Annotated in this window: 55 protein-coding genes; 30 read left to right on the top strand and 25 right to left on the bottom strand. The window is 50.7% G+C overall.

Annotation, left to right across the window (positions count from 1 at the left end):
* Positions 1-83: 83 nt before the first annotated feature.
* The 3 genes from ACRJJO_RS14445 to ACRJJO_RS14435 form a co-directional block, all read right to left on the bottom strand.
* Positions 84-824 (bottom strand): DUF5020 family protein, encoded by a 741-nt coding sequence (locus ACRJJO_RS14445; RefSeq protein WP_431066388.1) that lies wholly within the window; start codon positions 822-824, stop codon positions 84-86.
* A gap of 184 nt (positions 825-1,008) precedes the next feature.
* On the bottom strand, positions 1,009-3,246 hold the full coding sequence (locus ACRJJO_RS14440; RefSeq protein WP_431066387.1) for a fused MFS/spermidine synthase: 2,238 nt from the start codon (positions 3,244-3,246) through the stop codon (positions 1,009-1,011).
* Between the two features lie 419 nt (positions 3,247-3,665).
* Positions 3,666-6,446 (bottom strand): bifunctional diguanylate cyclase/phosphodiesterase, encoded by a 2,781-nt coding sequence (locus tag ACRJJO_RS14435; RefSeq protein WP_431066386.1) that lies wholly within the window; start codon positions 6,444-6,446, stop codon positions 3,666-3,668.
* Positions 6,447-6,847: 401 nt separating this feature from the next.
* Here ACRJJO_RS14435 and ACRJJO_RS14430 point away from each other — a divergent pair, with 401 nt between their 5' ends.
* Together ACRJJO_RS14430 and ACRJJO_RS14425 are read left to right on the top strand one after the other, a co-directional pair.
* Complete coding sequence (locus ACRJJO_RS14430; protein ID WP_431066385.1) at positions 6,848-7,903, top strand: HD-GYP domain-containing protein; 1,056 nt, start codon at positions 6,848-6,850, stop codon at positions 7,901-7,903.
* Positions 7,900-12,318: an ABC transporter substrate-binding protein gene (locus ACRJJO_RS14425; protein WP_431066384.1), complete on the top strand. Its 4,419-nt coding sequence runs from the start codon at positions 7,900-7,902 to the stop codon at positions 12,316-12,318. Before ACRJJO_RS14430 ends, ACRJJO_RS14425 begins: the two co-directional genes overlap by 4 nt.
* Before the next feature lie 787 nt (positions 12,319-13,105).
* Here the strand turns inward: ACRJJO_RS14425 and ACRJJO_RS14420 are convergent.
* The 3 genes from ACRJJO_RS14420 to ACRJJO_RS14410 all read right to left on the bottom strand — a co-directional run bounded on the left by ACRJJO_RS14420 (position 13,106) and on the right by ACRJJO_RS14410 (position 19,146).
* Positions 13,106-14,638, bottom strand: a complete 1,533-nt coding sequence (locus ACRJJO_RS14420; protein ID WP_431066383.1) for a methyl-accepting chemotaxis protein — start codon at positions 14,636-14,638, stop codon at positions 13,106-13,108.
* Positions 14,639-14,821: 183 nt separating this feature from the next.
* On the bottom strand, positions 14,822-17,908 hold the full coding sequence (locus ACRJJO_RS14415) for an efflux RND transporter permease subunit (RefSeq protein WP_431066382.1): 3,087 nt from the start codon (positions 17,906-17,908) through the stop codon (positions 14,822-14,824).
* A gap of 155 nt (positions 17,909-18,063) precedes the next feature.
* Positions 18,064-19,146, bottom strand: coding sequence for an efflux RND transporter periplasmic adaptor subunit (locus tag ACRJJO_RS14410; RefSeq protein ID WP_431066381.1), 1,083 nt, complete (start codon positions 19,144-19,146; stop codon positions 18,064-18,066).
* A 125-nt stretch (positions 19,147-19,271) separates the two neighbouring features.
* Here ACRJJO_RS14410 and gcvH point away from each other — a divergent pair, with 125 nt between their 5' ends.
* Complete coding sequence (gene gcvH, locus ACRJJO_RS14405) at positions 19,272-19,655, top strand: glycine cleavage system protein GcvH (protein ID WP_431066380.1); 384 nt, start codon at positions 19,272-19,274, stop codon at positions 19,653-19,655.
* 50 nt (positions 19,656-19,705) lie between these two features.
* On the opposite strand, the gene ACRJJO_RS14400 is transcribed toward gcvH, so the two are convergent.
* Positions 19,706-19,837 carry a hypothetical protein gene (locus ACRJJO_RS14400; protein WP_341328385.1) on the bottom strand — a complete coding sequence of 44 codons (132 nt, stop codon included), beginning with the start codon at positions 19,835-19,837 and terminating at the stop codon, positions 19,706-19,708.
* Positions 19,838-20,162: 325 nt separating this feature from the next.
* Between ACRJJO_RS14400 and ACRJJO_RS14395 the strand changes: the two genes are divergently transcribed.
* The 3 genes from ACRJJO_RS14395 (at position 20,163) to mazG (ending at position 22,432) form a co-directional block, all read left to right on the top strand.
* A complete protein-coding gene (locus ACRJJO_RS14395) occupies positions 20,163-20,525 on the top strand; it encodes a diacylglycerol kinase (protein ID WP_431066379.1) in 363 nt (120 codons plus the stop codon).
* Positions 20,526-20,699: 174 nt separating this feature from the next.
* Positions 20,700-21,632: a carbohydrate kinase family protein gene (locus ACRJJO_RS14390; protein ID WP_431066378.1), complete on the top strand. Its 933-nt coding sequence runs from the start codon at positions 20,700-20,702 to the stop codon at positions 21,630-21,632.
* Positions 21,629-22,432, top strand: a complete 804-nt coding sequence (gene mazG / locus ACRJJO_RS14385) for a nucleoside triphosphate pyrophosphohydrolase (protein ID WP_431066377.1) — start codon at positions 21,629-21,631, stop codon at positions 22,430-22,432. The genes ACRJJO_RS14390 and mazG overlap by 4 nt, the downstream gene beginning before the upstream one ends.
* Before the next feature lie 654 nt (positions 22,433-23,086).
* Here the strand turns inward: mazG and modC are convergent.
* The 6 genes from modC to ACRJJO_RS14355 all read right to left on the bottom strand — a co-directional run bounded on the left by modC (position 23,087) and on the right by ACRJJO_RS14355 (position 27,990).
* Positions 23,087-24,163, bottom strand: a complete 1,077-nt coding sequence (modC, locus tag ACRJJO_RS14380) for a molybdenum ABC transporter ATP-binding protein (protein ID WP_431066376.1) — start codon at positions 24,161-24,163, stop codon at positions 23,087-23,089.
* Positions 24,164-24,166: 3 nt separating this feature from the next.
* Entirely contained in the window at positions 24,167-24,844 is a 678-nt protein-coding gene (gene modB, locus ACRJJO_RS14375) for a molybdate ABC transporter permease subunit (protein ID WP_431066375.1), read from the bottom strand.
* The gene (gene modA / locus ACRJJO_RS14370) at positions 24,841-25,605 is read right to left on the bottom strand and encodes a molybdate ABC transporter substrate-binding protein (protein WP_431066374.1); all 765 of its coding nucleotides are present in this window, start codon (positions 25,603-25,605) and stop codon (positions 24,841-24,843) included. The genes modB and modA overlap by 4 nt, the downstream gene beginning before the upstream one ends.
* Positions 25,606-25,636: 31 nt before the next feature.
* A complete protein-coding gene (locus ACRJJO_RS14365) occupies positions 25,637-27,151 on the bottom strand; it encodes an alginate export family protein (protein ID WP_431066373.1) in 1,515 nt (504 codons plus the stop codon).
* A gap of 124 nt (positions 27,152-27,275) precedes the next feature.
* Positions 27,276-27,653, bottom strand: coding sequence for a winged helix-turn-helix domain-containing protein (locus ACRJJO_RS14360; RefSeq protein ID WP_431066372.1), 378 nt, complete (start codon positions 27,651-27,653; stop codon positions 27,276-27,278).
* A 103-nt stretch (positions 27,654-27,756) separates the two neighbouring features.
* A complete protein-coding gene (locus ACRJJO_RS14355) occupies positions 27,757-27,990 on the bottom strand; it encodes a hypothetical protein (RefSeq protein ID WP_431066371.1) in 234 nt (77 codons plus the stop codon).
* Between the two features lie 84 nt (positions 27,991-28,074).
* Here ACRJJO_RS14355 and ACRJJO_RS14350 point away from each other — a divergent pair, with 84 nt between their 5' ends.
* The 6 genes from ACRJJO_RS14350 to ACRJJO_RS14325 all read left to right on the top strand — a co-directional run bounded on the left by ACRJJO_RS14350 (position 28,075) and on the right by ACRJJO_RS14325 (position 32,912).
* The gene (locus tag ACRJJO_RS14350; RefSeq protein ID WP_431066370.1) at positions 28,075-28,986 is read left to right on the top strand and encodes a LysR family transcriptional regulator; all 912 of its coding nucleotides are present in this window, start codon (positions 28,075-28,077) and stop codon (positions 28,984-28,986) included.
* Between the two features lie 298 nt (positions 28,987-29,284).
* Positions 29,285-31,288: a TonB-dependent receptor plug domain-containing protein gene (locus ACRJJO_RS14345; RefSeq protein ID WP_431066369.1), complete on the top strand. Its 2,004-nt coding sequence runs from the start codon at positions 29,285-29,287 to the stop codon at positions 31,286-31,288.
* 14 nt (positions 31,289-31,302) lie between these two features.
* Entirely contained in the window at positions 31,303-31,587 is a 285-nt protein-coding gene (locus ACRJJO_RS14340; RefSeq protein ID WP_431066368.1) for a hypothetical protein, read from the top strand.
* A 45-nt stretch (positions 31,588-31,632) separates the two neighbouring features.
* Positions 31,633-31,896, top strand: a complete 264-nt coding sequence (locus tag ACRJJO_RS14335) for an ABC transporter substrate-binding protein (RefSeq protein ID WP_431066367.1) — start codon at positions 31,633-31,635, stop codon at positions 31,894-31,896.
* Positions 31,778-32,026: a di-heme oxidoredictase family protein gene (locus tag ACRJJO_RS14330; RefSeq protein ID WP_431066391.1), complete on the top strand. Its 249-nt coding sequence runs from the start codon at positions 31,778-31,780 to the stop codon at positions 32,024-32,026. Before ACRJJO_RS14335 ends, ACRJJO_RS14330 begins: the two co-directional genes overlap by 119 nt.
* A 52-nt stretch (positions 32,027-32,078) precedes the next feature.
* The gene (locus ACRJJO_RS14325) at positions 32,079-32,912 is read left to right on the top strand and encodes a TOBE domain-containing protein (protein ID WP_431066366.1); all 834 of its coding nucleotides are present in this window, start codon (positions 32,079-32,081) and stop codon (positions 32,910-32,912) included.
* Positions 32,913-33,172: 260 nt separating this feature from the next.
* Here ACRJJO_RS14325 and ACRJJO_RS14320 read toward each other — a convergent pair whose 3' ends face one another.
* A complete protein-coding gene (locus ACRJJO_RS14320) occupies positions 33,173-33,424 on the bottom strand; it encodes a nitrogen fixation protein NifZ (RefSeq protein WP_431066365.1) in 252 nt (83 codons plus the stop codon).
* Between the two features lie 194 nt (positions 33,425-33,618).
* Here ACRJJO_RS14320 and ACRJJO_RS14315 point away from each other — a divergent pair, with 194 nt between their 5' ends.
* Genes ACRJJO_RS14315 through nifS form a run of 3 tightly spaced genes read left to right on the top strand, consistent with a single transcriptional unit; the run spans position 33,619 to position 36,101 of the window.
* Positions 33,619-33,975, top strand: coding sequence for a HesB/IscA family protein (locus ACRJJO_RS14315; protein ID WP_431066364.1), 357 nt, complete (start codon positions 33,619-33,621; stop codon positions 33,973-33,975).
* A gap of 18 nt (positions 33,976-33,993) precedes the next feature.
* Complete coding sequence (nifU, locus tag ACRJJO_RS14310) at positions 33,994-34,890, top strand: Fe-S cluster assembly protein NifU (RefSeq protein WP_431066363.1); 897 nt, start codon at positions 33,994-33,996, stop codon at positions 34,888-34,890.
* Positions 34,891-34,892: 2 nt separating this feature from the next.
* Positions 34,893-36,101 (top strand): cysteine desulfurase NifS, encoded by a 1,209-nt coding sequence (nifS, locus tag ACRJJO_RS14305; protein WP_431066362.1) that lies wholly within the window; start codon positions 34,893-34,895, stop codon positions 36,099-36,101.
* A 287-nt stretch (positions 36,102-36,388) separates the two neighbouring features.
* On the opposite strand, the gene ACRJJO_RS14300 is transcribed toward nifS, so the two are convergent.
* Both ACRJJO_RS14300 and ACRJJO_RS14295 read right to left on the bottom strand, forming a co-directional pair.
* Entirely contained in the window at positions 36,389-36,577 is a 189-nt protein-coding gene (locus ACRJJO_RS14300; protein WP_431066361.1) for a hypothetical protein, read from the bottom strand.
* A gap of 13 nt (positions 36,578-36,590) precedes the next feature.
* On the bottom strand, positions 36,591-36,923 hold the full coding sequence (locus ACRJJO_RS14295) for a hypothetical protein (RefSeq protein WP_431066360.1): 333 nt from the start codon (positions 36,921-36,923) through the stop codon (positions 36,591-36,593).
* 652 nt (positions 36,924-37,575) lie between these two features.
* Here ACRJJO_RS14295 and ACRJJO_RS14290 point away from each other — a divergent pair.
* Complete coding sequence (locus ACRJJO_RS14290) at positions 37,576-38,958, top strand: M48 family metallopeptidase (RefSeq protein ID WP_431066359.1); 1,383 nt, start codon at positions 37,576-37,578, stop codon at positions 38,956-38,958.
* 108 nt (positions 38,959-39,066) lie between these two features.
* On the top strand, positions 39,067-40,260 hold the full coding sequence (locus tag ACRJJO_RS14285) for a hypothetical protein (RefSeq protein ID WP_431066358.1): 1,194 nt from the start codon (positions 39,067-39,069) through the stop codon (positions 40,258-40,260).
* Between the two features lie 146 nt (positions 40,261-40,406).
* Here ACRJJO_RS14285 and ACRJJO_RS14280 read toward each other — a convergent pair whose 3' ends face one another.
* From ACRJJO_RS14280 to ACRJJO_RS14260, 5 genes are all read right to left on the bottom strand, one after another.
* On the bottom strand, positions 40,407-40,679 hold the full coding sequence (locus ACRJJO_RS14280; RefSeq protein ID WP_431066357.1) for an antitoxin: 273 nt from the start codon (positions 40,677-40,679) through the stop codon (positions 40,407-40,409).
* Complete coding sequence (locus ACRJJO_RS14275; protein WP_431066356.1) at positions 40,672-40,953, bottom strand: BrnT family toxin; 282 nt, start codon at positions 40,951-40,953, stop codon at positions 40,672-40,674. Before ACRJJO_RS14275 ends, ACRJJO_RS14280 begins: the two co-directional genes overlap by 8 nt.
* Before the next feature lie 116 nt (positions 40,954-41,069).
* Positions 41,070-41,483 carry a hypothetical protein gene (locus ACRJJO_RS14270; RefSeq protein WP_431066355.1) on the bottom strand — a complete coding sequence of 138 codons (414 nt, stop codon included), beginning with the start codon at positions 41,481-41,483 and terminating at the stop codon, positions 41,070-41,072.
* 334 nt (positions 41,484-41,817) lie between these two features.
* Positions 41,818-42,945: a hypothetical protein gene (locus ACRJJO_RS14265; RefSeq protein ID WP_431066354.1), complete on the bottom strand. Its 1,128-nt coding sequence runs from the start codon at positions 42,943-42,945 to the stop codon at positions 41,818-41,820.
* Entirely contained in the window at positions 42,872-43,288 is a 417-nt protein-coding gene (locus tag ACRJJO_RS14260; RefSeq protein ID WP_431066353.1) for a hypothetical protein, read from the bottom strand. The genes ACRJJO_RS14265 and ACRJJO_RS14260 overlap by 74 nt, the downstream gene beginning before the upstream one ends.
* A gap of 267 nt (positions 43,289-43,555) precedes the next feature.
* Here ACRJJO_RS14260 and nifV point away from each other — a divergent pair, with 267 nt between their 5' ends.
* From nifV to ACRJJO_RS14195, 13 genes are all read left to right on the top strand, one after another.
* Positions 43,556-44,680, top strand: a complete 1,125-nt coding sequence (nifV, locus tag ACRJJO_RS14255; protein WP_431066352.1) for a homocitrate synthase — start codon at positions 43,556-43,558, stop codon at positions 44,678-44,680.
* A gap of 8 nt (positions 44,681-44,688) precedes the next feature.
* Positions 44,689-44,847, top strand: a complete 159-nt coding sequence (locus ACRJJO_RS14250) for a hypothetical protein (RefSeq protein ID WP_431066351.1) — start codon at positions 44,689-44,691, stop codon at positions 44,845-44,847.
* On the top strand, positions 44,847-45,596 hold the full coding sequence (cysE, locus tag ACRJJO_RS14245) for a serine O-acetyltransferase (RefSeq protein ID WP_431066350.1): 750 nt from the start codon (positions 44,847-44,849) through the stop codon (positions 45,594-45,596). Before ACRJJO_RS14250 ends, cysE begins: the two co-directional genes overlap by 1 nt.
* Complete coding sequence (locus ACRJJO_RS14240; protein WP_431066349.1) at positions 45,596-46,096, top strand: hypothetical protein; 501 nt, start codon at positions 45,596-45,598, stop codon at positions 46,094-46,096. Before cysE ends, ACRJJO_RS14240 begins: the two co-directional genes overlap by 1 nt.
* 106 nt (positions 46,097-46,202) lie before the next feature.
* Entirely contained in the window at positions 46,203-46,526 is a 324-nt protein-coding gene (locus tag ACRJJO_RS14235) for a (2Fe-2S) ferredoxin domain-containing protein (RefSeq protein ID WP_431066348.1), read from the top strand.
* Between the two features lie 2 nt (positions 46,527-46,528).
* Entirely contained in the window at positions 46,529-47,023 is a 495-nt protein-coding gene (locus tag ACRJJO_RS14230) for a hypothetical protein (RefSeq protein ID WP_431066347.1), read from the top strand.
* Between the two features lie 2 nt (positions 47,024-47,025).
* Complete coding sequence (locus tag ACRJJO_RS14225; RefSeq protein ID WP_431066346.1) at positions 47,026-47,403, top strand: hypothetical protein; 378 nt, start codon at positions 47,026-47,028, stop codon at positions 47,401-47,403.
* A 5-nt stretch (positions 47,404-47,408) separates the two neighbouring features.
* Entirely contained in the window at positions 47,409-48,383 is a 975-nt protein-coding gene (locus ACRJJO_RS14220) for a Rossmann-like domain-containing protein (RefSeq protein WP_431066345.1), read from the top strand.
* Entirely contained in the window at positions 48,380-48,826 is a 447-nt protein-coding gene (locus ACRJJO_RS14215) for a hypothetical protein (RefSeq protein ID WP_431066344.1), read from the top strand. Before ACRJJO_RS14220 ends, ACRJJO_RS14215 begins: the two co-directional genes overlap by 4 nt.
* A gap of 2 nt (positions 48,827-48,828) precedes the next feature.
* Positions 48,829-50,082, top strand: coding sequence for a (Fe-S)-binding protein (locus ACRJJO_RS14210; RefSeq protein ID WP_431066343.1), 1,254 nt, complete (start codon positions 48,829-48,831; stop codon positions 50,080-50,082).
* 424 nt (positions 50,083-50,506) lie between these two features.
* Positions 50,507-51,076, top strand: a complete 570-nt coding sequence (locus ACRJJO_RS14205; protein ID WP_431066342.1) for a hypothetical protein — start codon at positions 50,507-50,509, stop codon at positions 51,074-51,076.
* A gap of 1 nt (position 51,077) precedes the next feature.
* The gene (locus ACRJJO_RS14200; protein ID WP_431066341.1) at positions 51,078-51,395 is read left to right on the top strand and encodes a rhodanese-like domain-containing protein; all 318 of its coding nucleotides are present in this window, start codon (positions 51,078-51,080) and stop codon (positions 51,393-51,395) included.
* A 12-nt stretch (positions 51,396-51,407) separates the two neighbouring features.
* Complete coding sequence (locus ACRJJO_RS14195) at positions 51,408-52,115, top strand: dinitrogenase iron-molybdenum cofactor biosynthesis protein (RefSeq protein WP_431066340.1); 708 nt, start codon at positions 51,408-51,410, stop codon at positions 52,113-52,115.
* A 41-nt stretch (positions 52,116-52,156) separates the two neighbouring features.
* Here ACRJJO_RS14195 and draG read toward each other — a convergent pair whose 3' ends face one another.
* The 4 genes from draG to nifL all read right to left on the bottom strand — a co-directional run bounded on the left by draG (position 52,157) and on the right by nifL (position 57,514).
* Positions 52,157-53,041 (bottom strand): ADP-ribosyl-[dinitrogen reductase] hydrolase, encoded by an 885-nt coding sequence (gene draG / locus ACRJJO_RS14190; RefSeq protein WP_431066339.1) that lies wholly within the window; start codon positions 53,039-53,041, stop codon positions 52,157-52,159.
* 430 nt (positions 53,042-53,471) lie between these two features.
* Positions 53,472-54,278 carry an NAD(+)--dinitrogen-reductase ADP-D-ribosyltransferase gene (locus ACRJJO_RS14185; protein WP_431066390.1) on the bottom strand — a complete coding sequence of 269 codons (807 nt, stop codon included), beginning with the start codon at positions 54,276-54,278 and terminating at the stop codon, positions 53,472-53,474.
* Between the two features lie 41 nt (positions 54,279-54,319).
* Entirely contained in the window at positions 54,320-55,846 is a 1,527-nt protein-coding gene (nifA, locus tag ACRJJO_RS14180) for a nif-specific transcriptional activator NifA (protein WP_431066338.1), read from the bottom strand.
* Positions 55,847-55,849: 3 nt separating this feature from the next.
* Positions 55,850-57,514: a nitrogen fixation negative regulator NifL gene (gene nifL, locus ACRJJO_RS14175; protein WP_431066337.1), complete on the bottom strand. Its 1,665-nt coding sequence runs from the start codon at positions 57,512-57,514 to the stop codon at positions 55,850-55,852.
* Positions 57,515-57,671: the final 157 nt, after the last annotated feature.

The raw sequence follows: 57,671 nt of genomic DNA, 5'->3' as shown, positions 1-57,671 counted from the left end.
CGCCTCCTTAGGCACTGCCGAAATTTGAAGTGCGAAAGATATAAGTTCGCTACATTTGGTTTACGACTCTGCCGGAGTAAGCATTAAAAAAATCCGATGATCATAGCCTGAATCGCTCTTTCGTCGACACCCTTGACGCCGTATTTGTTATACCAGTGAGAATATTCGGTGCCGATGTAAATCGTGTCTTTTTTCCAACCGGCCAAATTGCCGATGTCGACCAATAATTGCGGCTGCGCTAGAATATTGAAATTTCCGGACGTATTCGTATTGCCGGTTCTGAAATCGGTAAAACCCCGAAATTTAAAGTTCACACAGCCTATTGTGAAGGGTAGGCTCCAAACCGGCGTAAATTGAAAGCCGTAACGGTGGCTAACATCGTCGGCTTTATAGACGGTCACGTCGAATTGCAGATAATCGAATAGACTATTGGTTAGGTCGAAGCTCAAACCGAACATATAGGCTTTGAAGTGGTCTTGTTCCGGTAGATTGCTGATGTTGAGGCCTAACGCCAATGAAATATCCTTGACTGGACCTAGTGTTAGATTGAGCCCGGTTACTTTATTCCAGCTTAAATAGGTGTAGACCTCGGCATAGACTTCGGTACCGACATCGTGGCGGGGCATGACGTCGACAAAGAAAAAATTGGTACCGTATTGCCAGCCATGGGCATGTTCGACCGTGACCGTCGTTCGCTTCGGCTGGCCGAATTCGAAATCTCCTCCATACAACAGTTGAACGTTACTCGCGGTCCAGTCGACCGCGTGAACGGGCAAGGCGCAGCAAATCAGCAGGGCAGGTAGGTAACCAACCGGTTTTTTCATGCTAGGATTTCGCGATAAATAACGTCCTGGAGCTATGAGCTTTGTTGAGGGTTCGGTAACTCGCTTGACAGGACGCCGTGAATACGTCCATGTAGGTTTGACGGCGGCTTTCCTTGCCGCCGACATCTGCCAATCGAGCAACCGAACTCTCCATAAAATAGGGAAGTTATTTACGGTCAAATCCTTATTTCCAAATGCTGATGATATTCGTGAAATCATCGGTCCAGGGCCGCATGTCAAAATACAACGGCATTTTTTCCCAGTTTCCGAGTCGACTGGCGATGAGCGGGGTCAATAGCTTCTCGTCTTTCGCCATCACGACCCAATCTGTGGCCGTGACCAATGGTGTTGAGCCGTCCGTTTTAAATTCTTGGATCAATGCGGCTAATTGCATTTGTTTGGCATGGTCGGCCAGCACTTTTTTCAATGCCAAATGGCGGTTGGTGATATGAAACGCCAAAATACCATTCGGTTTGAGTTTTTCGAAATACAAATCGAGGGCTTCACGCGTCAACAGGTGGGTCGGTACGGCATCCGAGCTGAATGCATCCATGATCAACAAATCGAATTTACGGTCCGGTTCTTCCGCCAACGATAGCCGAGCATCGCCGATGCTGTGAGTCACATTGCGACCGCAACGTTTCAGGTAGGTGAAATAGTCCGGGTTTTCGGCAATTTCGACGACCAAAGGGTCGATCTCGTAAAAAGTCCATCGTTGATTGTCCTTGGCATAACAGGCCAACGCGCCGGCACCTAGGCCGACCGCGCCGATAACCCAATCGCCGTTTTGCTCGTCATAACTTTTAAATAACTGACCCATCGGTCCGGGGCGGCTGTAATAGGTCAACGGAACAGTTTCCAAATGGGCTGCCAAGCGTTGCGCTCCGTGCTTGGTCGTGCCATGAAACAGCTCGTGGTATTTTTCCGGACGGTTTTGTTCATCGAGTAAAACATTTTCACGCACAGACAGTACGCCAAAAAAGGTTCGATCCTGAAAAATCGTGTTGGACACCAAACCATGTAGGCCCTGCGTGAAGAAGATTAATGTTCCCGCCAGCAAGGCCAAAGATAACGGCTGATTTCTGAACGCATAAGTCAGGCCGGCCAATAGAATCAAGCCCGTGCCGATCGTGTCTAGATATTGCGGCAGGTCGTCGATCGTTAAATAAATGATCAATCCGCAGGCAATCACGATGGCCGGAAAAACGGCTTGCATAGTCCAGCGGTAACCGGTCGAGATATCCAGTCCGGGGCGCAGCAGTAATGCCGCAATGATCATGATTGGATATTCGTAAACCGCATTGAAAACGAATGGCGCGACAAAGGTGTTGAACATGCCCCCGAGCATGCCGGCGAACGACATGATCAAATAAAAGTCGGTTAAATGCCGCGTGTGGGGGCGTAGTCTGGCTAGTTCGCCGTGACAAACCATGATGGCTAGAAAAAAAGCGGTTGAATGTAGTACCAGATCGAGCCAATAGGGCAAGATTGCCGGATTGATGAACGAATAAGCGATAAACGGTAGCAATATTACCGGCTGCAGTGCCGTCATGATCGGATGTGTTTTTAGGTTCCATTTCGAAAACACGATGATGAAAGACAGCAAATAGAGCGTTAGCGGAATGATCCACAGCAACGGCACCGATGCGATATCGGTGCTGATAAAGTTAGTTAAGCCCAAAAGTAAGCTCGACGGCACGAAGGCCAAAGCTAGCCAATGTAGGCGGGTTTTGTTGTCGAGCTCAGGGGACAGCAGGATGTCTTCCTGTGCCGATGCGTCCGTTCGCGGCGTGTTTTGCCACAAGCTCCACCCGCAACCGACAATCATCAAACATAAGACTGCATAGCCGCCGCTCCAAGCGATTTGTTGCAAAGCCAATCCGATATTCGGTTCGATCACAAATGGGTAGCTTAATAAGGCTAACAGGCTTCCGGCATTGCTTGCGGCATAAAGATAATAAGGGTCGTGACTGGTGTGGTGGCCGACTTGCGCGAACCATTTTTGCAATAGAGGCGCTGTGGCCGAAACGACAAAGAAGGGCAGGCCGATCGCCAGGAAAAGTGTGCCAAGCAGCCATAACGTCGGGTTGGTCTCGGTTGGAGGCGATAGATTATCCGGCAAAGCGACCGGCAATATCAACAGACTGATGAATAGGACGGCGGCATGGATCTGAAGCTGTCGCCGAGTGTCTTGGCGTGTCGATAAAAAATGCGCATACATATAACCTAGAAATAGTATGCTTTGATAAAACACCATGCAGGTATTCCAAACCGCGGGCGTGCCGCCCAATTTAGGTAAAATCAGCTTGCCGAACATCGGTTGTAGGCTAAACATCAGTGTGGCGCTGGTGAATAGCGTCGCGGCGAAAAGTAGAATGAGCGAGAATCTGCGGTCTTGTAAGGAGAGTGACGGGGTGTTCATTATTATTATCGGCTGTAAGAGTATGCTGTTTCGAGTGCGCTATGATAAAGCATTTTTAATGGTATTTGGGTGTTGGTCTTTGAAATGGAGGTGGTTTGCCGGCCCGATGTATGCCTTGATCAACAGCGCCAATATACGCCCCTTTGCTAACCAAATCTCGGCAACGATAGATATGTCAATTCCGAAATTTGAAGTGTGGATAGGTATATATACTTCGCGCGGTCACATTTGCGGCTTTCTGACGCGCTCTTTTGTCCGAGAGCGGCGTTACCTACATGGATGTAGGTAAGGGGCGTGAGCAGGAGCGGTAGCTTTGCGAAAACAGTTACATAGCTTGCTATGCGCCTGTTTTCGCGCCTTGCTCTCGAACAAAATAGCCTTGCCATAAAATCCGCAAACATGACCGTGCGAAGTATAATTTAGTCGTTTTTATCAAGAAACCATGACAAACTTTTGAGAAAGTTTTCTGCGTCGGCTGCTGGTAGGGGCTTGCTGAAATAGAATCCTTGCACGTTATCGCAGTGGTTTGCTTTGAGAAAATCTAATTGATTTTCACTTTCTACTCCTTCCGCCGTAACAGCTTTACCATGAGCGTGCGCTTTATTGATGATCGATATAACGCTGTCCGCATTTTCGATATTCATAGGTAGAGTGCGCATGAGTGCTCGATCAATTTTGATGGTTTGCGCCGGAAGAGAATCGAGCCGCTCCAAAATAGGCGAGTCGGAATTGATATCGTCTATGGCAACCGAAAGGCCCGCAGCATTTAGTCGATGAAGGATGTTAATGGCATGATCGATATCTTGCATGATCGTGCTCTCTTTAATCTCAATTTCCAGCCAATTCGGAGTTGCTCCGAGGTTATCGATATCGCGTAGGATTCTTTCTACCAAGTTCTGTTGTTGAATTTGATTGAGCGAAAGATTAATGCTTATTTTGGCGGGTCTGAGGTTCATCTTTTCCCAAGCCAGTGCCTGACTACAGACCTGTCTGACCACCCAGTCGGTAATTTTATCGATTAAGCCAGATTTTTCGGCGATCGGTAAAAATTCCGAAGGCGACAAGATGCCTTGTTCGGGGTGATACCAGCGGACTAAACTCTCGAAACCGATAATGCCGCTGTTGATTAATGCATGTCGACTCTGATAATAAATCAAAAAGTGACCGTTCATGCCTGGATTTTGAGTATTTTCCAACGAACTTGCTGAGGTTGTCCGGCTTATTCGCAGGCAATGATTAACGGTTTTCGCCAAGTCTTCGGTCAGTTGTTCGGAGCTTATGAAAGCCGGTTGCATGTCCTCGGAATAAAAAGCATAACCCAATTTTTCTTTCTTGGCGTGATACATCGCGGTATCGGCATGACTGATTAGGCTATCGCCGTCGGTGCCGTTGTCCGGATATACAGAGATACCGATACTGCTGCCGACGGTCAGCATTTGTTCGCCGATGTAATAAGGCTGTTGCAAGACTTTAATGAGCTTTTCAGCGACCGATACGGCGGCTTGAGCGTCGGAATCGGGCAGGAGTATGATGAATTCATCTCCGCCCATGCGGGCCGCAATATCGGAATCGCGTATTACTGACAGTATTTTTTGCGCCGTTTCCTTAAGAACTTCGTCTCCTGCAACATGGCCGAGTGTGTCATTGATCGATTTAAACTTATCTAGGTCAAGATAAAACAACGTAATCGAAGCTTTGTTCCGGTGCGCAAGATTGATCGCTTGTTGTAAGCGATCGGCGAATAAGCGCCGGTTGGCCAAACCGGTCAGTTCGTCATAATAAGACAGCGATGTGAGCAATTCATGCGTTTCTTTACGATCGGTAATATCGTGTGCAATGCCATCGACGCCTATGCATTGGCCGTTTTGGTCGAATACGGGCGAGTCCATGACTTCAAGCCAATGAATATAACCGTTGTTATCATAAACCTCGACTTCGTAAGGCGGTTGAGGCATGCCTTTTAAGCATAAATCCGTGTTTTTATCGATATTTAAATTAGCGGGGTTGTCGGTCAGGAAATCGCGGTGATTGGCGATAAACTCTTCCGTACTGTAGCCGAGTATATTACTGACCGAAGGGCTCACATAAGTCAGTAATCCCGAAGGGTCTTGACGATAGAAAAAATATTCATGGCGCAGATTCTCGACTAAGCTACGGTATTTTTGTTCGCTGGCTTTAAGTTCGGCAGTCCGTTGCTCGACTAAGTTTTCCAGTTCGTTTTGTAGATTGACTAACTGTTGATTGGCGAGCAACACTTCATCCTTGGATTGTTCGATACGGCGATTTTGTCTCCGGACTTGAACAATCCAAAGCAACATGATGAGTAGCACGAATGCGAATGCAACGATAATCTTTCCGATCAGCACATAGTCGGTGACTACGGTTTCAACCTTGGGTACCCATTTTTCGAAGATCGCCTGTTTTTCATCGGAGCTGAGCGAGTCGAGCCCTTTTTGTAATATCGAAGCCAATTCCGGCCAATCTTTACGTATCGCAATACTTTCGTTTGCGCTGTTGTGATCATAGAACGCCGCTATATTAAGATCATTGAGTTGGTGTTTATCGATTAAAAAATGACCTGTTCCGGTAAAAGTGATTGCGGCATCCGCTTGTCGGTTAGCAACCGCTTTAAGTCCTTCGAGGAAAGATTCGACCGCATGTATTTTGATCGAAGGAAATTCTTCGCGAACTCGGTCGACATATTGATAATTGTCGACTAAGGCGATTTTTTTGCCGGCGATATCGGTGCGGCGCTTGATGGTGAAATTGTCTTTTCGGGCAATGATGACTAGCGATTTGTTGAGATAGGGTTGAGTAAAGAAAAACCATGTACGACGCTCCGGTCTATTAACCATCGTTGCCACGACATCGGTTTTTCTTGCGACAGCTGCTTCGTAAATTCGGTTCCATTCGGTGTGTGGATAAATTTCGAAGTCAATGCCTAGTCGCCGGCTTAGTAGGCTAATGATTTCAACGGCGACACCTTCGACAATGCCTTCATCATTGACAAAGCTAAATGGAGGAAAGTCTCCGTCGAAAGCGATTCGGATTTTTTTATGCTTTTCCAGCCACTTCTGTTCTTCTGGATTCAAAGTTATAGTGCTTACCGGAACCGATGCTGAGGCCGAGTCGATCGTTAAATCAGCGGCAACCGACGGCATCGATAAAAAAAGTAAAATAAATGGGATAATCAGTTGCACAATGAGATTCATGAATGAGTAAGAGTACGGAAAGCGTTTTACGCCCGTAATTTGTAATAAATTATAGATGGTTTTGTATTGAGTATGGGCAAGTTTTAGGCAGTTCGGTTCCCGGGAGCCTATTCTTAACATTTATAGGTCGTAAGTTATTGAAAAAATAATCGGAATGGCGATTCAGGATTCAGTTGGGCATTATTTATAATACTGTTGTTTCAATCATATCCTGCGAGAGCCTTATTGAGTCCAGGCTATCCCGCCGCGATTTGCAATAGAAATCCTTTATATAATTTAAAAATCATTCAAATCGGCAAGTCATTGATTGCTCAACATGGACCATGGACAATCTCGGATTTGATTGCTACGCTTAATAGCACATTTCATGAAGCAATCGAACACACCCTATGCTTACATCCAATCGTATTCTGATTGTCGATGACGTCATCGATAACATTCGTGTCGCCATGAACTTTTTAAAGGAAGACAATTACGATCTCTCGTTTGCCGGCAGCGGAGAGGAAGCGTTGCGACTCATTCGAGATAATCCTGCGCCGTTCGATTTGATTCTGTTGGATATTATGATGCCGGGCATGGAAGGCTTTGAAGTCTGCCGAATTTTAAAAACTAATCCGCGCTATCAGGATGTGCCGATTATTTTTTTGACCGCCCGTGTCGATGTCGATTCAGTAGCGAAAGGCTTTTCTGTCGGCGGCGTCGACTATATAACCAAGCCTTTTCATGCCGATGAATTATTGGCGCGCGTCAAGACGCATATCGACTTGTTTCATGCAAAAAAATTACTGCATGAACATAATATCGCATTGGAAGCGAAAGTCGCTTATGAGCGAGTCCGCTTACTTACGGAGTTGGAAGAAAATCAAAAAGAGATGATCTTTATGCTGACCGAATTGATGGAGTCGACTTCGGATGAAACGGGAAAACATATCAAGCGTTTGTCCGAGATTTCAGCATTGTTGGCTAAATATCATAAAAGCCTCTCCGTTCACGATATGGATATGTTGTATCATGCCTCCCCGATGCATGATATCGGCAAGATGATGATACCCAGGGAAATATTGAATAAGCCGGGACGATTGACCGAGGAGGAATTTAATGTCATCAAGTCGCATACCACCAACGGTTATCAATTACTATGCCGTTCGGATCGAAGAATCATTAAATCCGCTGCCGTCATCGCTCACGAACATCATGAGAAATGGGACGGTAGCGGATATCCGCGCGGATTGAAGGGTAACGATATTCATATTTACGGCCGAATCGTCGCATTAGCCGATGTGTTCGATGCGTTGACTCATTCACGATGTTATAAAGCCGTTTGGAGTCGCGATCGGGTTGTCGATTACATTGAGGGACATCGCGAAACGCAGTTCGACCCGGAATTGGTCGATATTTTCCTGGATCATGTCGATGAGTTTTTTGCAATCGCCGATTTAAAGTGAGTGCCGGTTCAATGCCGCCGATGGTTGTAAAAACCGCTATTGTCATTCTGTTGTGCTTTTTTTATCTATTCTTAAGCAGTGCGCGCGTAGCAGCAGACGAATCGGCGCTAGACTCGGTCAGCATTCAATTACGTTGGGAACATGGCTTTCAGTTTGCCGGCTACTATGCGGCTATCGAGAAAGGTTTTTACCGGGACGAGGGACTCGAAGTTCAGTTAAAGGAAATCGATTATTCGAAAGACTTCGTCAAGCAAGTCCTTGCCGGAGAATCGGAATACGGCGTAACCGATAGCACTTTGCTGATCTATCATTTACAGGGCGAACCTGTCGTTCTGATCAATCAATTCTTTCAACATTCTCCGCTAGTATTTATAGCACGCCGCGAATCGGGCATCGTCAGTCCTTATGAAATGATCGGCAAAAAAGTCGCGCTCGACTTATCCAGTCGCGGCGATGCGGCGCTGAATGCGTTGCTGCTAAAAACCCTCGGCGATCTCAATAAAGTTCAACGTTTCAAGGCCAACGGCGATTCCTATCGGGATTTACGCGACGGCAAGATCGATGTCGTTACCGCCTACGCGACTTCGCAGCCTTTTCTTTTGAAAGAGCAAGGAATTGAAGTTAATGTCATCAATCCGCAAAATTACGGAATTGATTATTATGGAGACAATTTATTTACCACCCGCGATGAAATCATCGAGCATCCCGCGCGAGTCGAAAAAATCAGCCGGGCGACGCTCAAAGGTTGGCAGTATGCGCTCGATCACCCGGAAGAAATCATCGAGCTGATTATCGCTCGTTATAACCCTAAGCTTTCCCGCGATTATCTGGACTACGAAGCGCGTATGACTCGGCAGATGATTATTCCGGAGTTGATACAGTTGGGCTCGGTCGATCCTAAGCGTTATCGTTTGACGGCCGAGGATTATCAACGTTTGGGGTTTGTCGAGCACAGTCGCATCGGGGATGACTTTTTTTTTCGCTTGCCGGATGCCGAGACCGGTCCGGTATTGGCTTTTTCGGCTAAAGAGCGAGCTTGGATAAAACGCAACCCGGTAGTCCATTACGGTGGAGAGCGGGATTGGGCGCCTTATGATTTTGTCGATCGCAACGATGCTCATACCGGCTTGAGTCGGGATATGTTGCAATTGATCGGGCAATATACAGGTCTGACTTTCGAAGCCGAGATCGATGATTGGAGTAATCTTCTGCAAAAGATCCGGCAACGCGAAATCGACTTATTACCTTCGCTTTATTATTCCGAGGAACGAGCGGGGGATATGCTTTTTACCGAACCATACCAATGGATGCTAGATTATTTTTTTATTCATGAAGATGTTCAAGCCAAGTCCTTGGCGGATTTAGCCGGCAAAACGATCGCGATACCGAAAGGTTTTTTGCATGATAAAACCATAAAAAAAATGTTCCCGGAGCTGAATATTCTCGAAGCCGAGGATCTAATGGGAGCTTTGCAAAGCGTTATTGAGAGAAAAGCGGATTTACTGGTCGATGCGCATTCGGTTATCACCTATTGGCTGAAACGCAATGCGATCACAACGATCCGTCCGTTTAAGGTATTGCCTCCCGGCGAGGCTCAGCAATTGCACATGGCGGTTCGTACGGATTTGCCGGAATTGCATTCGATCTTGAACAAAGCGCTTGCGGCGATTCCCGAACAGGAAAAACAAGAATTGCAGGACCAATGGTTCGGCCCCAGGTTTAAGGGGCGAACGGTCGCTATGACGTCTGCCGAGCAAAAATGGTTGGCCGAGCATCCGGTCATTCGAATTGCCGCTCAGAGAAATAAGTTACCTTATGAAAGCGTCGATCGCCAGGGTCGATATATCGGTATGGCGGCCGATTATTTGGCATGGATCGCCAAAATACTCCGTATCGAATTGGACATTATTCCGGTTGAATCGTGGCGCGAAGCCAAACAAAAAATCGAACTCGGCGAAGTCGATATCATGTTTGAAGCGCTTGATAGTCTAGACGATAAACGCTTGGTTCTCACCGAGTCCTTTTTCAGTAGTCCGGTTGTGATCGTGATGAGCGACCGCGAATCCTATGTCGATAGTATCCGGCAAATTCGGCATCGCCGATTGGCGATCGTCAAGAGCTATGCTTATGCATCGACTATTGCTGCCCAATATCCGGAAATCGATTTTCACTATGTGGATTCGGTCGCCGAAGGTTTGACTGAGGTTTCGACAGGCAGTGTAGATGCATTGCTTTGCACGCTGGCGGCAGCCGGCTATCAAATTGCAGACCAAGGCATCCATAATATTCGGATCGTCGGTAAAACCGAATTTACCAGCGATCTTGGGTTCGCCATTGCACAGAAACAAGCGCAATTGGCACCGCTTTTAAATCGTGCCTTGCATACGATCGGACCAAGCGAACAGCAGAAAATACACGATAGTTGGGCAAACAATATTGCCGAGAAAATCGATTATCGGTTGATCTCTTGGATCGTTGGGGGCTTTTTACTGATATTGGCGTTCGTGTTTTTTTGGAACCGGCGTTTGGCCGACGAAGTAGTCCGGCGTAAGCAGAGCGAGCAAGAAGCCGCATTACTGAACGAACGGCTAACGCTTGCGGCCGGAATCGCATCAATCGGCGTTTGGGAGTTGAATTTGACCGGAGAGCCCTATTTGCTGTTCGACGATAGGATGTTCGACATATGCGGTCTACCCAAACAACCGAGTCTTGCCTTTGTCGAATGGATAGAACTTATCCATCCGGAAGACCGGTCGCTGATTCAAGGCGTGATCAGTCAGTTACAACAGTGCGATGATCAAGCTCATAACGAATATCGGATCATTCGTCCGGACGGTATGGTTCGCACACTCTACAGCGGCAGCCGGATTATTGGCAACGAAAATAAACCGGGGAAAATCATTGGCGTGAGTTGGGATATCAGCGAGCGAAAAAATGCTGAAATCGCGCTGGCCAACGCCAAGGAACAGGCGGAGTCGGCAAATCAAGCCAAGTCTCGGTTTCTTGCGAACATGAGCCATGAAATTAGAACGCCGATGAATGCGATTATCGGTTTCACCGAATTGCTCGACGAGCAAATCAAGGAACCCCATCTCAAATCTTTCGTGAAAACGATCAAAGCCGCCGGACAAAGCCTGCTGGCATTGATTAACGATATTCTGGATTTATCGAAAATCGAAGCCGGTAAACTCAGTATCGAAAAGCAAGCTTGCAATCCGCATGAATTATTTGCCGAACTGGGCGGAATTTTTACGATGAAAATGCGGGAAAAAAATTTGGCATTGATTTTAAATGTCGACCCCGCCATTCCGAACAGCTTGGTGCTCGACGCCACGCGTTTGCGTCAAGTGCTATTCAACTTAATCGGCAATGCCGTGAAATTTACCGATCAGGGTCATATTCGTTTGATTGCGCGTACCGCTAATGAAGACGAGATTCGTAGTCGATTGGATTTATGTATCGACGTCGAGGATACCGGTATCGGTATTTCACAGGAACATCAACAAGTTATTTTTCAAGAATTCGAGCAATCGGAAGGGCAGGATATTCGTAAATACGGCGGTACCGGTTTAGGGCTTGCGATTAGCCGTCGTTTGGTCGAAATGATGGGTGGCGAGATTGCTGTGAGTAGCCGTTTGGGCGAAGGCTCTACTTTTACCGTCAGACTTTACAATGTCGATATCGCGTCCATCGACGAATCCGAACCAATGCCAATCGGGACGAGTCATCAAAAAATCCGGTTTCACCCGGCAACGGTTTTGGTCGTCGACGATATCGAAAATAATCGGCGTTTATTGCAGGAGAATTTTTCCGGAACGGCTTTGACTGTTTTGACGGCTGAAAACGGGAGGGATGCCGTCGAAGCGGTTAAACGGCAGACTGTCGATTTGATATTGATGGACATTCGTATGCCGGTGATGAGCGGTTATGAGGCGGCCGAGATAATAAAATCGGTTAGCGATACGCCGATTATCGCGTTGACCGCGTCGGTCATGAAAGACGAATACGACCGGGTAAAAACCGCGCACTTCGACGCTTATCTGAGAAAACCGGTGTTGAAAGCCAACTTGATTGAAGAGCTGGCCAAATTTTTACCGTTCGATAGGGATGAGGAGTATCAAGCTGATCCGGTTCAAGTGCTATTGACTGAAGATCAGCGGGCGATTTTGCCTGAAGTGTTGGCGGCCTTGGAAAAATTGAATCCGCAATGCGAGCAGGCGGCCTCTAATAATAATATTTCGGCAATGAAAGCATTTGCCGAAAACGTGTCGGCAATCGGCGAGCGTCACCGGTTTACCCCAGTCCTTGACTATGCTGAACGTCTCGAACGGCATATCGATAGTTTCGATATTGTCGAAATTAAGCAAGGTTTGAATGAGTTCTCGGCTTTACTTGAGCAATTGCGGGATTCGTAGGGCATTGCACTTGTTAGTTGAATCCGCGTTTCAAATCCGCGAACTTTCACAGTAACGTTCATGAAGGCCTAGCCATCGTCCCGGTAAATGAAAGCTCTCTGGGGTGGGGAGGGTGCGGTCACTCGCCCGACAGGACGCCGTGAACCCAGCACCTAAATCCAGCACCTAAATTCCATAGGTCTTTGGCAATGATTCAAAATCATGGCTTATTTAGGTGCTGGATGAATTATCCAAGATAGTTTACCAAAGCCAATGAGCTATGGAATTTAGGTGCTGGGTGAATACGTCCATCTAGGCTCGACGGCGGCTCCCTGCCGCCGACGCCTGTCGATCGAGCAACCGCCCCCCTCTTCGGAACCGGCATTGTGTTGAATATCGAAAAACTAGATTAACCCGACCTACGCGCTGAGCATGGAAGAGGGTACGATTACTCGCTTGACAGGACGCCGTAAATACGTCCATGTAGGCTTGACGGCGGCTTTCCCTGCCGCCGACACCTGTCAAGCGAGCAACCGTACCCTCCTTTCAACAATCCGCTCAATATTGAAAAAAACAAGTTATTTAGAGCTATATCCTTTGGTTTCTGCTGGCTTTGAGTTCAAATGGGTATCAACTATTAACGCGAACATAGTTTAGAAAAAGCATTTCACTATGAAGAATAAGAAGTTAATTCAATAATTTGTTATTCATTTGTATAGAGCTTTCGCTCGCCAATAAGGTTAGCGAGAATTGATTGAAATCCTTAATGAACTTCATGAGCTTCATGGTTAAACTGCCGAATTTAGAATCAACGGTTTTGGACGTCATCGTCGACTTTGAAAAAAGCCATGGCTTGCTGGAGTTCCTCGGCATTGCCGGAAAGTTCTTCGGCCGTCGCTGCAAGCTGTTCGGAAGCGGCGGCATTTTGTTGGGTGGCCTTGTCCAGTTGAGTCATCGCTTCGTTGATTTGGGCCAAGCCCGATGCTTGTTCGTTACTGGCGGATGTGATTTCTTCGATCAAGGTTGCGGTTTTGCCGATATCCGGAACGATTTGTTGTAGCAATTGTCCGGCTTGGTTGGCGATATCGACACTGTCGATGGCCAGTTCCCCGATTTGTTCCGCGGCTTTGCGGCTATTTTCGGCGAGATTGCGAACTTCCGATGCGACGACCGAAAAGCCGCGCCCGTGTTCGCCGGCGCGAGCCGCTTCGATCGCGGCATTCAGCGAAAGCAAATTGGTCTTTCTGGCAATGTCTTCGATAATCTCGATTTTATCGGCAATTTCGCGCATTGCCTGCACGGTTCGTGTTACTGCATCGCCGCCTTGTTGCGCTTCCGCTGCCGTTCCTGTCGCGATTTTGCTGGTTGCAACAGCATTTTCGCTATTGTGCTGCACCGATGCGGTCAGCTGTTCCAAGCTGGAGGTCGTTTCCTCCAGTCCCGAGGCTTGTTCGGTGGCGCTTTGGCTAAGGCTCTGCGAGGTCGCGCTAACTTCATTCGCGGCACTGGTCAAATAATCCGCACGGTTTCTTACTTCCTCAACCGTTTGCTTAAGGTTGTTGATCATTTCCGCCATCGATGCATATAAGCTTTCCTGATCGCCGGGTTTGACATCTAATGTCATCGTCAAGTCGCCAAAGGCCATACGTTTCGAGATCGCCGCCAGTTCTGTCGGTTCGCCACCGAGTTGTTTAAGAATGTATCTGACGATGACCGTGGCCAGAGTGATACCCGCCAAAATCGCAATAATTGTAATGACAGTCAAAACGAAACGAGCTTGAGTGCTGTCGTTTTCCATGGCTTGTTGAATAGCGGCTGCCGAAGCATTGACGATGTCGCGCATTTGCCCAAGATAATGCTGCACGCTTTGGAGATTGGGCACTGTTTCGTTTTTATATAGCGCGCTGGTTTGTTGAGTGTCGCTCAGGTCAGTGTTTCGGGTCGTGTTGACGCGTGCATCCCGGATTAATTTCGCCGATTCGTGCAAGAGTCGATGCGGTTCTTCGACATCGGCGAGTAGTGGTTTTAATTCCGGAAAGCGCGATTCGGCGTGCCGTCTTTCCTGACCGTAAAACCATTTTCCGAAGGCGCATTGCGTATGATCTAACTGTATATTCAAATCATGCGCATGATCGTCATAAACAAAGTCATTGAGTTGGGCCGCCCAATTTAGATGATCGACCTCGCGCTCGACCAAAGCGGTGCGCAGGTTATCGGCTTCGACGACATTTCGAGTTTCGCCGACGAGTGAAATAAGTCGTTGAATACCGATCCCGGATGTCAGCAATAACAGAACCAGGATGCCGGCGAAACCAAGTGAAATTTGCGTTCGGAGTTTCATGGAGGAGATTTGAAATTAAGTGTAAGTTTATTTAAATTTTAGCGCACAAAATTTTAAATGCTGCTATTTATTCTAAGGGTCGGCGTCCTTTGACGGGCACCCCGGGGCCGAATTTTGATCTACGAAGGGTATAACTTCTTCTTCATGATCTTCATGGTGAAATGCTTTTTCTAGGTTCATCGCTTAAAGTTTTCCCTGAAATCTGCCGAATCGTAACAAAATAACCGGCATGAGTAGTAGGTTGAGTAGCGTCGAGGATATCAAACCGCCGATGATGATTGCGGCCATCGGACCCATGATTTCGCGGCCCGGATTATCGCTATTCAATGCGATAGGCAGCATCGCAAGTGCGGTGACCAATGCGGTCATTAGAATCGACGGCAAGCGTTCTTCCGCACCTTGCATGGCTGTGGCGAAATCCCAGCTTTTCCCTTCGGATTGCACTAGATGCCGATAATGAGCGATCAACATAATGCTGTTTCGTACGGTGATGCCGAACAGCGTGATGAAACCGACCACCGAACCCACCGATAGTGTCGCGCCGGTCAAGAATACCGCCGCAACACCGCCGACCAGTGAAAACGGCAGATTCACGAGTGTCAATACGGTGTGGCGAAAGCTGCCGATCGCAATGTGGATAAGCATCAATACGCCCGCACCGGCCAACAGCGAATGCAATATCAATTCTTGACGGGCCTCGGCTTGTTCGATCGCGGCGCCAGTAAATTCCGGATACATATCGGCCGGAAATTGGATTTCGTCAAATACTCTTTGCTTCAATTCGGCGACGAACGATTCGTAATCCCGGTCGATAATATTTGCGGTAACGGTTTGTCGCCTTTGTGCTCCTTCATGCAGGATATTGTATCGCCCGGAGCTTTGCTCGATATCGGCGATTTGCCCGAGAGTCACGAGCGTGCCGTCCGGGGCGCGGATCGATAGTTTTTCGAGCGCTTCGGGCTTATTGCGGACATTGACATCGAGGGTAACGGCTATGTTGTTAATGCGGTTGCCTTCGAGTTGTTTGCCGATGATGCGGCCCTCATAGGCGCTTTGCACGGTGTTCATCATGTGCGCCGGACGCAGGCCCCAAAAGGCCAGTTTGTCCGATTGCAACCGGATTTCGAGTATCGGTGTGCCGGGCGGCGAACGGACCGTTACATCGGCCGCACCCGGAATCGATCGAAATAGTTGTGCGATTTCCTCTGCTTTAGTGTCGAGAGCGCCCAAATCATTGCCGTAAACATTGACCACAAGGGGCGACGTGTAGCCGGAGATGGTTTCGTCGACCCGTTCGGTCAAAAAGGTATTGGCTTCAAACACGATGCCCGGAACTCCGTCCAAAGTCTCGCGCATTCGGTTCAAGACTTGTTGTTGTTCCGGACCGGACATCGACGCCAGGCGGACTTCGTATTCGCTGTAATGACTGCCGTAGGTATCGGCTCCGCGCTCCGCGCGCCCTGCCCATTGCGAAACTGAAACGACGCCCGGAATTTGTAAAAATTGCTCGGTGATTTTCGTACCGATTCGGATCGATTCCTTCAGCGCCGTGCCGGGAATACTACTGGTATGCACGATATAATGACCTTCACGTAGCGGCGGTAGAAATCGGCTGTTCGTGAAAAACAATGCGGACAGGCCGGCGACACAGATCAGTACGGCAGCTGATATTGCCAGTTTAAAATGCCGACTAACGAAACCAAGCCAACGCCGGTAAACCGGTTTTAAAAATCGGATCAATGGAGGTTCTTTATCGGTTGTATGGGTTTTGCTCAATAACAGGAAGCACAGCGCCGGAGTCAGCGTCAATGCCGCTACTAGCGACATCAGTATCGTAAGAATATAGGATATGCCCAAGGGCGAAAACAGGCGTCCGGCAACACCGGTTAAGGACAACAGCGGCACGAAAACCAGTGCGACGATAAAGCTGGCATAGACCACCGAGCCTCTGACTTCCATCGAGGCGGAGTAGATGACTTCGGAAACCGGGCGCGGTGCTGCCGAAAGCTGATTTTCACGCAGCCGACGAAAGATATTTTCGGTATCGATGATCGCATCGTCGACGACTTCGCCGAGCGCAATGGCAAGTCCGCCTAAGACCATGATATTCAAATTGACGCCGAATTCGAGCAGCACTAGAACAGCGGCAATCAGCGATACCGGTATTGCCGTCGCGGCGATGAAGGCGGTCCGCATTTCGAATAAAAATAGATACAGCACGATCAACACGCATAGGCCGCCGATTAATAAATGTCCCGATAAGTTATGCAACGAGGTTTCGATGTAATCGGCGGGACGGAATAAGTTCGGATAAAAATCGATCGCTTGCTTGGCGAATAGGGTATTGAATTCGCTCAAGGCTTTTTCGACCTGTCTCGAAACGGTGAGCGTATTGGCGCCGTATTGGCCGATGACCATCATGACGATACCCGGATGACCCATGATTTGTGCGGCGCCGATCGGCGGTTCCGGGCCATAGCGAATATCGGCGACATCCCCGAGCGTGACACTTCGTCCTTGAGTATGCTTTACAATAATGTCTTGCAGTCGTTCCGGGCTGAGATTTTGGCCGGAAAGCTTGATGCTAAAACGCTGATTGTCGGTTTCGATGACCCCACCCCCTTGAAGGTTCGTCGATTCCGAGGCGGCTTGAACGACTTCATCGAGAGCCAAGCCGAAGCGCTGCAAACGGGCGGAGTCGACTTGAATTTGCAATTGCCGAATTTCACCGCCGAATATATTGACATCGGCAACGCCTGGGACCGCCATTAATCGCGGCACGATCGTCCAGTCGGCAAGGCTTCTCAGGGCCATTAGATCCTGCCGATCCGAATGCAGACCGATCGTTAAAACCGTTGCCGATGACGAAGACAAGGGTACGGCCAGAGGCGGGCCGATGCCCTGCGGCAGACGATTGGCGATACCGGCCAGGCGTTCGCCGACCATCTGCCGATTACTGTGGATATCGCTACTTTCTTCAAAAAGCGCGGTCACGACCGATAAGCCCTGTATCGATTCCGAGCGGACCGTTTTTAAGCCGATCAGCCCCGAAATTGAGCTTTCAATCGCTTGCGTAACGAGCGTTTCGATCTGCTCGGCGGAATAGCCGGGCGCTTCGGTTTGGATGACGACTTGTTTCGGCGAAAATTCCGGAAAAATGTCGAGGCCTGCCACGGCGAAACGATAAAAGCCGTAGACGAATAGCACTATTGCCGAGACGATCACGATGCCATATTGACGGATCGCAAAGCGTATTAAGGCGCTCAGCATTTTATACCCATCGTAGATCAAAATTTGGCACCGGGGGCCCGTCAAAGGATGCCGTGAACCCAGCACCCCGATGCCTCCTTAGGCACTGCCGAAATTTGAGCTGCGAAAGGTGTAAAACAGATTTCCCGCCGCCCTGCGTTTCGGTGTTCGGCAAATCAATCATCATCATCTTCATCGGGAATTTGGCTTTTGAATTCCTCCGAAAGCAGCATTTGCGCACCGCTTACGACTAAGTCCTGACTCGGATGCAAACCGTCCGTGACGAAATAGCCGGCATCCGTGTCGATAAATTCGGTAATGGTCAGTCGCTGAAAATGTTCCGGTGTTGTTTTGACGTAAACGAAAGCTTGACCGAGATGGCGAATGACGGATGATACCGGAATTAACACGCCGACTTCGGCGGTTTCGCGTAACGGAATGAAGGCGGCGATGCGCATACCGGTTCGAATGTTGCCGTTTTCGGTTTCGAAAAAATAACTTTCGCCTTGGGTCAGTGGGTCGGTTTGCGGTGCTGACGATATAAAACGCGCCGGTTCGGTTCGGTTTCGGTCGCCGTAGCGCGAGACCTGGATTTCGTCGAGCGTACCGACCGGTTTATTATTAGGCGGCAACGAGATATGCAATAAATTTTTTTGTCCGGAAAGATAGGGGCGTAAGGTGTCGGTATTGGCATCAAGAAACAATTCGGCAATCACTTGGCCCCAATTGAGTACCGCCTCATTGCGAACGGTTTCGATTTGTAGACGACTGCCTTGAGTTATCGCTTGTTCCGATTGCCATTGCGACTGTTGTTCTTGAAGACTGCGCCCGGAAACGGCGCCGCCACGGTGTAAAAGCCGAGTTCGGTCGATCGATTGTTGAGCCAGCGTCAGTCGAGACTTGGCGCTCTCATGCCCGCTGAGTGCGGCGAGGTAACGGTTTCTCAACTCCAGTAGCGGTTGTAACGCAACCACATTGCCGTACGCGGTCAGTTCTGGACGATACCGATAAGGTTTGAGTTTGATTGTTTTCAGGCCGGAGCGAATTTGGGTGGTCGAGTCTATGTTCAGAGTGCCTTCATTCCCGTAGTCGTCATCATCGGTTTCGGTTCGAACGAGAGCTGTTTCTTTATCTTGAGACGCCGCAAAAGCAATGCCATTAGCGCTTAGTGCAAGCGCTAGGCTAATCAAAGTCGGCCATTTCAATTCGCCTAACAAGGTTATAGGGCGACTGGCGAAGTTAATAAAGGAGAATTTCATGTACGGCATAAGCAAATTATATAGGGCCGGAAGGCGCGTAATCGAAATTATTTGTTGTTTTTATAATTGATCGCGTTATTCTTTACGGTTTGCGCCGTTAGGCATTTTTGAACGGAGGACTATCGATGAGCGATTTGCCGGAAAATTTAAAGTATGCAAAAACCCATGAATGGGCAAAACTGGAAAACGATAATGTGGTGCGCGTCGGTATTACCGAATTCGCGCAAGCCGAACTCGGCGATTTAGTTTTTATCGAATTGCCTAAAGTCGGGCGTGTCGTGAAAGGGGGCGAGCAATGCGCGGTCGTCGAGTCGGTCAAAACCGCTTCGGATTTATTCAGCCCCGTGTCCGGGGAAGTCGTTTCGGTTAATGAGGAGCTATCCGATGCGCCGGAGCAGGTTAACGACGATGCCTACGACGCTTGGCTGTTTTGTGTGAAGGCCGACAATCCGGCAGAATTGGATTCCTTGCTGGATGCTTCGGCCTATGGCCAATTAATCGCTGAATAAGCAGAAAGCGTTGTTTGACGCGTTATGGGGGGGGCGGTCATACGCTCAAGCTAAGCACAGGTCACCGCTGCTAAATCGTTACCGACCGCTTCCGGCGGGTCCAAGTAGCGTAGCCCGGATGGAGCGAAGCGCAATCCGGGTAGTTCGGGGCTACGCCATTCTCGTATTTCGCTACGCTGCATACGGGCTACATACTTGAATACCAACTTGAAAAAGAAAGGATGTGAGTTGGCCGGTACTTTGCTTGTAAGTGATACGTCCGCTTGTCATTTATCCACAAAATCTGTGGATAACTCTGTGGATAGCATCTTGAGAAGGTTCTCAACAATTTGACTTTGCAGGCGTTTTTACAAATCGAACAAGTATTGGTCGGAATATAATATCATTAATAAACAATGACTTATAAAAATTATCAAGCTTATTAAGACGCTGTAAAATCATTGTAATTAAAATGACAAAAGGCTTGTGTAATCTGGCGTTTTAATCTACCGAAACTTGTATCAAACTATGGCAAATCAAAACGCAAAAGGTTTTAAACGCATCGTAAACGCTTTTTTCTTTTCGCTGTCGGGCTTTAAGGCCACTTGGTTTCATGAAGAGGCGTTTAGGCAAGAGGTTTGGTTGTTTATAGTCACGACGCCGTTGGCCGTTTGGCTCGGCGAGACAAACATCGAGAAATTGCTGCTTATCGGCAGCATGGTCCTGGTTTTATTGGTGGAATTACTGAATTCGGCGGTTGAAGCGGTCGTGGACCGGGTCGGTTTCGAGCATCATGAACTATCCGGCCGGGCCAAGGACATCGGTTCGGCCGCTGTCATGCTTTCCTTGGTTTGGGCGGCGGCGACCTGGATATTGATTTTATTTTTGTAATTATTCAGCGTAAGTCATGTATGAGAAGGTGTCAGGCATTGATTTATAAGGCTGTCTGCAACAGGACGTTGCAGTCAGAGCTTACAGGGATGTATTCACGCGTCCTTAGAAATCAATGCCTGACACCAACCTACCGCATGCGCTGAATAATTACTTATTTTTTTAGGAGAAACAATGAGTGCATTAATCTGTGGTTCGATGGCTTACGATACCATCATGGTCTTTCATGATAATTTCAGGAATCATATCTTGCCGGAAAAAGTCCACATTCTTAATGTTTCGTTTTTGGTGCCGGTCATGCGCCGCGAATACGGCGGTTGTGCCGGTAATATCGCCTATAACCTCAACTTGCTTGGCGAAGATCCATTGATCATGGCGACGGTAGGGCACGATTTCGAACCGTATTCGCAGTGGTTGTCTCAATGCGGCTTGTCCAGCGATTTTATTCGTATTCTCGACGACAATTACACCGGTCAGGCTTATATCACGACCGACCAGGAAGACAATCAAATCACGGCGTTCCATCCCGGTGCGATGACTTTCTCGCATTTGAATTCGGTGCCGACCGACGGTTCGATCAGCATCGGCATCGTCTCACCGGACGGTAAGGAAGGCATGCAGCAGCATGCCGAGCAATTCGCCGAACAGGGCATTCCGTTCATATTCGACCCGGGCCAAGGCATGCCGATGTTCGACGCCGATGAACTACTGAAGTTTTTGGAACAGGCGAATTGGGTCACGCTAAACGATTACGAATCCGAAATGATGCAGCAGCGCACCGGATTGTCATTGGATGAAATCGCCGATAAAGTCGAGGCATTAATTGTTACCTTGGGCGGCAACGGCTCGAAAATATACGTCGGCGGCGAGTGTATCGAGATTCCGCCCGTTAAGCCTGCCGCGGTTGTCGATCCGACCGGTTGCGGCGATGCTTACCGAGCCGGACTCTTATACGGTTTGATGAACGATTTGGGTTGGCCGACGACCGGCAGGATCGCTTCGTTGATGGGCTCCATTAAAATTGAGCATCACGGCACGCAAAATCACAGCTTCGACATCGACGGCTTCAAAGAGCGTTACCGCGAGACTTTCGGGGCTGCGTTTTGAGTCTAAGCAATACCGAAAAACTGCTCGCGATTATGGCCCGCTTACGCTCGCCGGAATGCGGTTGCGCCTGGGACATCGAGCAGGACTTCTACAGCCTGATTCCGTACACGATCGAGGAGGCCTATGAGGTTGCCGATGCGATCGAGCGCGGCGACCTCGATGATCTTAGGCTCGAACTCGGCGACTTGTTGTTGCAGGTCGTCTTCCACTCTCGCATCGCCGAGGAGCGCGGATTGTTCGATTTCGAGCAAGTCGCCGGCGGCATTGCCGAAAAACTGATCCGGCGGCATCCGCATGTCTTCGGCGATGCGGTTTATAGCAGCGACGAAGAGCGCAAGCAGGCTTGGGAGCAAGCCAAACTCGAAGAGCGACAATCCAAGCGTTCTAACGAATTGCTGGACAGCGTCCTCGATGGCGTTCCAGCCAATTTACCGGCGTTGGTGCAATGCGAAAAAATCCAGAACCGCGCCGCCAGCCACGGCTTCGATTGGCCCGAAGTTTTGCCGGTGTTCGATAAAGTTACCGAAGAATTAGAGGAAGTCAGGGAGGCTTGGGAATCGGGCGATCAAGCCCATATTCAGGAAGAAGTCGGCGATTTGCTCCTGGTCGCGGTCAATCTGGCCCGGCATCTGAAAGTCAATCCCGAAATCGCGCTTCGCGAAAGTACGAAGAAGTTTTCGGGTCGTTTTCAATATATCGAAAAACACGTTCAAGAGTCCGGGCGGGAGCTTCGGGACTGCGAACTGACCGAACTCGATGCGTTGTGGGACCAAGCGAAACAGGCTTTGAAAAAGAAGTAGGTCGGGTTAGGCGTAAGCCGTAACCCGACATGCGGGTTGATTGATTCTCTATTCTCTGATTTCCAGGCAAAGAGCTTGGGGTTGAGTGAAATAGGCATTGTGTCGCTATCGCGACGCCAGTTTGACGTCGGTTCGCGGACCGACAGCCGCGATACTTTTCTTTGCTTGTCCAAAGAAAAGTATCCAAAAGAAAAGACACCCGGAGGCCGCTGCATCCTGCGCGCTGACGATTTTGCCGAGGGTTTTCGGAAGGGCTATCCCTAGCCCTCCGAAAACGAGCGGCATCCCTGCCGCTCCCCTAGCGGGCTGTTCTCGGCAAAATCGCCAGTGCTCGGCGCGGCCTAACGGGACCCAGGGGAGGGTGCTTTGAACCATATCAAATTCGCTACTTCCCAAGCTCTAGCTTGGGAAGTAAAAGCCGGAAGCTCTGGCTTCCCGAAACCTACTGGACCGATTGGGCTTTTCTCCGCTGTAATTGCTGCAAGCGAAAGAACATTAGCTTCTTTTTCACTTGTATCGCGAAGCTAGAGCTTCACGTATCTGTTTCCCAAGCTTGGAGCTTGGGAAATAGCAGATCACTTGAATTACTCATTGAGTGATCAACTTGGAAGGTATAACTAATTGAATATTCTCGCGTGTTTCGTGGACAAAATGTTATTCCATTAATGCCACTGATTTAATTTGTAGCCAGACCGCTTGGCCGGGTGCTATTTCAAGCATGTGCGCCGCGCGCTTGGTCAAGCGCGCAACCAAAACGCTTGGCCCGACTTTGACGCTGACCAAGGCCAATCCCGGATGTTCGTCGTCCGCGATAGCTTCCACCTCGCCGGGCAGTACATTCTGAATACTGGAATGTTCCCGATTGTCACAGGCCAGACTAATATCCCTCGCCAGCACTCTGACGCGGACGCGGCGGCCGAGCGCAATGCCTTTGTCCCGCGTCCACAGACTACCGCCCGGAAAATCCAATTTTGCCAAATGCCACTGTGGGTCGCGTTCCGCGACGACCGCGTCGAGCACGACGCCGGCCTCTTCGCCGAGACGTATCGGTAAATCGATTCGCGCCAGTGTTTCCTTGAGCGGTCCGTGAGTTACGACCTTGCCATTATTCATCACAACCAGATAATCGGCTAGCCGGGCGACTTCGTCCGGCGAATGGCTGACATAAACGATAGGGATATCGAATCGATCGCGAAGCTTTTCCAAATAAGGCAAAATCTCTTGCTTACGGGCCGAATCCAGGGCGCTGAGCGGTTCGTCCATCAACAGTAGTCGCGGATTGACCGCGAGCGCGCGGGCAATGCCGACGCGCTGTCTTTCGCCGCCGGACAGACGGTCCGGTTTCCGGTCCAATAAATGACCAATGCCGAAGAGGTCGATGATCGGATCGAGATCGGTTTGCCGGGTTTCTGGAATTCTTTTTCGGCCGTATTGCAGATTATTCAGCACACTCAGGTGCGGAAATAAACTCGCTTCTTGGAAAACATAACCGATCGGCCGTCGGTGCGTCGGCAGCCAGGTCTTGCCGTTCTGCCAAATTTCGTCTTTGAACGACAAGAATCCCTGGCCGGCGCGTTCCAGTCCTGCCATGCAGCGCAGTAGCGTGGTCTTGCCGGAACCGGATTGTCCGAACAACGCGCTGACGCCGCGTCCCGGCAATGTCAGGTCGATATCGAGCGAAAAGCCGGGCCAATTCAATAAAAATCGGGCTTGGATTTGGTCTTTCGTCATCGTTCAAGCCTTTTTCGCGCCGGGCCGCCAGGCGTAGACAGTCAGCAGGACCAAGAAAGAGAAAATCAGCATGACTGCGGCCAAACTGTGCGCTTCGCCGTATTCCAACGCTTCGACGTGATCGTAAATCTGCACCGACGCGACGCGGGTGATGCCTGGAATGTTGCCGCCTATCATCAGCACGACGCCGAATTCTCCGACCGTGTGCGCGAACGTCAGCACGCCGGCGGTCAGGAAACCGGGCAAGGCTAGCGGCAGCGCGACGGTAAAAAACGCGTTCAACGGCGAGGCGCGCAATGTCGCGGCTGCCTCTAGCGGTCGGTCGCCGATGGCTTCGAAGGCATTTTGCAGCGGTTGCACCATGAACGGCAGCGAATAGAACACCGAGGCCAATACCAAGCCTTCGAACGTGAAAGGCAACGGATCGATGCCCAGTGCGTTTGTCAATCGGCCGACCGGGCCGTTCGGTCCCATCGCCAGCAACAAATAAAAACCTAACACCGAAGGCGGCAAAACCAACGGCAGAGCAACGACGGCGCCGATCGGGCCTTTCCAGCGCGATTTCGTTCTTGCGAGCCACCAGGCGATAGGCGTACCGGCGACGAACAGAACCGCGGTCACGACCAGCGCCAGTTCGAGAGTCAGGATGACTGCTTGGAGGTCGCCGGTGCTCAATATCATTTGTCTTTCGTCGGTAACGTGAATCCGTAGCGGGTCATCACCTCGCGCGCCGGCTTGGAGTCGACATAGGCGGCGAAGCGTTCGGCCAGGATATTGTCCGCTGCCCGTTTGGTGATGATATAGCCTTGTGCGAGCGGTTCGTGCAGCGTGTCGGGGATCAAATAATGGCCGCCTTGCCCCGCCAGTTCGGGATTCAACGCCAGAGATAATGCGATGATGCCGATTCGGGCGTTGCCGGTTTGCACGAATTGCGCGGTATGCGCGATATTTTCTCCGTACACCAATTTCGGTTCCACGGCCGCCCAAATTCCCGTAGAGCGGAGCGCTTCCTCGGCCCTTTTGCCGTATGGCGCATGTTTCGGATTGGCGATGGCAATGCGGGTAATCGATGAGTCGGTCAGGTTTTTCAGTGTCAGTTTGGAGGCATCCATCTGCGCGCTCCATAAGACGATGCGGCCCACGGCATAAGGCTTGATTTCGGATGCCGCGAAACCGTTTTGCGCTAATTGTTTCGGAAATCCGATGTCAGCCGAAAAATACAAATCGTAGGGCGCGTCCTGCTGAATCTGGGTAAAAAACTTGCCCGACGAGCCGTAAACGATTTCGATCGTGTCGTCGGGATGCGCTTTCCGGAATTCGGCGGCGATTTCATCCAGCGCGAACTTCAGGTCGGACGCGGCCGCAATCACGATTTTTTCGGCATGAGCGAGCGAAGCCGCCAAACAACAGACGGTCAGTAGTAAAATTTGAATCGTTTTCATCAGTTTTTCTCCGGCGGTGATGGATCGGTAATCAGAAGCGAAACAGGCTTTGTACATAAAAATAATCGACGTCCTGGCCGTCGGGCGCATTCGGCGCGTCGCGCGCGAAACCGCCTTTGAACAGATGCGTCCAGCCGGTCTCGAAGTTCAGACTGCTATTGACGTTCCAGCGTGTCGACAGCTCGATCTGGTGGCCTAGATAGTCGCCCGATGCGCCGCTCGCATCGCGCAAGCCCGCTGCCGTCCAGGAGTCGCGGCTTTCGGCGAGCCAGAAAAAACGATGGCTGAAAAAAGCTTGAAGGTCGTCGCGCGGCGAAATATTGAGCCGGTAGCCGGGCGAATTCAGATTGCCGCGCGCGACGACGCCGTAGATGCCGGTCGGACTGTATTCGAAGCGCCGCGCGCCGAATAAGGTATCGAAGCGCTCGCTTTTGTCGTCGTTCGGATCGCTGTCGCCGCTCGCGTAATCGTAGTGCAGGGCGAGACGCGGCGACCACGGCATGTCAACGGTATAGCCGACCGAAACGTGCTGAAACCAGGCGGTATGATCCAAATCGCGTCCGTCGCCGGACTCGTTCGTCGCGCGGACCGTGCCGAATTGTCCGGCGGTTTCGAGTTGAAAATCGAACTCACCTCTGGCCGCCTTGCGGTACCAGCGCATGCCCGGCGTGAACAAGCGCCGGTTGCGTGTCGCATGATCGTTTTGATCGCCTTCGCTCAGATGATACAGATAGAGTTCGACATTGGTTTTCCAGCCTATGTCGTAAATCTCCAGAATGCCGCCGGAGAACCAGGTCTTGTACAATTCCTTATCCCACTCGTGGTTGCCGTCCAGCAGTTCCTGACGGTCGTTCGGATAGCGGCCGACCGGTATCGTCACGAAACCGTTGAATTGCCATTTGCCGTTGTCCTGGAAACGCAGCCGCGCGCCGGTGAAGGCATTGATCGTGTTGCGGAAGACATTGCGCGCGACCAGACGGCGGCTGCCGAAATTGAACGTCTGCCGGCCGAGAATCACTTCGGTGCCGATGTCGCTGTCGAGAAAATTCCGTTGCGCGAAGGCCAGATAGGCCTGCAGAAAATCGGCTTCGTTGGCATGGGTGTTGTTGATCGGCGATCCCGAATCGCTGCCGAATTGCCGAGAATCGAGAAATTCGACGCCGAAACGAAATACGTCGAAGCTCGCTTCCAGGCTCAGGCATGTTTCCAGCGGCATCTGCTGATCGCCTCCTTGCGCATGAGCTCTAAATTGCCCATCGAGGATTTCATAGCGAGTGCGCTGTTCGAGCGAAATCGAAAGCCAGTCGGGTAGGGTTAAGCCATCATGTAAGTTCCAGAGCGGTTTTTCATAACGCGGCCGATCCGCCAAACGGTCATTCATTTGACTCGAAAAGCAAGCAAACGGCGGTGCGGCGGGTCTCTTGGCGTTAGAATCGGCTAACGTAATCGGACTCGAAATCAAGCCGGCGACCGCCAACGTAATGCCGGGTATAGCTGTATCTGCCGAATATTCCGATGCTAATTGGGGAAGTGTTTTTTTGAACATCGCGTTAATTTTTACGGTCGGGTTGAAATTGTCGCATTTAATGAATCGTGTGGTCAAAAATGATATAACGCTAATTGTTAGGCGAATTCCATGCCAATTAATGAAAAAATGGGGCCGTGTCTTCTTATTTAGGAAGGCGATCCGCTAAATCGCATAATGCTTTGATTTCTTCGCTCGATGCGTCGTTGATCCGTTGTTCAAGCGAGGTATAGCGCTCCAAAAGATTTTCTCCCAACGGCGTCAAAAAGGTTCCGCCGCCTTCTTTACCTCCGCTCGCGGTGCTGACGACTGGGCGCCCAAATCCTTGATTGAGACTGTCGATCAACAGCCAGGCGCGTTTATAGGGCATTTTGAGAGTGCGAGCCGCCGCGGCTATCGAACCGGTTTGAGCGATCGCTCTGAGCAAATCGATTTTTCCGGGGCCGATGGCAATTCCCTTGCCTGTTCCGATATGGATACGCGGGCGGACTAAATGATGAGGATTGGATTCGTCGGATGTCATGCGCGCAAGCCTAGCAAAAACGGTTGATACAGTCACGCGTAGGAACTTACTATCCGGGCGTTGCAACGGCTATGAGTGTGCAAATCCGGCCCTTGATCTAATTTTATATTGAAATGCTCTGCACGACACCTAGCGAAAGGGCAATTCCGCTAGACGAGATGGCGATAGTAGTCGAAGCGCCAGGTGCCAATGCCCTGTTTAACGGCAATATCAGTTTGGTACCGAAGCTCTCCGCCATAGTGCAGCCGTTCGGAACATCGTGAGCGATGATTTTTGCGATCATCAAATTTTCTATTTGATCCAAACTAGTATGGTGGAATGCGTAGTTGACAAGCATGTTTTTGATCCTATCGTTATGTTGTTGTCTATATAATGAAAAGCATGAATTGAGCCATTTAAAACCACACCGGGAAATGTTGGCATGAAAAAACTCAACTACTTGATTGCGCTTGCCAGGATAGGTCATTTCGGACGCGCGGCGGAAGCCTGCCATATTTCCCAGCCGGCATTCAGTTCGGCGATTCAGCATTTGGAAGAGGAATTGGGCGTGACCCTGGTTCGGCGCGGCCAGCGCTTCATTGGCTTGACGCCAGCGGGTGAGAGAGTCTTGCTTCGTGCGCAACGCTTGGCGGCCGATTGGGAAAGTTTAAAGCAAGAGGCGGCCGCTTCCGCAGGGCAGTTGGCCGGGACATTGCGTATCGGCGTCATTCCGACGGCCTTGACGGCTTCTACATTTTTCACCCAGGCCTATCGAAAAGAATATCCCCGCATTCATTATAAGTTGTTCTCGCTGTCCGCAGAGATCATTTTTCGTAAACTCGATGCTTTCGAGCTCGATTTGGGTTTCACCTACCTTGGAGACCCGCGCCTGCAAGGTTTGCATATACTGCCATTGTATCGGGAAAATTATGTTTTGCTGGCGCGCCGGTCCTGGGAGGGCGCTAGGCTGTCATCGATGACCTGGCTCGATGTTGCTAAACTTCCGTTGTGCCTGCTCACGCCTAACATGCACAACCGGCAATTACTCGATGCCGTATTCCGAGACGCCGGAGCATCGCCGAACGTAGTCGTCGAGACCGACTCGGTGCTGACCTTGTACGCCCATGTGGTCGGTGCAGGATTGTTTACGATCCTGCCGCATAGCCTGTTAAGTACGATCGGAACAGGGCAAGAGCTGGTTGCGATGCCGCTGCATCCGCCTTCTTATCGTCAAATCGGCTTGATCGCGCCGCATCAAAAACAACCTTCACAAGTGCAAACAGCGGCATGGAAAATCGCTAAAACGCTTGAATTACAAAAACAATTCGATGACTTGATAAGCCGTTTCGATTGATCGATCCGAATAATCGATTGGCCTTCGGTGTGGGTAAAGGTCGACAATAATCGGGTGCTGGATGTGCGTTGATACGAGCGATGTGTATCTTCAATCGGCACGGATTATGCCAATTTACGTTATGTAGTCTTATACATAAAGGATGTAGAAAGTCGATTCCTTGGGTTTGTAATGATTGCTACAAAACTTTGGCGGTTGTCATGAATAAGACATTTGCCGGATCGGTGGTTGGCAATAGTTAAACATAATTATTTTGATGGGTGGGCTTATGCGAAAGTTAATCTTAGGGATGTCTATTGTGGCTTGGCCTCTAGCGACGACAGCAAATCCCGATATATTCAATTTGGGTGTGGTGGAAATAACGGCCGAGGCCGGGCAGGAAAAATTCAGCGGTAAGGAAACCATCACTGCCGAAGACATCGCCCGGTACAACCGCAACGACGTGGCTTCGGCGTTGAACTTGTTGCCCGGCGTGTCGATACAGAATTTGGGGCAACGCAACGAGCGCCTGATCTTCATTCGGGGCTTCAATTCGCGACAGGTTCCTTTGTTCATGGACGGTATTCCGGTGTACGTCCCTTACGACGGTAACGTTGATTTGAACCGCTTCACGACCTACGACATCGGCCAAATCGATGTCAGCAAGGGTAATGCGTCTGTGATGTACGGTCCGAATACCTTGGGCGGCAGTATCAATCTGATCAGCCGACGGCCGTCCAAAGAGCTGGAAGCTAATTTAACGCTCGGCATGGGCATGGATTCGCAATTTGACGATAATTATTACCAAACGGCGTTGAACGTCGGTTCCAATCTCGGTTGGGGCTATATCCAAGGGGGATTTTCGTTTCTGGACCGTCAATCTTGGCGCTTGTCCGACGATTTCAATCCGACGGCTTTCGAGGACGGCGGTATCCGCGAAAACTCCGGCAACACCGACTACAAGGGCAGCATCAAAGTCGCGTTGACGCCGAATGAAACCGACGAATATGCTGTCGGCTTCAACACGCAAAAAGGCCGCAAGGATACACCGCCTTACGCCGGTTCCGATTCTGACGTGCGAACGCGATTTTGGCGCTGGCCTTATTGGGACAAGGAAAGTATCTTTTTCGTATCGCGTACGCAATTCGCCGATGTTCATACGGTTAAGCTGCGCGCTTACCACGATACCTTCAAAAACAGTCTGAAGTCGTTCGACGATGCGACTTACAGCCGAATCAGCCGGCCCTATGCCTTCGACAGCCAGTACAACGACTATACCTTCGGCGGCGGCATCGAATATATCAATACCTTGTTCAATCAGCATGAAATCAAGTTGGGTTTCAACTACAAACAGGACGTACACCGCGAAGTCGACAACCTCGATACTCAAACCCATGTCAACACCCGGCCTAAAACGCCGAAAGAACGCTCGGCCGACGAATATTTTTCGTATGCGATAGAAGACGTCTATAGGCCGACCGATGCCTGGCGGTTCGTGTTCGGCGCGAGTTACGACCGGCAACACCGTTTGCAGGCGCAGAACTGGACCGGCACCGGGATGCAGTTGTTTCCGTTGAGCAACCAAGATGCTTATAACGCTCAAGGTGCGGCTTATTATGAGCTGTTCGAGGATTTCGTGCTGCATGCTAGCCTGGCGCACAAAACCCGGTTTCCGACGATCAAGGACCGCTATTCGTTTCGGCTCGGCAATGCTTTGCCGAGTCCCGACTTGAAAGCCGAAAAAGCGTTGAATTACGAGTTCGGCGTTGACGGCAAGGCATTCGGCATGCTCGATTACGGTGCGGCGATATTTTTCAATCAAATCGACAGCGCGATCGAGGAAGTCACGCTGGACAGAAACTTTTGTACCGCGCAAGGGCTCAATCCGCGCTGTTTTCAACAGCAAAACATCGGCGAACAGGAAAATCTTGGCATCGAACTGTACACCACCGTCGATATCAACGACGCGTGGCGCTTGCATGCCAATTACACCTGGCTCGACCGCAACAATATCACGAACCCGGATATCAAACCGCTCGACACGGTCAAACACAAGATGTTCGCCTCGTTGGAATATCAACCCTTCCAGTATCTGCGCCTTTTGGCCAGTGCCGAATACAACTCGGACCGATTCAGCGATACGCTTGGCGTTAGAATTGCTGATGAATTTGTCATGGCCAATCTGAAAGCGACCTTTCCGGTTAATGAAAATTTCAGCGCCGAATTCGGCGTCAACAACGTCACCGAAGAAAACTATGCCTATCAGGAAGGTTTTCCCGAGCAAGGGCGTAACTATTTCGCGAACCTGAATTTGCGCTATTGAAGTTAAGGGAATAAATGATGAGATTTCGATTCGTAGTTTTAATGATGGCGTGCTTGACCGCTTACGATGTGACGGCCAAACAAACGTTGACGGTGCTGACGGCCTATCATGAAGAAGTCGTCGCCCAATTTGAAACCGCGTTCGAGCGCGTGCATCCCGACATCGACGTCAAGATCAATTGGCGCATGCCGCACGATGCGCTGCCTTATCTACGTCAACCCGAGCAAGGCGGAGTCGATGTTTACTGGTCGGCTTCCCTGCACAATTATTTACAGTTGAAACAGGAAGGCATTTGGTAAAAGCTCAAGATAGATCATAGCGGCCTACCGGACAATTTGGGTGCAATGCCGCTGGCCGATCCGGACGGCTTTTACCGGGCAAGCGAAATGGCCGGCTACGGTTTCGTGCTGAATCCCGATTATTTGCAAAAACACGCTCTACCGCAACCGAGAGCCTGGCAAGATCTGGCCGATGCGCGTTATGGCGGCCATATCGCGTTGCCTGTGCCATCCCGATTTCGAGGCCGGGGGCCGCGATTGGCGCACGCCGCCTTTGTGGGGTATCGGTTTGGTCGAGCGCATCAACGGGCACAGTTTCTTTCTACATGACGGCCGCGCCCGAAATCTAATGGAAGCCGTGCTTTGGCATGGCGGCGAGGCACGGCTTGCCAGGCAGCATTTCGAACGCTTGTCATCGGATGAGCGTTGGCATGTCGTTCGATTTTTGGAATCGTTATGACGTTTCCAACTAAAATTAGAATCGTCTACTGCAAAATTAAGGGAAGTCGACCATGACAGAAGCCGAAAAACCTTCCACCGCTATCGCTAATGAAAGGCCGTTCGAACGGCTTGTCGAAGGCGAGCTACGCATCGCCGGCGCTTTTACTTGGAAGTTGTGTAATTTACTGAGCGCGATCGAATCGACCGGTTCGCTCAATCGTGCCGCGAAACAGGTCGGTCTGAGTTACAAGGGCGCGTGGGAAATTTTGGAACGCGCCAACAATCTTTCGCCTCGGCTGCTGGTGACGACCGCCATCGGCGGCAAGCATGGCGGCGGCAGTGTTTTGACCGACGCCGGAAAAAGCCTCCTGAAACTGTTGGCCAAACTGCGTAAAGAGCACGATCAATTTTTGGATCGCATCAATCAGGAGTTGATCAACAATTCCGAGTTCAATTACTTAATCAGGAGAACCTTTATGAAAGCCAGTGCACGTAATCAATTTTTCGGTACCGTCAGTGAAATACATGAAGGCGGTATCAATGTCGAAATCGTCATTGCATTGAAAGGCGGGGATACCTTGGTTGCAGCGATAACCCAAGAGTCGATGAAGAAACTGGGTGTCGCGGTAGGCGTCGAGGTCGTGGCGTTGATCAAGGCGCCGCAAGTGCTGATCGTGAGCGATCTAGGGCCGTACCGGCTGAGTGCTCGCAATCAGCTTTCGGGAACGGTGTCGCGCCTACAAAAAGGGGCGGTGAATACCGAAGTCGTGGTAGGGCTCCCCGGCGGCAATTCGGTTTATGCGACGGTGACAAACGACAGTATTGAGGAGTTGGAGCTTGTCGAAGGAAACGACGTCATTGCGGCTTTTAAAGCCAATGCGGTGTTTTTGGCGGTCGCCTCTTGAGTGACGTTGAAAAGAAGCGGGGTTTGCCAGCAAACCCCGCACCGAGTAAATCACAAAATTATCTGAAGTCTTCCAACTTATTAACCTAGAAAAAGCATTTCAACATGAAGATCATGAAGAATAAGAAGTTAATTCAATTACTTGTTACGCGTTCGTATAAAACTATCGCTCACCTGATAGGTTAGCGGGGATACTCAGACAGCCTATTGATTTACTAAATGAAATTCATGAACCTCATGATTAAACTGCAGATTCTAGGATTAACTATCGATCGACAAATCCTCCGCCCAGCAGCCGATAGGTCTACCCAAGGTCAGCGATTTGTCTTCGAAACGGACTAGAAATACGGCCTGTTGCGGTGTCTCTTCTATATGGCCTTTCATCACGATGACGCCTCGCGAGCCGGACGATGCCAAGACTTGGCCTTCGCTGCAATCGGGCATCGATCCGTCGTCGGTAATGTCTTTTGCGGCATAAACGACATCGCCGATTTCAAGTTCTGTTATGTTCACTGTTGTCTCCTGAGAATATTTTGTTGCAAATGCGACAAAGCGTTTTGAATTGTCGTTGATCGCGCCCGAAAGCCATATCTGATAAATCGAAATTGCTTATGATTTCAATTGATTGAATCGGCATGTTGGGTATGGCATGAGCGTTGCTTAATTCAATTACAAAATCAATGCCAAATCGTTTAGGAGACTCAATCATGATTACGTTAACCGAAAGTGCCGTCAAAGCGGTGGGCCGATTTATCAGCAGTTCCGACAAGCCGACCGGCGGACTGCGCATCGAAGTAACCGACGGCGGTTGTTCCGGCTTGTCCTATGGATTGCGATTAGAGGAAAAAGAAGGCCGAGACGACACCGTAATCGAATGCGGCGAGGTCAAGGTTTTCGTCGACCCGCTCAGTCTGCCGAAACTGGACGGCATGTCGATCGATTTCGTCGACAGTTTGGAAGGTTCGGGATTCAAGTTTACCAACCCGAATGCGGTGAAAAGCTGCGCATGCGGTTCGTCGTTTACTACCGGCGACAACGGCGGTACCCCTAAAACCTGCTCTTGAAACGCGGAGGATAACGTCATGTGGGATTATTCAGAAAAAGTTAAAGACCATTTTTTCAATCCGAAAAATGCCGGCGCGGTAGCCGGTGCGAATGCGATCGGCGAAGTCGGTTCGATCAGTTGCGGCGACGCGTTGCGGCTGACCTTGAAGGTCAACGAAGAATCAGAGGTGATCGAGGACGCCGGTTTCCAAACCTTCGGCTGCGGCTCGGCGATCGCTTCGTCGTCGGTGTTGACTGAAATCATCAAAGGCATGACGCTCGATGATGCTTTGAAAGTCAGCAATCAGGACATCGCCAACGAGTTGGACGGCTTGCCGCCGGAAAAGATGCATTGCTCGGTGATGGGCCGCGAAGCCCTGCAAGCTGCCGTCGCGAATTACCGGGGCGAGGAGTGGAAGGACGATCACGAGGAAGGTGCGCTGATCTGCAAATGTTTCGCGATCGACGCGGTGATGATCGAGGAAATGGTCTGGGCGAACAAATTACGCACGGTCGAGGACGTCACCAACTTCACGAAGGCGGGCGGCGGCTGCGCGGCTTGTCATGAGGATATCGAAGGCATTCTCGAGCGGGTCTTGAAAGAGCGCGGCGAGAACTTCGATCCGAATGCCGCGCCGATCGAAGCCGTCGTGATGGAGAAAAAACCGCTGACCAATCTGCAGCGCATCAAGAAAATCGAGGAGGTGCTCGAATCGCTACGTCCTCAGTTGATGGCCGACGGTGGCGACGTCGAGTTGGTCGAAGTCGTCGACAACACCGCCTATGTTAATATGACCGGCGCATGCAACGGCTGTCAGATGGCCGCGATGACGATCGCCGGCATACAACAGCGTTTGATGGAAGTCTTGGGCGAATTCATTCGCGTGATTCCGGCCTCGCAAATGCCTAAGGTCGCTGTCGCGGCGGGAGGCTGATCATGAGCGACATTTACCTTGATAACAATGCCACGACCAAGGTCGACCCGCTCGTAGTCGATGCGATGATGCCGTTTTTTACCGAACAGTTCGGCAATCCGTCGTCAATTCATAAATTTGCCGACGGTGTCGCGAAGGCGCTCAAAAAAGCGCGGCAACAGGTGCAGGAATTGATCGGCGCCGAGCACGATTCGGAGATCATCTTCACGTCGTGCGGCACCGAATCGGATTCGACCGCGATTCTGTCGGCAATCAAAGCGCAGCCGAACAAGAAGGAAATCATTACGACGACGGTCGAGCATCCGGCAATACTGAGTGTGTGCGAATATCTCGAAAAGGAAGGCTATACGATACACCGCCTGCCGGTCGATAAATGCGGCCGCTTGAGCCTGGACGCCTACAAAAAAATGTTGTCCGACCAGGTCGCGATCGTGTCGGTGATGTGGGCGAACAACGAGACCGGCACGATCTTTCCAGTCGTCGAAATGGCCGAAATGGCCCATGCGGCCGGCGTGATGTTTCATACCGACGCGGTGCAGGCGGTCGGCAAGATTCCGATGATGCTGCAGGATACCAAAATCGACATGCTGTCGATATCGGGACACAAACTGCATGCGCCGAAAGGCATTGGCGTGTTGTACCTGCGGAGAGGAACTCGCTTCCGGCCGCTACTGCGAGGAGGCCACCAGGAGCGCGGACGCCGGGCAGGCACCGAAAACTCAGCCTCAATTGTCGGTTTGGGTAAGGCCTGCGAATTGGCTCTCGAATACATGGAATATGAAAATATCCAGGTCAAGGCGATGCGCGACCGTTTGGAGCGCGGCATCGTCGAACAAATTCCGCATAGCTTCATTACCGGCGATTTGAACAACCGCCTGCCGAACACGACCGATATCGCCTTCGAATACATCGAGGGCGAGGCGATCTTGATGTTGCTGAACAAAGCCGGCATCGCCGCTTCGAGCGGTTCGGCTTGTACCTCGGGTTCGCTGGAGCCCTCGCATGTGATGCGCGCGATGGATATTCCGTACACCGCTGCGCACGGTACGATCCGCTTTTCGTTCTCGCGTTACAACACGATGCATGAAGTCGACGAAGTCTTGAAAGTCATGCCGGGCATCGTCGCGACGTTGCGGAAACTGTCGCCGTACTGGGACGGCAACGGTCCGGTGGCAAATCCCGAGCAGGCGTTTCAGCCGACTTATGCTTGATTCTCGAAAGCGATTTTAACGTTCACCGTAAAACGGCCGGGATGGCCGTTTTTTTATCAGTGAAAACCATTAGTCGGAAATGTTTGATAGCAAGACCTGGTGTCTTGTAAGTATTCAGACCCCGTTGGCAAAGTACCGCAATTCAGGCGTAATTGTTGGCCGCCCCCCTTTGAAAAAGGGGGATTGAGGGGGATTTATTTAAAAAATCTCCCCTAGCCCCTCTTTTTCAAAGAGGGGACTGAATACTTACGTTGTCTTTTAAATTTTCGTGTGCCGAATTTTCGTTATCAAGTCGTTTGTTTGTCGTCATGCCTATCCGGCGCATCGTCGCCTTTATAAACCACCCGGTTGTTTTCCCACATCACCGCATATTGGCCGAGATTGCGCTTTTTCTCTAATGCATTGGCAATGGCTTTATTCAATGCCATTTGAATCACTTGGCTTTCTTGTGAAGGGCGATTTTTAGCGAGTTTCATAAGCCGGCCTCATTTAAAAGATGTTGATAAAAAAATCGTGGACGACATTCCGTTGCTCGTCTTGCTGTTCGAAGATCAGCGTGGTTTGGTCATTGGTATTCATAAAACAGGAGCAGCGATTGACCGCATAACTGAACTCCATTAGCAGGTTACGCAAGCTGCGGGCAAAGCGGCGTTCAATGTCTTGGTCGCGAATCCCGAGCAGGCGTTTCAGCCGACCTATGCTTAAAAACGCGGCAATCGACTGCCTTGCATCTCGATGAAATTCCCCTCTGTAGCCTCGAAACTGAAGTTTCTCGGAAAATAAGAGAAACTTCAGTTTTGGGATTTCCTTACATAATTTCAATTCTTAAACTATCATTCGCCCTAAATTTGTCGAAGGCCGTTCTATCCGGAATAGAATAATTCACGGTAACTATTCGAAGTAAATTTGACTACCGTCAGCCAACACACAAATTCGCCGAATAGTTACTATTCACGCAGAGACTTTAATAGTAAATAAGTACCGGTAGTCGCTGACACTGTTCCCGTTGACATTCGATTGCGACCAGCGGATTCATCATATTTGCTGTTCTCGCGCTTTTAGTCTCGGCGCGATTAAATAATATCAAAGCAAGATATACCTTTCGCACTTCGATATTCGGCAGAGGCCGCGACAACCTCCGGATAGGCGCACCTATGCCGAATTTTGATGAGCGAAGAGGGGAGATCGGGTCCTCAAGTTTCCCGTAGTTCTCTATGAGTGTTACCCCCTTTATACTCAAAAATTAGCTAACTTTATGAAGGTATGGGGTGTGGCTAGCGAGGATGTCGGCAGCAGGGAGCTGCCGTCAAGCCCCCATGGATGGGTTCACGGCGGTCCTCGATAGACACATCCCATGCTTTTTATTCTTAGACGGTTTTTCAATCAAAAGGGAGTAGGGCTACGGGAAGATATTTGTGGACGGATTCGTATCATGTGTAAGCAGTTAAGACGTTAATTAATCGAGGATTACCGTATGCCGCAACTGTTATTGACCGTAATATTTATCGCGATTTGGCTGCCGGCCGTCGTTTTTACCGCCGGGAATCAATCCACGACACCGCCCATTCGTGAAACTTATACGCTGAAGGGACCTTTTCATTGGCGTTATGAAAATCGCGATATCGTCATGTTCAATTCCCGTCCCGAGTTTTTGTTGTATGGCAGCGCCAACACCAAGAACGGCCCGAAATCTGCGATATTACGTGCCGGCGTGCTTGAATGGAGCCTGTCCGGAATCCGGAGTAACAAAAAAAAGCGGATTTATCATACCGGCCGGGACGAGATGCCGTTCGTCAGTGAATGGGGGCTGGAGCACGATGCAGGGTTGATGTATCGAATCGGCAATTTCCGGTTTAACGGAATATTCATTTTTGCGCTATTTTTCAGTCTGACCTTGCCGATACTGTTTATTTTATTGCTGATATCCGACAAAGTTTCGATTGAATCGCCGGAAATCAGAAAACAAAGAAATCTGGATTTCGTCTCACTGGTCAAGACGATAGAAAGTCGCGCGGGCTCCGATCCAAAATGGCTGAAGCGCAAGACGCTTACCTTGGCGGTTCTTGGATATCTTGTCGTCGTGGGTAGTATTTTTTTGATGATACCGGTCGGGGTCGGCATACTCGCCAGCGCATTCGTATTGGCAGGATTTACGGGTTCTAATGTCCTCGGCGCCAAAATCGCGTTCTTGCTCGCATTGATACCCATCGGCTTTGCGTGGCATCTTGGCAAATCGCTGTTGATGCCGGGCTATCGATACAGCGGCATCGAACTAAAACGCAAAGAATGTCCGGCATTGTTCGCCTATTTGGATAAAATTCGCATGAAAACCAAGGGGCCTAAATTTTCCAGGGTTTTCATCGATTCGAATCTCAACGCTTCGGTTTCGAGAAATGGCGGGCTATTGGGGTTTTTCGGCATGGGTCCGGTGGTGCTGACGCTTGGCCTGCCATTGATGCAGTCGCTGAATCATAAACAGCTTGCCGGTGTCATCGGTCATGAATACGGTCACGTCGCGGCCAAGGACAATGCGCTGGGTCAATGGATCTATCGAATCCGCAACAGTTGGTTGGTGCTGGGCGAACGGTTGAGATTCGATCCTCTTTGGTACGCATTGAGATTGAACCGATTTTACGATTGGTTCATCGCGGCTTTCAGCGCGCACAGTTTTGCGCTGTCCAGATATTGCGAATACGAGGCGGACGCCTTTTCGGCCCGCATGGTCGGAAAGGAGGCGATGGCCGAATCATTGTCGGCTATCGCCGTGTACGGCAATCAAATAGGGAGTCGCTATTTTTGCGAAAGATTTTTCCGGGCATCCTGCTTGAAAAATCAGCAAAAATTACGCGACTGCTAATGCCTTCGGCGGCCCCGATTCGCCCTGCGTCCGTGCCACTACGCCACATCCTCGTAAACTCGATGCGGCTCCGTAGCACTCCCACAAATGGCTTGACGCCGTGTCGCGATGCCTTGTATTTTGCCTCCGCCTGCGCTAGTCGCGCAGACTCCGGCAAAACACCCGGCGCTACGGCTATCGGGGACTAAAAATCTTCACTTCGCTAGCGCTCCGTTTCCAAGATTTTCAGCGTTCGACTCCGTATTCTGGAGAAAGATTTGGGATAAAAGTCATCACGAAGACGATATTCAATCCGTTAGACCTTATGCCGATGTTCCGCAGTTTTTTGCTTCGGTTGAAAACGTTTCCGAAGCGGCGGAATTTGCATTGAAGGAAAAAACCAATTACTCGGCGACCCATCCGGCGATATCCGACCGCTTAGAGGCATTGTCGGCGTCATTCAAGGCTCCGCAAGCGCCGGCTGAATCCGCGGCAGCTAGGTTGCTCGGCGCGATGGAGGCTAAGCTGATCTGCCGATTCAACGACGAGTGGCAAGTCGAGGCGCAGGGAAATTGGCAAGTCAGCCATAATGAATTTCGTTCATGGTCGGAAAAATACCAAGCGCTTCGGGAAAAGGCGATACAAGATTTGAACGATATCGAATTGGACGAGCTGATTACAGCGGCTAACCGTTTGAACGACTATGCACTTTTTAATAGCGCGAACCGGGAACTGTTGCGCCGCTATCCTGAAAACTCAAGCGCTACAATCAATTGTTTCTGGTACCGGTTGATCATTGAAAAAGACGAAAGCCAACTGGAGGATATTGAGAAATGGATGGAAAAATTCCCCGAATATTTGCCCAATCTGTGCCGCTACGCGATCGAGTTTTATAGCGATGCAGGGCGTGAACAAGAAGCCGAGCCTTTTTACGAGCGCTTGGAAAATTATGAATATCTGCGTAATTCCGCGCAGGAAGAGAGATCGCTGATTCTGGAATCCGACGAATTCATTCCTCACGGCCTAGACCCCGACATCGTCGCCGATTTTGTCGACTATTTCGATCGGTATCCGGTCATTGCGAAGGTGTATCTGGTGCAAAAATCGGTCAAATACATGCCGGAATATCCTTGCTATGTGATCGCTTACCGAATCAAACCGAAATTTTGGCAGACGCAGGCAAAAGTCGACGAACAAGTTTTATCGTTCATCGATAACTCCGGTTTGTCGCAAGACTATATGTTCATCTCCGCCGACTCTGTGAAAGGATTGGAATCCAAGTTGAAAAAAGTCGAAGGTTCCGGTGTTTATCTCAGAAAATAACCTAACGATCATGACGATACTCATCACCCAGGATAATGAAAGTATTCAGAGTGGTGTGAGGCTGCGGTTATTCGCCAGACAATCTGTAACCGGCGCTTTTGTAGTGAGCGTAACGAACGAAAAATGCGTCCGTGTTTACGGCCTTGCTATGCATTTTTATCTACTAGCCGACCCGTTACATATTTATGTAGGATGCTAGACATTAATGTTTGATATGGTAAACCTTCAATCAGAGCTTTTTCCTGCAACAACTCTAAATCCAATTCTGACATTCGAATATTTACACGCTTGTCTTTCCTGAAGGTGTTTTTTGCTGCAGCCTTATATTTATTAATTTCATCAGGGCTTGCAACTGAAACCCACTCATCAGCTTCATAAGACTGAAGTAGTTCCTTCTCTTCCCGGGATAACTTATTCATCATTCACCTCGATATATTTCTTTGTGGCCTTCCTGCTTGGAATGATGGTTTTCAGGAAGAACTCTGTTTCGTTTTCAACGAATGGCACAAGGTAGGCATAGTTTTCGATGTTGACTATGAACATACGCTGCTTCGGATATTTTGCAGGATTCGGGTGCTTCACCACATCCAAAAGCCCTTCATTCTCAATGTGATAGATAACTCTCTCGAACGATATACCCCGTTCCCGAATTAGCTGCTCATTCTTCTCTGAGTTCCAAGCGAAGTGATTCATGCTTAAAATTTAGCACAACGTGTGCCTATTGCAATCATTTTGTTGCATAACGCCCGCCATCACCGGTGGCAAAAACGGCGCGGAGCAGAGTTTTTGGCATCCGGTGCATGGCCTGGTTATGTTTTGTAGCCATGGATGACTATACCTTTCTCAGTCTCTGTTATCGGAAATGTTCCAACCCTCTCTAAAGCCCTAAGAAAGGCGCCAACATTAAGCGCACGCTCTTGTAAAGAAGCCCTTTCATGGAGACGGTACGAGTACTTGAACGGAATGAATACCGATTCAATGTGCTTGTATTCAACTGGGCCACCAGCACCCTCAACAGGGTCATCGATTGCTGTTTCCCAGACTTGCTGCGGTGATGGAGCATGACCGAACAACACATTGTCTGTATCGGTAAACCGATACTCAATACCGGAAAAATCCGAACCGTGCTTCGCCATGACCAAAAATAGCTTTCGCCATTTGTGGTTGGACATTAATGCTGAGGAATACTTCTGCCTCAGGGCCTTACTTTGATGTGCGTCCATATTCTCCCAAAAACATAACAAGTTATTGTCCCGACCGGGCTAACATACGTTTTTTCCTGCTCAAATGTCAATAATGCGACTTCAAAGCTAGATTTTCTAAACTGTATAGCCTGCATTTCATTCATGACAAACCGATCGGGATAATACCGAAACCACGTTTTGAATGACCGCAATGACCAACTCAAGCGACAGTTAAACATCTAAATTAAGAGGCGGGTATGGATCGGTTTTTGCCGCCCATCTGTTTCAGATTAGGTGGTGTTTCATAAACGCAAGCACCCCACACCTTTATAAAATCAGTTAATTTTGAGTAATAAGGGAGTAAATACAGATATCATTTTTCCTGAGCGATCAATTGTTCCAGTAAGAACGCATCGTCGAAATGTCTTCGGCCGACGAAAGCTATCGCATGGCTGCCCCATTGGCGCATCGCTCCGGGGCTCTCCACGCCGAAAGGCCATAACAGGAATCTTTCGGCTCTGCGGCTGACCTCGATAATGCCTTCGGGCCCGAACAGATTGCGCCGTTCGTTGTTGCCGATAGGCAGCGATCGCAAGTGGTCGTAAGGTTCGAAGCGATACGAAGCGGCGTTTTCGGCACCGGCAACCGATACCTGCTGCAGATAATGCGTTCTGTTCGACAAGCGTAGCAGCAAGCGTTTTTCGTAGGGATTAACCGATATTCGTTTCGGCGATAACACGGCTTCCGTTCCGTCTGCGTTTGGTAATGCGATGAAGCCGTTTGCAGGAAACAGTTTGTAATAACAGCCGCAGGCATGAATGCTGTCGTAGGCGATCGGTAGGCCTTTGCTGTTCAATGTGACGCGCCAAATCACGCTGTCCAACTCGCCGCCGTAAAGATCGAATGTCCCCGTTTTTTCGCGCGCCGGCATCCAGACTTGATAAATCAACTGCAACAAATTTTCGCCGTGAAAACGTGTATAGGCGTGTTTGACGTAGACCGCCGGTTTTCCGGTGTCGATCGACGGTTTGCCGTCCGCATCGAGCGTCACGGTGCCGATTAGATCGGTTTCGTTGCGCGTGTCGATTTCCCAGACCGGTGCGAATTGCGCGAACAGGATATCAAGTAGCTCAGTTTCGAACAGCGGAATTTGCAGCGGGTAGCGGTAGGCTTTGGCGAATCTATCGGCTGCTTCTTGCCGAGTCATCGACGCAGTTCGGGACGGCGCGTAGCGGACCGGTTTGCCGGACACCGGAATTTGCTCGATCGGCAGTTGAAAGGGGGCGTTTAATTCATTGTGCAAGTCGTCGAGCGCAATCCCGGCGAACCAGCGCAGCAGCGGGTAGGCTCCGGCAACTCGTTGCCAAGTTCGGTAATGGTCGGGCACCGCGACTCGATCGGCTAATTCGGTTTTGTATTTGGGTTTTTTAAAAGAATCCGAACCGACCAGTGCGAGGCCGCATTCGTTGAGCCTTTGCCGAAACGACGAACCCGCCGGCAAGCGGGAAGTTATACCGGCGGCCGCGTCTCGCGGCGAATTCCGCCAACCTCGCGTTCTCATCCAGTTGCCGCATTTGTTCGAGCCACTGCGCGTAAGCCGAATCGGACATTGACGCACCGGCAAATGAAGCAAAAAAACGATTGCCGCGAAGATAGGGAAAGCCGGGAATCCGCATTTCGCCGGTATCCTCGGCGTCATTTGCGAAAACGGCGACATCAAGGTCTTGATAAAATTGCAAACAAGACGCTTGCTGTCCGCCCTGCGGTGTAATCAAAACGGCGTCGGTCGAGACACAGCCCGTTATTAATAGACATGACAATAAGGCGCTTCTTATTGCGGGCATCGTGGCAATCCTCGGTGAGAACGGTCGTGAAAGATCATCATTGTATCCGATTTTCCCAGTCGGCTTAGCACGCGTCATTTCGAATGTAGCATTTACGACAATTCATCATCGTTATGCCGCATAATTATGTCGGCAGCCCGCCAATCCTCTCCCCAAACCCTTGATTAACGATGCTTCATTAGTTGGCAAGCGATTTGCTTAATGACTTGTAAAGGCGCTATTCGTATCCGAATAGACAATTGACATCGGCGTTTACGAGATCGACCCATGAACCAACGTTCCCGCAGCATCGTCATCGACGACACGACACTCAGAGACGGCGAGCAGTCGGCCGGCGTTGCGTTTTCGCTCGAGGAGAAGCTGGAAATCGCTCGGCGATTAGCATGTATGGGCGTGCCGGAACTCGAAATCGGCATTCCGGCGATGGGCGGGCAAGAGCGTGATGAAATACGCGCGATTACGGCGTTGAATCTGCCGTGCCGGATGGTGGTTTGGTCACGCATGCGCGAAGACGATTTGCGTTTATGCCGGGACTTGAATGCCGACCTGGTCGACTTGTCGATTTCGGCATCAGATCAGCATATCCGGCATAAATTGAAAAGAAGCCGGACTTGGGTCTTAAAAACGATAGAGCGAATGGTCGTAAAAGCTAGGGATTTAGGTTTGAATGTCTGTGTCGGCGCCGAAGACGCCTCGCGTGCCGATCCGGATTTTCTGGCGCGATTTGCCGAAACCGCGCAAAGCGCGGGGGCAGAGCGAATCCGTTTCGCCGATACGGTCGGTGTGATGGAACCGTTTGGCGTGTTAGAGGCTATTCGAAGATTGCGCGCCGCGACTGATCTCGATATCGAAATGCATGCCCACGACGATTTAGGCTTGGCGACGGCCAATACATTGGCGGCAGCCGTGGCAGGGGCGACGCATTTGAATACTACCGTCAACGGCTTGGGCGAGCGGGCCGGAAATGCTGCGCTTGAGGAAGTCGTCGTCGGTTTACGGCAATTGTACGGTATCGAAACCGGTATCGACCTGAGCAATTTTCCGGACTTGTCGACTATGGTCGCCGAAGCGTCAGGCGATACGATTGGTACGCGTAAGAGTTTGATCGGTAGTGCAGTATTTAGCCATGAGGCAGGCATCCATGTCGACGGATTGTTAAAGGATTTAAACAATTATCAGGGCATCGATCCGACGGTGGTGGGCCGCTGTCATCAATTGGTTCTGGGCAAGCATTCCGGTACGCAGGGCGTGATTCACGCCTATCGGCAACTAGGCATCACGTTAAACAGAAGACAAGCGGCGAGCGTACTGCCGTTGGTGAGGCAGTTTGTCAGTCGAAATAAACGGATACCGCTGGCAGTCGAATTGGATATTTTTTTACAAACCGTGTGAGGTGTGTCATGAGCGAAAACTACGAACAGAAACGTACCGAACCCGAAACCGAAGTCGAGCGGGTCGCTCGCGAGGAAATTCATGAGCAGGACGATGCTAATCCGGGCAGTTTTTTCAGAGTCCCCGGAACGCCGGTTCCCGGCCGGACCGGCTGGAGCCTGTTGTAATGGTTGCCGTGATACCGGACAGTGCTGTGATTGAGGAAATCGGACTGTTGCGGCAATGGCGCGAAGATGTCGCCTGTGTTTTTGCCCGCGATCCTGCAGCGCGCAGCCGAATCGAAGTGTTGCTCGCCTATCCCGGTGTGCATGCGGTGTTGTTGCATCGGGTCAGTCATCGTCTTTGGCGGTCGGGATGGTATTTGTCGGCACGCATTCTGTCGGCTTTCACACGTTGGTTTACGCATGTCGATATACATCCCGGCGCTACGATAGGTCGGCGCTTCTTCATCGACCACGGTGCAGGCGTCGTAATTGGCGAAACAACGGTCATCGGCGACGATGTGACGCTGTATCACGGCGTGACTTTGGGCGGTACGTCATGGAACAAAGTCAAGCGCCATCCGACCCTAGGCAACAATGTGCTGATCGGCGCCGGCGCGAAGGTGCTCGGTGCGATCACGCTTGGCAACAATGTACGCGTTGGAGCGAACTCGGTCGTAGTCAAGGATGTTCCGCATTGCTGTACCGTGGTCGGCATTCCCGGGCGCGTGATTCAGAGAAAGGGGGTCAAGATTCAGAATCCGAACGGCATTGATCTCGATCATCATCTGGTGCCCGATCCGGTCGGCAAGGCTATCAATTGTTTACTAGAGCGCATCGATCAGCTCGAGGCCCGGCAAGAAAAGCTCAGTGACAAGCACTGCAAAACCTGCGATGCGGATTCGGTTTGTCATCCCGAAACGGAGGCTGCCTAATGGATCTGCTCGATTTCGATGCTCAGGATCTCTATTTTGAGCGTGAGGACCCTCTTGAGGTCCGGACTTTGATAAAAGAGGCAGCCGAATCCTACGGCAGCGGAGACGGCGAATTGCCGTTGCTTCAGGCCTATCTGCGCGCGCCGGAATCGTTGAACGTGCTGGTCGCGTTGAACCGCTTTTATTACTACCGGCACCGGCTGACCGAGGCGCTGCTGATTTCGGAAAAAGCCTTGGCGATCATTCGTGCGGGCCTTGCGTTTCCAGAGGACTGGCAGCAATTGAACATCGGCTTGCTCGGTTCGGTTCCGTCGGCGAGTTTGACCCGGGTCAGATTGTATTTGTTTACGCTGAAGTCGATCGGTTTTTTGCACATGCGTCTCGGTAACCTGGATTTGAGCCGGAGCATATTCGAAAAACTGGTCGAAATGGATGTCAAAGATCGCATCGGCGCACAGGCTTTGCTGGAATTGGTCGTCGAACGGCAAATTCATGTGTAGGGTGCGCATCGCGCACCTCCTTCCAGGTTTTTGTGTCGGACACAGATATAAAGGTACGCGAAGGGTACCCTACGATAGTTTTTAAATAGTGAAAGGAGCGACAGCCATGCCAAGACCCGATAAACACGTTTTCGTCTGTACGCAAAACCGGCCGCAAGGCCATCCGCGCGGTTCCTGCGCCGCGAGCGGTTGCAGCGACGTCATCAATGAATTCATGAACGAAATACAAAACCGTAATCTGTTCGACAAAATCGCTCTGACCAATACCGGCTGCATGGGGCCCTGCATGATGGGGCCGAGCGTGTTGGTCTATCCCGAAGGCGTGATGTACGGAAAGGTCAATAAGGAAGACGTGAAGACCATCATCGACGAACATCTGCTCGGCGGCACGCCGGTCGCCGAATTGCAAGTTCCCGCCGAGGTTTGGTAGCGATGGCCGGGGCGTTCGAAGAGCGCGTCATTTTCAGCCCGGATATTCCGGCGCCGGTCAATGCGCTGTTACAGGCCGCGGTAGCGGCGAGCCGGCTCGATGAGGCGGAAGCCGAGAGGCTGTTTATCGAAGCCCGCCGGCTGAATTGTCACTGTCTCGATACCTATTTCGCATTGTACAAATTCTATTTTTACCGGGCGCGCTTGGCCGATGCCGAACAGGCGGCGTTGGCCGGGTTGGAAGAAGCCGCACGGCAGGGGCGTTTCCCCGCCGATTACAAACGCTTGGCGCGCGAAAAAGAAAAATGGAATCTCTATGCGAACGGCATCACGCATTTTTATTTGTACTCGCTGAAGGCGCTGGCTTTCATCAAATTACGAAGCGGTCAGGACACGGAGGCTCGGGTGATCCTATCGGTGATCAGCGACTTGGATCCGGAAGACCGGTCGGGCGTTTCGGTTATCAGCGATTTGGCTTCGGCATTGGATCAGGTGTAGTCATGGCAACGCTTTCGCAAAGAATCGAAGAGCAGCGCGAATTCGGCGAGGCTATATGCCGAGCGATTGGCGAGTCGATACGGAAATTAGGCTTCGCCGAGAATCACGGTCCGGTAGGATTTCCGGTTTTCGACCAGGCCGAATTCCGGCTGGTCACCGACCCCTATAGCCGGCATGATGACTTGGTCGGGTATTGGTTCGATGCCCAAAAACAGCGTGTCGGGCAAATTCAATTTCACGGCGACGGCGGCTTTTATGCCGAATACGATGTGCTGAAACCTCACCCTGTCAAGCTCGATTATTTTATCGATACGATGAACGCTTGGGGCCGGAAAGGGCAGATCAAGACCGAAGCTCAGATTCTGGCGATGGCGCGTTGATCAGCATGGACGATCCCCGGCGAATTTATGAAATGCTGTTGGATTATTGCTCCGGCGGATCTACGGTAGGTAGCTTGACGATCGGCTTGGTGTGGACTGTCTGCCGCGAGAGTCAAAGCGATAACGCAGGATTATGCATGAGTCCCGGCGTGCCGACGCGAACCTTGCCGTGGGCAGGCGCTTTGACCGGCAAACCCTTGAGCGAACTGGCCGCCGGTCTCATGTCGTGGGATCCCTATCAAGCCTGCCTGGCGATGTCAGCGGTCAATTGTTGCATCAACGCTCGGCCCTTGCCGGAGTCGGAACCGCTCGATGCTGCTCCCGGGCGGGAAAATCTCGCGGTTTTCGATTATTTCCTACCGCAACTACGCGATAAAAAAGTCGCGGTCGTGGGTCGGTATCCGGGGCTTGAACTGTACCGAGAGCAATTGGATTTGACGGTATTGGAATTGAATCCCGGTCCAGGCGACTTCCCTGCGGCGGCCTCCGAATATGTCTTGTCGAAAGCCGATTGGGTTTTTTTGACCGGCAGTTCGATTCCGAACAAGACTTTTCCGAGGCTCGCCGAATTGTCGGCGAGTGCCGTCACCGTGCTAATGGGGCCGACCGTGCCGTGGCTTCCGCATTGGCATGAATTCGGCATCGATTATCTGGCAGGTATCGAGGTGACCGATGCGGACAGGCTATTCGAGACGGCGGCGCAAGGCGGAGGCGTCAGGATTTTCGGCAACGGTCTTCGCTACCGCGTCGCCGAACTGTCCGATCGAAATAGCTTGGCGTGGCTGAAGACGCAGATCGCCGAATGCTATGCCGAAAAATCCGGGCTGACGAAAGCCATGGAGCAGTGGTATGAAAGAGGTAATACGGCGCGTTTTCAAGAGTGGCAGACTTTGGACCGTGTTAATGCCAGGTTATCTCATCTCGACTCCGGATTCAAACGATTATGGGACCGAACGAACAAGAAAGGTGCGAACGGATGAACGATATCATTAACGAATTTAACGATTGCCGTCTGCTGCTTTATTACAAAGGCGATATCAGTGCGCTGATCCTGTTTGCACAGCAAGCCGACGGAACGGTTTGTTTTCCCGGATCATTGCCTGTTCTTTCGAGCATGTTGGAAGATAAACAAACGGCCCCGAATAAGATCGCTAGACATCCGTCGGTGCTGGTCAATGCGGTCGGAGACCGCTTAGAATTGCCTGCCGGTCTACTGTTGACCGAACCCGGTTTCAAGGAGTATGTCGATACTCCGGGAGGCGTCATTACCGTCTTCATGGCGCGTTTCGACCGCCTCGACCCTCCGCACTCGTTGATGCAAGCCAAAGGCTGTGCGCTCAAACCGCTAGGATCGTTACGCGGCAGGCCTCCTGCGGAATTGGGATTGCTCCGGCGCGCCTATGAGCAGGTGATGGAGTCGTAACTTTGTTCGAGTATTTCGAATCCGAAGATGTTTGCCCGGAGTATTCAGGCGGCAAAGGCCCCTATATTCCGGATGCGGCCGAATGCATGCGATGCGGAATGTGCGTCGGCCAATGTCCGACCTACAAACTTTTTCAGCTCAACGAAGAATCGCCGCGCGCACGCATAAGAACGATCGAAAAGATTCTTGTAGGCGGCGAGACCGTTAGCGCTTCGGAATTGGTGCATTTGAATAGCTGCCTGCAATGCCGGGCTTGCGAAATGGCGTGTCCGAGCCGAATGGCCTACGGCCGGCTATTTGATAGTGCGCAAGCGGTTTTGAGCGAAGGCCGCCGGAACAAAGTTTTGGCGGCTTTGGCCTTCACACTCATCGAATCGAAACAATTGCGCCGTGCGCTGATTCCGCCGATCGCGTTTTATATCCACTCCGGACTGCAAAATCTTGTCCGGCGTAGCGGTTTATTAAAAATGCTGAATCTTGTTGAAGCAGACGGCTTGTCGCGCCTACCTTCTTTTTCGGGAATGGCTGATCGGTATCCGGCAAAAAAGGAAATTTTAGGCAAAGTCGCGTTGTTTACCGGTTGCTTGTCGGAATCGTTCGACCGTGAAACTGTAAATGCCGCGACCGAGTTGCTGAACGCCATCGGCTACGAAGTATTAGTACCGAAAGGACAAACCTGCTGCGGTGCAATACACCAACACAACGGCAAACAGCAATCCGTACCTGATTTCATTTGGCGTAACCGAGAGGCTTTTGCTGCGCTCGATATCGATGCGGTTGTTTTCATCGCAACCGGCTGCGGCGCGATGCTCGACGAATACCCGCAAGATGATGAGCCAGGAGTTGAATTTCACGAGCGCCTTTTCGATATCAACGATTTTTTACTGCAACATTGGCCGGACCGGCTTCGTTTGAAGTCATGTTACCTTAAAGTTGCAGTACATGAACCTTGCAGTCAGCGCAACGTTCTCAAAAATCAGCAATCGGTTTATGCATTGTTGCAAAAAATTCCCGGCATCGATGTTCAGCCGTTATCCGGTACTGATGTATGTTGCGGTGCCGGCGGTGCCTACATGCTGACGCATCCCGAGAATGCCGCACGTTTGCGGGATATGAAACTTCAAGCCATCGCATCGGCTGCGCCGGATGTCGTCGTGAGCGCGAATTTCGGCTGCGCCTTGTATCTGAATTCGGCTGAATCGAGTCCTACCGTAAAAGTTATCCATCCTTTAAAACTGCTGGCCGATTGTTTGTAGCTCTATTGTTTGTAGCTCGTAAGATCTCGAAGAACGCACGAAACCGGCCTCAGGCAAGTTGCCGCCTCACTATGCATCACTGCCATTAAGTTAAGGGAAGCCCGTCATTCCGCCATGGATTGGCGGAATCCAGTGCCATGGATGGCAAGCTTTTGAGGCACATTAGAGCCTGAATGCAAGCATTACTTATTTCTGTGATGGCTTAACTTAATGGCTGTGCTCACTATGCATTGTCGTCAATACGACAAACCGGAAAAAATCGATTCGCTTGAATGTTATTTTTAAAACAAATTTAACCCGTTCGGGTCGGTAAAGTAGATTCAATCAATTGATAATCAATTAAAAATTTAAATAGGCATGGTCTCTGCTTAAGATGCTTTAAAGCTTTCCGCATTTTTAATAATTCCTTAACGGAGACCAGTCAATGTTGTTAGATCATTACAATAAACAAGGGTTGTTAACGGTGACTTCGGTACTTGGCAAGACCGGGACTGCCGGCGTCAGCGCGTTTCGCGGCGATTTGGTACTGATCGAAGGGGCGCTGCGCGAAGGCTCGGCGACCGACCGCAAGCCGCCGGAGCTCGTTATCAGGCATGCCAACCTGTTGGCCGATGCCGCGACGATCTTGTTTGCAAGCGGCTTGTTGTACCGGCTCGAACATTTGCCGCTCTTCATCGACAAATACAGGTCGGCCTTGACAGTCGAATCGCTGTTGCTGTTTCTGGTCGAAAACATTGAAACCGAGATGCGAATCGAACGCGACGGCTTCGTGTTTCATTGTTATCCGTATAAGGGCGGTCTAGTCTGGAACGATTTGCTGGATCTGCTTTACATCGAAAAATCCGACTTGAAGGGGCAGTGCGCCGAAGATAAGGTCATCACGGTCTTCGAGGCGGCGAAAGGTTTTGTCGGCAAGGCGCCGAGCCTTACTTATGAAGACGCGCTGACGCAAACGATCGAAGTCGTTAAGGAAGACGCAGTAGGCCCGGTGTGATATGAAAAAGTTCAAGCCCATCGCAGCCGGCGAGGCCGAAAGGCTGATCGAATCGCGTACGCCGCTGATTCTCGATTGCCGCGAGCTCAAGGATTACCGCGCCGGACATATCGGCGAGGCGATGCATCTGCATGAGCGGCTGCGCGAAACGTTGATCTTGAAAGGCGACAAACGGCGGCCGGTTTTAATCTATTGCTATTACGGCCATGCCAGCGAGCATGTCGCGGAAATGTTCTGCGATTTCGGCTTTTCCGATGTCTACAGTCTGTCCGGCGGATTCGCCGGTTGGAAAGAATATTATCAACAACTTCCGTCTTGAAGGTTCGTGATTATGACTCAAATATCCCGTGAACACGCATTACGCATCGCATTGGCATCGAGAGTGCTGCCCGGCGTCGATGTTCCGACGCTGATCGGTATCCTGCACGATAAAGTCGGCTCTCCTCTTGATGACGATAAGCTCAAGGCGATTACCGTGACCAATCTCAAAACCGGCATCGGCAGTCTCGACGGAGAGGAGGACGGCGAAGATATCGGCATCGGTCTGGCTAATATCAAACTTGCGGTGCGTTATTTATGGGGCGAGGAGGGCGAGGATGAAAATCTGCCGGAAATCCAACCCTACCGCGACGGCGATCTTTCAGAGTCGATCCGTGTGGCGGTCGCATCGAATTCCGGAGTGACTCTCAACGGTCATTTCGGTTCCTGCATCCGTTTTTTGATTTACCAATTGTCGCGCGATGAATACCGTTTGATCGATATTCGGTCGACCGTCGAGGCCGACAGTTCCGACGATAAAAACCTGTTTCGCGCGAATTTAATCAAGGATTGCCATGTGCTGTTCGTGCAGTCGATCGGCGGACCGGCCGCCGCGAAAGTGATCCGTGCCGATGTCTATCCAATCAAAGTGCCCGATGTCGCCGAAGCGCCGGATCAGCTCGTAGAATTTCAAAGGGTGTTCGACGCACCGCCGCCCTGGCTGGCAAAAGCTCTGGGCCGCAGTGCCGAAGAACGTAAGCGCTTTAAGGCCGATGCATAAAGCCGGATGGCTTGGGTCAATTCGCCGCTTCAAGGGGCTGGTTAAAGGAATTGCGCAATATCGATCAGTTCATTTGTTTGGGTATGTATGGCCTCGGCGACTTTGGCATCCAAACGGTTCAGCCAACGCTTAGGAATGTTTTGCACTCCGTATCGCGCGCCTGCAAGCATTCCAGCCAGCGCGCCGGTGGTATCTGAGTCTCCGCCTTGATTAACTGTTGCGATCAAGCAGGATTCGAAATCTTCGCTATTGAAAAAACAATGCAAAACTGTTTGTACGGTATCGACAATATAGGCCGATGATTTGCCGGGGTAAGGACGATAAGCGAATTCCGGATTTTCGGAAATCAGCTTTTCCGCCGTGCGTAAACAGGTATCGACGCTTTCACCGTTAAGTAATTGTCCGGTCATGCGCCCGAGGGCTAAGGTCGCTTCATCGGACAACGGATGGTTGTGCGTGAGATGACATTGCTCGAGTGTCCAATTATCGAGGCGATCGGGCTGGTTCAGCGTTGCCAGTACGACCGGGAGATTGCGCATGCATCCGCCGTTGCCGGCATCGTCTTCGCGCGGCGGGCCTGACAATTCCCCTGTTTTTCGGTAGCGTTCGAGTCCGCGTCTGCAGGTATTGCCGATATCGGGCGGGTCGGATTCGAGCCAAGCAACGAAATTGTCCGCGACCGCTTTTAGGTTCCAGCCTCGATGATCGATAATCGCTTGCCCCAGCGCAAGCGACATTTGCGTTTCGTCGGTGACTTGGCCGGGTTCGAGCGCAAGCCAGCCGCCGCCGATGATGTCGCGGTGCACGCCGTAACGCCGTTGGATCTGTTTCGGAGACATGAACTCGACCGTCGCACCAAGCGCATCCCCGCAGGCGAAACCCAGATATGCGCCCAATACGCGGTCCAGTAAAGACTCGTTAATCATTTTAGGGTTTCATAACAAATAACTTCCTGATATATCATCGTTCCTACGCTCAGCGTGGGAATGCATCCCGGGACGCTCTGCGTCCCCAGTGATCGGTAAAACAAGCAAGAGCTAACGAAATACATTCCCTAAAGTCTCTCAATCTACCTACCCGCCGCTGTCGACGCGGAGCGTCTAAGGCGGCATTCCCACGCAGAGCATCACTGCCATTAAGTTAAGGATTTTTCCGTTCGCCCTGAGCCTGTCGAAGGGTGAATGGAAAAATCCTGGGTCGATAAGTTAAGCCGTCCATGGTTCGACAGGCTCACCATGAACGGCTTAACTTAATGGCAGTGACGCAGAGCATGGGAACGATAAACTTGTGCGGGATATGCACAAGGCGTAAGAAACATTTAGGGGAGTTATTTTTTTACCGTATCCTTAGTTCGCCTCAATGACTTACCCGGACCCGGTAAGCGCCGCCGATTGCCAAATATTCCGCTTCGCCGCGTAAGGCATGGCGGGGCAGTAGGTCGTTGAAAAAAATCAATTTTACCATCGGTACTTCGGTCTTCAGAATATATGCTCCGAATTCGCCGGCGGTGCCGGGACTGTCGGTAAACGATACCAGATTGTTAAAACGCACGATTTTATCGTGTTTGGTTTCATGCCGGATGATGCAATCGTCCAGCGAGTCGACCCCTCGATACAGCGTCTTATGTCCTGCAGCCGGAAAGCGGAATCGTTCGATGATCCATTGACAATATTCGTAGAGCAGGTCCAATTGCATATAGATGCAGTTATTGTGATATCGGCTGTTCATCTTTTCTTCGATATAGCCGATCCAGGCCTTCGTGCCGAAGCCGGTAATGGGTTGCTTGTGATAGGACGGAAACAAACCGAAACGGCTTTCGACCCAACCTTTGAAAACCGCAGCCTGTGCATTGTTCGAGTCCATTCCCCAATCCTGTATCAAGCGCAAATAGCTATTGCGGTAACGCCGCCCTCCCGTTACGTCGCCCCCTAAGCGCTGCTCGGTTTCGAAGCCGAATACGACGCACATATAGTCTTGAAACAGACGGCCGCATGTCTCGGGCGCCGATTGTTTCGCCAAGAGTTCGAAAAGGCCCGAAGCGGCTTCTCGGGTTCCGGCGATATGCAGTGGTTTGGGGTGTTCGTTAAATACGACGCTAGCGATACATTCGGTCGACAGGCCGGTTAAATTGGCACTGTGGCAATGCTCGGCAATGGTCGGCATCGGTTGCGTAAAAGGGATTTTGCTTGTTTCGTTAACCGAATTCAAATCTGCTTTACATGAATTTTGAGCGTTTGAATTCGGTAAGCGATTTGTCTTGGCGTCATGTCGAGCAGGCGCGCCGCTTTGGCTTGCACCCAGCCGCTTTGTTCGAGTGCGGCGATGACGCGTTCGCGTTCGTCCAGGTTTTCATCGAGTAAATCCATGCTACGGACAGGCTGCGGTGCTAGCGTAATGCCGATTTCGCTTTCCAAACCGGTGCCGGCGATCACCTCGCGGTCGATGATGCCGTCCTGACTCATGATCGCGGCGCGTTCGAGCCGGTTTTCCAATTCCCGGACATTGCCGGGCCAATGATGCTTCATCAAGATACGAATCGCACTTTCTTTGATTTCGAGCGACCGTCCGGCTTGTTGTTTGGAAATACGTTTGAGTAAAAATTGTGCCAATTCGGGAATATCTTCGATACGTTCACGTAGCGCCGGCATATTAAGCGGCATGACATTGAGCCGGTAATACAAATCCTCGCGAAACCGTCCTTCGGCGACCTCTTCTTCTAGATTGCGGTTCGTTGCGGCGATTACCCGTACATGCACTTTTAAGGTTTTAACGCCGCCGACACGTTCGAACTCGCCCTCTTGCAGCACCCGTAATAATTTGGCTTGGAACGAGGCCGAAATTTCGCCGATTTCGTCGAGAAACAAGGTGCCGTTGTCGGCGAGTTCGAAACGCCCCTTGCGCTGACCGATCGCGCCGCTGAACGCGCCTTTCTCGTGGCCGAACAGTTCGGATTCGAGCAAAGTGTCGGGCAGGGCCGCGCAATTCAATTTCAAAAACGGGCCGTTCGCGCAGGCCGAGTTGAAATGAATCGCGTTTGCGACGACTTCCTTGCCGGTGCCCGACTCGCCGCGTATCAGCACGGTCGTGTTCCATTTCGCGACCTGCCGGATGATGTCGAATACCCTGAGCATTGGTTCGGAGTGGCCGATGATGTTTTCGAAACGGTAGTTTTTGACTAGTTCCTGTTTTAGATAATCGCGCTCGTTGGTCAATTGATCTTGTTTCCGCTCGATCGCCCTGAGCGAATTGACGCTTTGCGCGATCAGGTTCGCGACCATCTCGAGAAAGCGAGCCTTCTCTCCGAGAAAACTCGCTTCGGCCGGTTGTGCGGCTAGAATACCTACGACCTCGCCTTGGTCCACGGCCAACGGAGAGCCGATGAAGGGCAAGTCGGGATTGTAGACGCCCAGGCGGCTCAAGAAACGCGGCTCGTCGGTGATTCTGTCGACCACAATCGTGCTGCCTTCGTCCAGTATCGCACCGACCAGTCCTTCCCCGGGCTGATAACGCACCGACTTATCGATGTTGTCGCCATATACTTCGCAGATGCTCATGCTGTCGTCATCGACTTCACGCAATGTGATCATGCCGAAGTTCAAGCCGTTGCGTTTATGTAATATTTCAAGGATACCCCGCAATTTATCGCGTAAATCCCGGGTGCTGTTCAACAGTTGGCTGACTAAAAACAGCGTATCCAGTTCGGACTCGACTAATAGCAGACGTTCGGACATGACTTATCGTTTGGTTTTAGCGTTTCGATAGATTGGAAAACCGATTTTAAATCGGCAACCTTGATCGTAATTCGGATCGATTTCGATGCCGGCTTTATGTTGATTGACGATTTCCTGGACCATGACTAAACCCATGCCTGCCTTGATCGTGCCCATCGGGCGGGTCGTGTAAAAAGGTTGAAATACCTTGATGCGCTGGTCCGGATGGATACCTGGGCCGGTATCTTCAATCGACACATTGACTCGATCGTTGTCGACATGCGTTGCAATAGCAATGAAACGTTCGCGGCTCCCTGCGCGGTTCATCGCTTCTATCGCGTTATCGATTAATTGTTTGAATAGCATGCGTAGCTTGTTTTCCGAACCCAATACCGAAGGCAGCATCGAACTGGGCCGCCAATCGATGACGATCCCGTTGGCCAGAAGCTTATAGCTACTCAGCTCCACGACCTCATGCAGAATTTGGTTCAAATTGACCGGAATCACGGCGGTTTCCGGGATTTCGGGAATGCATCGCTGTAAGGTTTCCAGAGTTTCTTCGCCTTTCGTACCGACTTGTTCGAGCAGTTCTCTCAACGGTTGGTTTTGAATATCGTTGCGATGACTCATGATGTTGATTGCTGCACTAATTTGATTCAACGGTTGCCTAATTTGGTGCATCGCACCGAGTAAGGTTTCCCGGATGCTACGGATTTGTTCTTCCTCGGCCATGATGGTGCGCAGATTCTGCAGGTGCAATTCCTCCTGCTGGCGGCGCTGTTGCGTGATATCGCTGAAACTGAGCAGTAAATAATCTTTGGTTTCGCCGGAAAAAAATGCGTCGGCGCCGGTTTCCTTTTCGGCGAACCAGTTACCGGAGCATGCGTACCAACGTGTCCCGCGCTTGTCGATGCCTTCGATTCGAAGCTCTCTGTTGACGAAACCGCGTTCCTTTCGGGCCGCGTATTGCCATAGATCGCCAATGTCCTGGCGTAATAACTTCAAAAAAAACAACACAGGTTCGGTCAAGCCCAGATCGCTGATCATCATTTTATATACTTGGTTATCCAGGACGACGCGATCGCTCTTGTCGATGACCACCATCGCTACCGGCGATGCATTGATCACCGATTCGATCAATTGCTTCTGATTGATTAACTTTTGTTCGGCGGCGTGTGTTTGGGTGATATCCCGGTGCATGCCGATGTAATGCGTGATTTTTCCCTGTTCGTCCTGCATGGGCGCGATCGTAAGCTCTGCAAGATATGGGGCTCCGTTTTTATTTTTGTTGATCAAACGGCCGCGCCAGATTTTTTTGCGGGTGATCGTGTGCCACAAATCGTAATAGACCTGGCGGGGCGTCGATTTGGCCGATAATTCGGATTCGTTACGTCCGAGGATTTCCGCGGGGTGGTAGCCGGTGGTTTCGGTAAAGGCTTCGTTAATATAGAGGATGTTGGCTTTTTTGTCGGTGATCGATATGGCGACCGGTACTTGCTCGACGACTTTGATCAATAGAAAGAAAGGTAGCATCTTGCCTTGCCGGCTAAATGATTCGATCAAATCCAATAGCTGTTTATCGATCGTCAAAGACGGTGCAAATAGTGCCATCATTTGCTCGATATCGTTGGGATGGGTTTCGTAACCGGGAAGCGCATTGTTCATATCGATCGGTCTCGTAATTTCCATAATATTAAAAAGGAATATGCAAATTAGAAGCCAATTTTGATTAGGCTAAAAATAATCGCCGGATTTGAAAATTGGATGGTGGGGCCCAGTATCAATCTAATCCTGTTACCCAAGCTCCAGCTTGGGTAACCTGTTCAGGAAGCTCTAGCTTCCCGAC

It is taken from the genome of Methylotuvimicrobium sp. (genome assembly GCF_050611805.1).
In the GTDB taxonomy this organism is placed as follows: Bacteria; Pseudomonadota; Gammaproteobacteria; order Methylococcales; family Methylomonadaceae; genus Methylotuvimicrobium.
The sequence above is the reverse complement of the archived record's forward strand: the minus strand, read 5'-3'. Positions and strand labels throughout refer to the sequence as shown.

What these genes read in the sequence shown, in the direction of transcription:
- ACRJJO_RS14285 (WP_431066358.1), top strand. Translation starts at nt 39,067, where the DNA reads ATGCCTTGTATTTTGCCTCCGCCTGCGCTAGTCGCGCAGACTCCGGCA.
- ACRJJO_RS14200 (WP_431066341.1), top strand. Translation starts at nt 51,078, where the DNA reads ATGAAAAAGTTCAAGCCCATCGCAGCCGGCGAGGCCGAAAGGCTGATC.
- ACRJJO_RS14315 (WP_431066364.1), top strand. Translation starts at nt 33,619, where the DNA reads ATGATTACGTTAACCGAAAGTGCCGTCAAAGCGGTGGGCCGATTTATC.
- ACRJJO_RS14445 (WP_431066388.1), bottom strand. Translation starts at nt 824, where the DNA reads ATGAAAAAACCGGTTGGTTACCTACCTGCCCTGCTGATTTGCTGCGCC.
- nifA (WP_431066338.1), bottom strand. Translation starts at nt 55,846, where the DNA reads ATGTCCGAACGTCTGCTATTAGTCGAGTCCGAACTGGATACGCTGTTT.
- ACRJJO_RS14290 (WP_431066359.1), top strand. Translation starts at nt 37,576, where the DNA reads ATGCCGCAACTGTTATTGACCGTAATATTTATCGCGATTTGGCTGCCG.
- ACRJJO_RS14225 (WP_431066346.1), top strand. Translation starts at nt 47,026, where the DNA reads ATGGCAACGCTTTCGCAAAGAATCGAAGAGCAGCGCGAATTCGGCGAG.
- ACRJJO_RS14365 (WP_431066373.1), bottom strand. Translation starts at nt 27,151, where the DNA reads ATGTTCAAAAAAACACTTCCCCAATTAGCATCGGAATATTCGGCAGAT.
- ACRJJO_RS14430 (WP_431066385.1), top strand. Translation starts at nt 6,848, where the DNA reads ATGCTTACATCCAATCGTATTCTGATTGTCGATGACGTCATCGATAAC.
- ACRJJO_RS14215 (WP_431066344.1), top strand. Translation starts at nt 48,380, where the DNA reads ATGAACGATATCATTAACGAATTTAACGATTGCCGTCTGCTGCTTTAT.
- ACRJJO_RS14410 (WP_431066381.1), bottom strand. Translation starts at nt 19,146, where the DNA reads ATGAAATTCTCCTTTATTAACTTCGCCAGTCGCCCTATAACCTTGTTA.
- ACRJJO_RS14250 (WP_431066351.1), top strand. Translation starts at nt 44,689, where the DNA reads ATGAGCGAAAACTACGAACAGAAACGTACCGAACCCGAAACCGAAGTC.
- ACRJJO_RS14275 (WP_431066356.1), bottom strand. Translation starts at nt 40,953, where the DNA reads ATGAATCACTTCGCTTGGAACTCAGAGAAGAATGAGCAGCTAATTCGG.
- ACRJJO_RS14420 (WP_431066383.1), bottom strand. Translation starts at nt 14,638, where the DNA reads ATGAAACTCCGAACGCAAATTTCACTTGGTTTCGCCGGCATCCTGGTT.
- ACRJJO_RS14220 (WP_431066345.1), top strand. Translation starts at nt 47,409, where the DNA reads ATGGACGATCCCCGGCGAATTTATGAAATGCTGTTGGATTATTGCTCC.
- ACRJJO_RS14230 (WP_431066347.1), top strand. Translation starts at nt 46,529, where the DNA reads ATGGCCGGGGCGTTCGAAGAGCGCGTCATTTTCAGCCCGGATATTCCG.
- ACRJJO_RS14235 (WP_431066348.1), top strand. Translation starts at nt 46,203, where the DNA reads ATGCCAAGACCCGATAAACACGTTTTCGTCTGTACGCAAAACCGGCCG.
- gcvH (WP_431066380.1), top strand. Translation starts at nt 19,272, where the DNA reads ATGAGCGATTTGCCGGAAAATTTAAAGTATGCAAAAACCCATGAATGG.
- ACRJJO_RS14185 (WP_431066390.1), bottom strand. Translation starts at nt 54,278, where the DNA reads ATGCCGACCATTGCCGAGCATTGCCACAGTGCCAATTTAACCGGCCTG.
- modC (WP_431066376.1), bottom strand. Translation starts at nt 24,163, where the DNA reads ATGACGAAAGACCAAATCCAAGCCCGATTTTTATTGAATTGGCCCGGC.
- ACRJJO_RS14270 (WP_431066355.1), bottom strand. Translation starts at nt 41,483, where the DNA reads ATGGACGCACATCAAAGTAAGGCCCTGAGGCAGAAGTATTCCTCAGCA.
- ACRJJO_RS14395 (WP_431066379.1), top strand. Translation starts at nt 20,163, where the DNA reads ATGGCAAATCAAAACGCAAAAGGTTTTAAACGCATCGTAAACGCTTTT.
- ACRJJO_RS14415 (WP_431066382.1), bottom strand. Translation starts at nt 17,908, where the DNA reads ATGCTGAGCGCCTTAATACGCTTTGCGATCCGTCAATATGGCATCGTG.
- ACRJJO_RS14205 (WP_431066342.1), top strand. Translation starts at nt 50,507, where the DNA reads ATGTTGTTAGATCATTACAATAAACAAGGGTTGTTAACGGTGACTTCG.
- cysE (WP_431066350.1), top strand. Translation starts at nt 44,847, where the DNA reads ATGGTTGCCGTGATACCGGACAGTGCTGTGATTGAGGAAATCGGACTG.
- modB (WP_431066375.1), bottom strand. Translation starts at nt 24,844, where the DNA reads ATGATATTGAGCACCGGCGACCTCCAAGCAGTCATCCTGACTCTCGAA.
- ACRJJO_RS14355 (WP_431066371.1), bottom strand. Translation starts at nt 27,990, where the DNA reads ATGCTTGTCAACTACGCATTCCACCATACTAGTTTGGATCAAATAGAA.
- draG (WP_431066339.1), bottom strand. Translation starts at nt 53,041, where the DNA reads ATGATTAACGAGTCTTTACTGGACCGCGTATTGGGCGCATATCTGGGT.
- ACRJJO_RS14350 (WP_431066370.1), top strand. Translation starts at nt 28,075, where the DNA reads ATGAAAAAACTCAACTACTTGATTGCGCTTGCCAGGATAGGTCATTTC.
- ACRJJO_RS14440 (WP_431066387.1), bottom strand. Translation starts at nt 3,246, where the DNA reads ATGAACACCCCGTCACTCTCCTTACAAGACCGCAGATTCTCGCTCATT.
- ACRJJO_RS14390 (WP_431066378.1), top strand. Translation starts at nt 20,700, where the DNA reads ATGAGTGCATTAATCTGTGGTTCGATGGCTTACGATACCATCATGGTC.
- ACRJJO_RS14325 (WP_431066366.1), top strand. Translation starts at nt 32,079, where the DNA reads ATGACAGAAGCCGAAAAACCTTCCACCGCTATCGCTAATGAAAGGCCG.
- nifV (WP_431066352.1), top strand. Translation starts at nt 43,556, where the DNA reads ATGAACCAACGTTCCCGCAGCATCGTCATCGACGACACGACACTCAGA.
- nifL (WP_431066337.1), bottom strand. Translation starts at nt 57,514, where the DNA reads ATGGAAATTACGAGACCGATCGATATGAACAATGCGCTTCCCGGTTAC.
- ACRJJO_RS14340 (WP_431066368.1), top strand. Translation starts at nt 31,303, where the DNA reads ATGATGAGATTTCGATTCGTAGTTTTAATGATGGCGTGCTTGACCGCT.
- ACRJJO_RS14260 (WP_431066353.1), bottom strand. Translation starts at nt 43,288, where the DNA reads ATGCCCGCAATAAGAAGCGCCTTATTGTCATGTCTATTAATAACGGGC.
- ACRJJO_RS14240 (WP_431066349.1), top strand. Translation starts at nt 45,596, where the DNA reads ATGGATCTGCTCGATTTCGATGCTCAGGATCTCTATTTTGAGCGTGAG.
- ACRJJO_RS14195 (WP_431066340.1), top strand. Translation starts at nt 51,408, where the DNA reads ATGACTCAAATATCCCGTGAACACGCATTACGCATCGCATTGGCATCG.
- ACRJJO_RS14300 (WP_431066361.1), bottom strand. Translation starts at nt 36,577, where the DNA reads ATGAAACTCGCTAAAAATCGCCCTTCACAAGAAAGCCAAGTGATTCAA.
- nifU (WP_431066363.1), top strand. Translation starts at nt 33,994, where the DNA reads ATGTGGGATTATTCAGAAAAAGTTAAAGACCATTTTTTCAATCCGAAA.
- ACRJJO_RS14360 (WP_431066372.1), bottom strand. Translation starts at nt 27,653, where the DNA reads ATGACATCCGACGAATCCAATCCTCATCATTTAGTCCGCCCGCGTATC.
- ACRJJO_RS14280 (WP_431066357.1), bottom strand. Translation starts at nt 40,679, where the DNA reads ATGAATAAGTTATCCCGGGAAGAGAAGGAACTACTTCAGTCTTATGAA.
- modA (WP_431066374.1), bottom strand. Translation starts at nt 25,605, where the DNA reads ATGAAAACGATTCAAATTTTACTACTGACCGTCTGTTGTTTGGCGGCT.
- ACRJJO_RS14400 (WP_341328385.1), bottom strand. Translation starts at nt 19,837, where the DNA reads ATGCAGCGTAGCGAAATACGAGAATGGCGTAGCCCCGAACTACCCGGA.
- nifS (WP_431066362.1), top strand. Translation starts at nt 34,893, where the DNA reads ATGAGCGACATTTACCTTGATAACAATGCCACGACCAAGGTCGACCCG.
- ACRJJO_RS14335 (WP_431066367.1), top strand. Translation starts at nt 31,633, where the DNA reads ATGCCGCTGGCCGATCCGGACGGCTTTTACCGGGCAAGCGAAATGGCC.